The sequence below is a fragment of the Rhizobium sp. BR 249 genome (genome assembly GCF_047445895.1).
Lineage (GTDB): Bacteria > Pseudomonadota > Alphaproteobacteria > Rhizobiales > Rhizobiaceae > Rhizobium.
In genome coordinates this window covers 111,624-169,294 of sequence record NZ_JARWKX010000003.1, presented here as the reverse complement: position 1 = coordinate 169,294, position 57,671 = coordinate 111,624, and the positions used below count along the sequence as shown (strand labels likewise).

Genomic DNA, 57,671 nt, shown 5'->3' with positions numbered 1-57,671 from the left:
ACCGTCTCGCGGTCGAAGGCGGGTGGGCGGCCGCGGCGGCGGGCAGGAGGATTTTTCACGTCATCGCTATTTTTCACAATGATCACTCTAGAAATTCAAGACGGCTTGCTATATTCAGGAACGGTCATTGTGATTATAGAAGGTTTAATCTGATGAGTCTTCCCCTCGAAAAGGCAGAGGCCGCCAGGCATTCATCCCTTGCCGCGGCGGTCGACGCGGCAATCACAAGCGCGCTCGACGACAAGCGGCTGGTCGGAGCTGTGGTGCTCGTCGCCCGCGACGGAGAAATCGTCCATCGCCGCGCCGCCGGCCTTGCCGATCGCGAAAATGACGTGGCGATGCGCGAGGACACTATCTTCAGGCTCGCCTCCATCACCAAGCCGATCGTCACCATCGCCGCGATGCGGCTCATCGAACAGGCAAGAATCGGGCTCGACGACGCGGTGACGCGATGGCTGCCGGACTTCCGGCCGAGGCTGCCCGACGGCGGCGAAGCAACCATTCGCATCCGCCATCTGCTGACCCATACTTCCGGCCTGGGTTACCGCTTCTCCGAAGAGGATGGCGGCCCCTATATCAGCGCCGGCGTTTCCGACGGCCTCGACCAGCCGGGACTGCCGCTGGCCGAGAACCTGCGGCGGATTGCAAGCGCACCGCTGCGCTTCGCGCCGGGCAGCGACTGGCAATATTCCGTCGCCCTGGATGTTCTCGGTGGCGTCATCGAGGCGGAAACCGGCCTGCCGCTGGGCGAGGCCGTTGCCGGGCTGGTGACGAGGCCGCTCGGACTTGTCGACACCGCGTTTTCGGTTCGCGACCGCAATCGGCTTGCGGCGGCCTATATGAACGCTTCACAGGAACCGGAGCTGATGGGCGAGGAAGCGGAGGTGACGGCGCTTATGGGCTCCATCCGCTTCGCGCCGAACCGCATCTTCGATCCGGCCTCCTACCATTCAGGCGGCGCCGGCATGGCGGGAACGGCGGGTGACATCCTGGCCATCCTCGAAACCATCCGCAAGGGCGGCGCGCCGCTGCTCTCGAGCGAGACCGTACGGATGATGATGACGGACCAGGCTGGCGGCCACCGCCAGCAATACGAACCCGGCTCCGGCTTTGGCTTCGGGTGGTCCGTCATCACAGACCCGGTCGAGGCAGGCGTCCCCTTCCCCGCCGGCACGCTGAAATGGGGCGGTGTCTACGGCCATAGCTGGTTCATCGACCCGGTCAACGGACTGACGGTCGTTGCGCTGACGAACACGACGCTCGAAGGCATGTGGGGCAAGTTCACAGTCGATCTTCGCGAGGCGATCTACGCGGCATTGTGAGCGACCGAAATAGCAAAAGCCCGGCGACAACCATCGCCGGGCTTTTGCATTCGGGCTGAGAGAACCATCAGTCCTTTTTCACCGGCGGGATCGGCCGGATCGCAAGTTCGCGCAGCTGCGTCGGCGTTGCCGGGCTCGGCGCGCCCATCAGCAGGTCCTGCGCCTGCTGGTTCATCGGGAAGAGCGAGATTTCGCGCAGGTTCTTGGCGCCGACGAGCAGCATGATGATGCGGTCGATACCGAAGGCGGCGCCGCCATGCGGGGGCGCGCCGTACTGGAAGGCGCGGTAGAGGCCGCCGAAACGGTCCTCGACGTCCTGCTGGCTGAGCCCCACCTTCTCGAAGGCGGCAACCATGGTTTCCGGCGACTGGTTACGGATCGAACCGGAAGCGATTTCGAAGCCGTTGCAGACGGCGTCATACTGGAAAGCCTTGATCGTCAAGGGATCCTGGTTCTGCAGTGCTTCGAGGCCGCCCTGCGGCATCGAGAACGGGTTGTGGGCGAAGTCGACCTTCTTCTCCTCTTCGCTCCATTCGAAGAAGGGGAAGTCGACGATCCAGCACAGCTCGAAGCGGTCGCGGTCGACGAGGTTGAGTTCTTCACCCGCCTTGGTGCGAGCCTCGCCCGCAAACTTGTAGAACTTTTCCGGTTCGCCGGCCACGAAGAAGCAGGCGTCGCCGTCATCGAGGCCGAGCTGGGTGCGGATCGCGTCGGTGCGCTCCTCGCCGATGTTCTTGGCAAGCGGTCCGGCGCCTTCGAGCTTTTCGCCTTCCTTGCGCCAGAAGATGTAGCCGAGGCCGGGCTGACCCTGGCTCTGCGCCCAGGCGTTCATCCGGTCGCAGAAAGCGCGCGAGCCGCCGGTCTTTGCCGGGATCGCCCAGACCTGAACCTTCGGGTTGGAGGCGATCATGCCGGCGAAGACCTTGAAGCCGGAGCCGGCGAAATGTTCGGTCACCGCTTCCATGACGATCGGGTTGCGCAGATCAGGCTTGTCGGAGCCGTATTTGCGGATCGCCTCGTCATAGGGGATGCGCGGCCATTCCTTGGTGACCGGCTTGCCTTCGGCGAACTCCTCGAACACCTTGGTGATCAGCGGGCCCATCGTGTTCCAGACATCTTCCTGGGTCACGAAGCTCATTTCGAGGTCGAGCTGGTAGAATTCGCCCGGCAGGCGGTCGGCGCGCGGGTCCTCGTCGCGGAAGCACGGCGCGATCTGGAAATAGCGGTCGAAGCCAGCGACCATCAAGAGCTGCTTATACTGCTGCGGCGCCTGCGGCAGGGCATAGAAGGTGCCGGGATGGATACGGGAAGGCACGAGGAAGTCGCGCGCGCCTTCCGGCGAGGAGGCCGTCAGGATCGGTGTCGTATATTCGGTGAAACCCGCGCCGCCCATTTCACGGCGCATGGCCGAAATCACCTGGGTGCGCTTGACGATGTTCTTGTGCAGGGTCTCGCGGCGAAGATCGAGGAAGCGATATTTGAGGCGGACGTCTTCCGGATATTCCGGCTCGCCGAAGACCGGCAGCGGCAGTTCCTTGGCGGCGGAGAGGACTTCGATCTCCTGGGCGTAGAGCTCGATCTCGCCGGTCGCCATGGTCTTGTTGACGGTGTCTTCGGTGCGGGCCTTGACGAGGCCGTCGATGCGGATGACCCATTCGCCGCGCACGGTTTCGGCCATCTTGAAGGCCGGGCTGTCGGGATCGGCGACGACCTGGGTGATGCCGTAATGGTCGCGAAGGTCGATGAAGAGAACGCCGCCATGGTCGCGAACGCGGTGGACCCAGCCGGCGATGCGGACGGTCGAGCCGACATCCGTCTTGCGGAGGGCGGCGCATGTGTGGCTGCGGTAGCGATGCATGATCTCAAATCCTGGATGTGCTGAGACGGCTGCAAGGGCTCCAAGACCCTCAAGCGCCGACAAGAAAATCGGGCGGAAAAGCGCATGGACGCTCCGATTTGTCAAGGCTTGGCACGCGCAGCCGGGTGTTTGGCACGCCTTTATGGCGAGGCGGCGACGTCAGCACTGCGGCAGTTTGGCCCGCGCCTGCCATATTGATGAAAATGCCGGTCAACTTTAAAAGGACGCATTCTCATCACGGAGCGCCCCATGCCTCTCCTTACCCGCCGCAACCTGCTGAAGGCATCCGCCGTCGCGGGCGCCTATGGTGCCGGCATCGGCATTGCCGGCAAATTCGGTTTTGCCGAGGCAGCCGCGGAGCCGCAACTGCTGACGGCGCTGAAGACCGAGGCCCTGCTGACAGAGGCAGGAGCGACCAGAGACGTGATGAGCTGGGGTCAGGACGGCATGCCGCCTACTCTCCGGATGATCAAGGGGCGGCCCTTTGCGGCGCACCTGGTCAACAAGCTCGACGAGCCGACGACGATCCACTGGCACGGGCTGCGTATCGACAATCGCATGGACGGCGTGCCTTTCGTGACTCAGCCTTACGTCTATACCGGAGACAGCTTCGACTACGCCTTCACGCCGCCCGATGCCGGCACCTTCTGGTATCATCCCCATTGCAATACGCTGACGCAGATGGGGCACGGAATGACGGGCATGATCGTCGTCGAGGACCCGGCCGATCCCGAATTCGACGCGGAGGTGCTGCTGAACCTGCGCGACTGGCGGCTCGGGGGCGATGGGCAATTCATCGCGCCCTTCCGGCCGCGCGATGCGGCGAAGGCCGGCACCTACGGCACGGTGCGCACCGCCAACTGGCATCAAGAGCCGCAATATGATGCGCCGGCCGGCGGGCTCGTGCGGCTGCGTATCGCCGTCACCGACGTGACGCGCATCTTTTCGCTGAAGATGGAAGGCGCCGATGCGACCGTCATCGCCATCGACGGCAATCCGGTGCCGAAGCGCTTCCCTCTCGACCTCTTGCAGATCGGACCCGGTCAGCGGCTCGATCTTGCCGTGCGCATGCCTGATGGAGAAGGCGCCATCGCGACGCTCGAAGACATCCGCGGCACCACGCCGAAGACGATTGCCAGCCTGCGCGCCGTCGGACAGTCGCTGAAGCGCGACATCGGCGATCTCGGACCGCTGGCCGAAAACCCTGTCCCCAAAGCTGATCTTTCCGCTGCGGAAGAGATCCCGCTGGTGCTGAGCGCCACGGCCGAGAATGCCGCCGTCGAGAGCATCTGCGGCACGCTCGGCTACAGTTTCTGGGCCATCAACAAGGTGCCGTGGCCAGGCGACACGCCCGATCCGACCGCGCCGCTCGCGGAATTGAAACTTGGCAAAAGCTATGTCTTCAATCTGGAGAACACCACGCCGCATGCGCATCCGATTCACCTGCACGGCATGAGTTTCACGGTGATTTCCTCGTCGACGCGGGAGGTGATGCCGCTGGTCTCCGATACCTATCTCGTCCAGCCCGACGAGAAAGTGCAGCTCGCCTTCGTCGCCGACAATCCTGGCGACTGGGTGCTGCATTGCCATATCATCGAACACCAAAAGACGGGCATGACGAGCTATGTGAGAGTGAGCTGAGGCTCAGCTTTGCCACAGTTTGGTCGTGATTCTTAGCCAGCAATGCTGGAAGGCGTATGCTGTTGTATTGACATATCGAACCGAAAGGAGAAGGAAGGTTCAACCGACCTTTTCCTTGCGAATGAAATGATATGATCGAAACCACCGCCGATTTGGCGGCCGCCTGCAAAGAGCTGGCCAAGTCCGACTTCATTACCATCGACACCGAATTCCTGCGCGAGACGACATTCTGGCCGGAGCTCTGCCTGATCCAGATGGCGAGCCCGACGATCGAAGTTCTCGTCGATCCGCTGGCGAAGGGCCTCGATCTCGCTCCCTTTTTCGAGCTGATGGCCGATACGAAGGTGTTGAAGGTCTTTCACGCCGCACGGCAGGACATCGAAATCATCTTCAATCGCGGCAATCTCATCCCGCATCCGATCTTCGATACCCAGGTCGCCGCCATGGTCTGCGGCTTCGGCGACAGCGTCTCCTACGACCAGCTGGTCAGCCGCATCAAGAACGTCCATATCGACAAGTCGTCGCGCTTCACCGACTGGAGCCGCCGGCCGCTCTCCGATAAGCAGCTGGAATATGCGCTGGCCGACGTCACGCATCTGCGCGACGTCTATCTGTCGCTGAAGGCTGAGCTCGATCGCGAAGGCCGCACGTCTTGGCTCCGCGAGGAAATGGACATTCTCGAAGCGCGCGAAACCTATGACATGCATCCCGACGACGCCTGGCAGCGGCTGAAGATGCGGCTGCGCAAGCCGCAGGAGCTCGCGGTCCTGAAATTTGTCGCCGCCTGGCGTGAGCGCGAAGCGCGAGCCCGCAACGTGCCGCGTTCGCGCGTCCTCAAGGACGACGCGATCTACGAAATCGCCCAGCAGCAGCCGAAGGATTCCGAAGCGCTCGGCCGGTTGCGCACCATCCCGAAAGGCTGGGAGCGCTCGGCCTCCGGCGGCGCCGTCGTCGAGGCCGTCAATGCGGCGCTGGCTCTTCCGAAGGCAGATATGCCGCATGTGCCACGCCAGACTCAGGCGCCAGAGGGGGCTGCGGCTGCCGTCGAGCTGCTCAAGGTGCTCCTGAAGCTCATCTCGGAAAAACACGGCGTCGCGCCCAAGGTGATCGCCAACAGCGAGGATCTCGACAAGATCGCCGCCGACGGCGAGAAGGCCGACGTCGCTGCCCTGCACGGCTGGCGGCGCGATCTTTTCGGCGAACCGGCGCTGCAGCTGATCCAGGGCCAGATCGGATTGCGCTTCGTCGGCCGGAAGGTCGAAACCGTCAGCCTCTGAGCGCGCCGCGATCTTTTACCTTCGCCTACCGCGCTTTAGGCCTTTGTTTCGACATATCTTGCCGCAAAACAGCTGCACAGTTTTGCTCGACATGTTTCAGGGCAGAATCAAATTCGCTTGACGCTTTTTTCCCGGCTGAAACAATAGCGGGAGCAAACAGCACGACGAAGAGGCGGCATGCGGGAAATATCTCCGACGCAGAACTGGATCTTGATCTCGATCGTGCTGGCTGCCAGCGGCGTCGTCTACGATCTGATGTTCTATTCCAATCAGACGCCTGTTGTCGGAGCTATCTTCGCGCTCTTCATCGGCATGCCGATCCTCGCCTTCGAGCGCAAGGTGCTGTTTCGTACCCTCTACAGGCGCATCCAGAAGCTGCCGACCTTCGTTTTCATCATCACGGAACTGGTGATCTACGAGATCCTGATGAGCATCGGCTTTGCCTGCGCCGGCCTGCTGCTGTGGTCGCTCGGCATGCTCACGCCGTCCTCGCCCCTCGACCTCGTCATCATGCCGTTCGAGGTCTTCCTCTATGCGCTTGCCGTCTGCTCGGCGCTGATCTTCATCCTGCGGGTGCGGGAGTTGCTCGGCCGCGAGGTATTCCTCAGCATGCTCATCAGCCGCTACCGCAATCCGGTCAAGGAAGAACGCGTCTTCCTGTTCATCGATCTCGTCGATTCGACGGCCTTTGCCGAAAAGCATGGCGACCTCCGGGCGCAGCAACTGCTGAGCTCGCTGTTTGCGACCTTCGCCGAGCCCGTGCGGCGCCACAAGGGCATGATCAACGACTATGTCGGCGATGCGGCGATCATCACCTGGCCGCTTACCCGCGGCATCAAGGATGCGCGCTGCGTTCGCTGTATCTTCGACATCCTTGCCGATATCGAAGCCAATGCCGCCGGCTGGCGGAAAAGCTACGGGCAGGTGCCGAAGCTCCGCGCCGCCCTTCATGGCGGCGAGATCATTACGGCGGAAGTCGGCGTCGACCACCACAAGATCAGCTATTTCGGGGACACGGTGAATACGACCTCCCGGCTGGAGACGCTCTGCCGCAGCTTGAACCGGCAGGTGCTGATCTCCGCCGAGCTGGCCCGGCGCATGGAATTTCCAGACGACGTCGCCTGTGAGGATCTCGGCATTCATGCCGTCAAGGGACGCGGCCAGGCGCTCGGCGTGATGGCACTTTCCTCACGCGCGGTCACCGTGCTGAACACGCCCGCGGTCATTCTGCACGGCTGAGCAAGGCAAGTCACCAAAGCTTCACCCAACCGTCAATTCCCTGACACGGAAGCCCTGCTAAGCGGAGGCATTCGCATCCGTTTCATGGGGATATTATGAAGAACGTCCTTTTTGCTTCCGTATCGCTTTTCATCCTGATTGCTGGCTCCGCTTCGGCCGATCAGCAGGAATTTCCGGCCAAGCTCGCGGGCCAGGCGATCCTGCCTGCCAACACCATGGTTGCGGCACCGGCCGACGCGCCCGAATTCCTCAAGCATTCCGGCAAGTTCACGACGCCGGACCGCAAGCGCACCGAAGCGCTCGGCACGGTTCCGGGCAAGGACGGCGCGCGCGTCACCGACCTGAAGCTTCCCTTCGACGGTCAGCCGATCCAGGGCTTCTCCGGCATCAAGACGATGGCCGACGGCACCTTCTGGACGCTCTCGGACAACGGCTTCGGTTCGAAAGGCAACTCATCGGACTCCATGCTTTTCCTGCACCAGATGAAGTTCGACTGGGCGGCCAACAAGGCTGAAGTCGTCAAGAACCTCTTCCTTTCCGATCCCAACAAGATCGCCCCCTTCCCGATCGTGCTCGAAGGCACGGATACGCGCTACCTCACCGGCGCCGACTTCGACATCGAATCGATCCAGCCGGTTGCCGACGGTTTCTGGCTGGGCGATGAATTCGGACCCTACATCCTGAAGGTCGACACCGAAGGCCACCTGACGAACGTCATCACGACGACGCTCGACGGCAAGCCGGTGCTTTCGCCCGACAACCCGCTGATCCAGCTGCCGGGCAACCCGGCAGCGAAGATGCCGGTCTTCAACCTGAAGCGCTCCGGCGGCTTCGAGGGCCTCGCCATGTCGAAGGACGGCTCCAAGCTCTATGGCCTGCTCGAAGGCGCCATCTACAAGGATGACGGCACGATGGAGGCAGTCGACGGCCACACAGCCATCCGCGTCATCGAGTTCGACGTCGCCTCCAAGAAGTGGACCGGCCGCAGCTGGCTTTATCCCTTCGAGGACAAGGGGGTGTCCATCGGCGATTTCAACATGCTCGACGACACCACTGCCCTCGTCATCGAGCGCGACAGCGGCGCCGGCACCAGCGACAAGGCCTGCGCCGACCCGAAGCAGCCGAAGCCTGACTGCTTCGAAGCTCCGGCCGTGCTGAAGCGCGTCTACAAGATCGAGTTCAACGACGCCAATGTCGGTAAGGCCGTCCGCAAGATCGGCTATATCGATCTCCTTGATATCAAGGACCCCGTTAACAAGAAGAAGGCCGGCAGCAAGGACGGCGTCTACGACATGCCGTTCGTGACGATCGAAAACGTGGATCGCGTCGACGCCACGCACATCATCATCGGCAACGACAACAACCTCCCCTTCTCGGCCGGCCGCGCCGTCGACAAGGCCGACAATAACGAGTTCAGCCTGCTTGAGGTTGGCGAGTTTTTGAACGCGAAGTAATTCGGGGTTTGGGTACAGAATCAGGGGGGCGGCGCGAAGGTGCCGCCCTTTTTGTTGGGGGCGTGCGGTGCGGCACAACGGCCGCAATTCAGCCTACTCGAACCGGAACGCCAGCCTCTTGTTCGTCAATCTCGACAACTGCTGCAAACGGCCGTCCAGGCGTTCGCCGGCGAAGTCCCGGTATTCGGGGGGGACAACGAATTCGAGATCGAAGTCGGGGTTCGACGATTTGCGGAAGGTCAGGTTCTTGACGATGCCGGGCATCGAGGCTGAGAAGAGGTAGACGACGCGCAGCATGCCGCCGAGCAGCTTGGCGCGCTCAATGAACGGGGCTGTCGCTATCTGCGCCAACGGCCCGGTGGCGCCGTCATCGTGCAGGCCCTCGAAGCGATAATAGTTGGTGAGGGCGATGAAAGCGCGGCCAGGGTGGCTGATGCCGACGAAGGAAGAGTGGGCGATGACGTTCAGCGCCTGAAGACCGCGGTAATCGGGATGGGCGCGCCAGCTGATATCGGCAAGCAGACAGGCGGCCTGACGGTAGCGGCTTTCCTCTTCGGTTTCCTGGATGCCGAAGAGGGGCATCATGCGGCCGGTCCATTCCGCCAGCTCGCGGGCATGTTCCGGTGATCGGGCACGCAGAATCGCCAATTCGCCGGCAGCCGCCAGCAGCGGATCGGCGCGGCGTTCGGATTCGGAAAGCAGTGAATAGAGATAGCCTTCGCGCACGCCCTGCGCCGAGAAGGAAATCATCGAAGGCTTCATGACGCTCAGGACTTCCTTCATGGCGATGGCGCCAAAGGGCAGCAGCGAGCGGCGATGCTTGGAGACCGCCTGAAGGGCCGGCTCCTTGGAATCGCGCGCGGTCGCCACCTGATCGAGGAACAGCATCATCGCTTCGAGCGACACTTCATAACCCTGCATCATGTGCAGCGGATAATTGGTGAGCTCCATGTGCAGCTTGGCGATATTTCGCCAGGTGCCACCAACGGCATAGAAGGTGCGCCCCTCGCCTTTCGCCAGGAGCTTTGCCGTTTTCACCTGCTTGCGGGCAAAAGTCCGGGCTTTGGAAAGCGAGCCGCCGGCATATTCCGACAGGCGCAGGCCGCCGAGCGGCAGGGTGATGCCCTTGCCGACTTCCTTGCCCTTGATGTCGATCAACTCAAGCGAACCGCCGCCGAGGTCGCCAGCAATACCATCGGGATTGAAGAAGCCGCTAATGATGCCGAGCGAAGCGAAACGAGCCTCTTCCTCACCTGAGAGCACGCGGACGTGGCGCTGCAGGATCGTCTCCGCCTGATGGATGAAATCGGGACCGTTGCTCGCCTCACGTGCGGCGGCCGTCGCGAGCACGTATATGGTGGCGGCGCGGGCCTGATCGGAGAGAGCCTTGAAGCGGTGAAGGGCCTGAAGCGCCCGGGCAACGCTTTCTTCGTCCATCTTGCCGGTCAGAGCAATGCCCTTGCCGAGGCCGCAAAGAACCTTTTCGTTGAAGAGGATCGTGGGCGAACGGGACAAGCCTTCGTAGACGACCAGACGAATGGAATTCGATCCAATGTCGACGACGGAGACCGGGGCGATCCCCGGAAGGCGCCCCTGGGCTTCAGATTCAACCATTTAGGTCCAGTTTTACTTGTTGTTGCGGCCGTCGAGCAGGCCGGCGATCAGCTTCGGCGCGCTGGACTTCAAGGCTTCACCACGGCCCGACAGGCTCGGATTGGTCATGAAATACTGCTGCGCATTGAACGGTTCTTCGCCTCTGCGCACTTCCATGCGCCGCGACGTACCGTCGGGCAATATCTCGTAGCTTTGCTGATTGTCAATCACGTTGCCGAGCATAATCTGTGACAAGACCTGCTCGTGAACGGTGGGATTCGTCAGCGGAACCATGGTTTCGACGCGGCGGTCGAGGTTCCTCGGCATCATGTCGGCCGAACCGATGTAAACCAGCGCCTTGTCGGACGGCAGGCCGTGGCCGTTGCCGAAGCAGAAGATGCGGCTATGCTCGAGGAAGCGGCCGACGATCGACTTGACGCGGATCTTCTCGGAAAGGCCGGGCACCTGCGGACGCAGGCAGCAGATGCCGCGAACGACGAGATCGATCTCGACGCCGGCATGGCTGGCGCGATAGAGCGCATCGATGATGTCGGGGTCGACGAGCGCGTTCATCTTCATCCAGATCGCCGCCGGCGCGCCGTTCCTGGCATGCTGAATCTCTTCCTCGATGTGACGCAGAATGCGCGAGCGCAACGTATAGGGCGAGATCGCGAGCTGCATGCCCTCTTCAGGTTCGCCGTAGCCGGTGATGAAATTGAAGATATTCGCCATGTCGTGGGCGATGACGGGATTGCAGGTGAAATAGGAGAGATCCGTATAGATCTTGGCGGTGATCGGGTGGTAGTTGCCCGTTCCCAGGTGGCAATAGGTCCTGAGCTTGCCCTCCTCGCGGCGAACGACCATCGACATCTTGGCGTGGGTCTTGAGTTCGATGAAGCCGAAGACGACCTGCACGCCGGCGCGCTCGAGGTCGCGTGCCCAGCGGATATTCGCCTCTTCGTCGAAGCGCGCCTTGAGCTCGACCAGCGCCGTCACCGATTTGCCGGCTTCGGCGGCATCGACCAGCGCGCGGACGATCGGGCTGTCGTTGGAGGTGCGGTAAAGCGTCTGCTTTATCGCCAGGACATCAGGATCGCGCGCAGCCTGGAGAAGAAACTGGACCACCACGTCGAAGGATTCGTAGGGGTGGTGGACGACCATGTCCTTCTCGCGGATGGCGGCGAAGCAATCGCCGGCATGTTCGCGGACGCGCTCGGGAAATCGCGCATTGTAGGGCTGGAACCTGAGATCGTCGCGCGGCGCCTTGGTGATCTCGGAGAGAGTGTTCAGCGCCAGGAGACCAGGCAAAACGGCGACGCGATTGTCGGGAATGCTGAGCGCCTGGACGACGAACTGGCGCAGCGAAGCCGGCATTTCCGAGTCCGTCTCGATGCGGATCACCTTGCCGCGGCGGCGGCGTTTCAGCGCCGTTTCGAAGAAGCGGACGAGATCCTCGGCCTCTTCCTCGACTTCGATATCGCTGTCTCGGATGACGCGGAACGTACCGGAGCCCTGCACCTCGTAGCCTGGGTAGAGCCGGTGGATGAAGATGTTGGCGACATCTTCCAGCGTGATGTAGCGAATGATGCCCGCCTCATCCGGCAGACGCACGAAGCGGTCGAGCGCCGGCGGCAGGCGCAGCAGCGCCGTCATCGGCTCGCGGCCGCTCTTGCTGACGAGCTGCAGGCCGATCGAAAAACCGAGATTTGGAATGAAGGGGAACGGGTGGGCCGGATCGATCGACAGCGGCGTCAGCACCGGGAAGATCGCCTGTTCGAATTCTGTCGCCAGCCATTGGCGATCGGCATCGCTCAGGGCGCCCGGCCGCACGATCAGGATGTCTTCCTTGGCGAGATATTGCTGCAGCACGGCGAGCGAGGCCTGCTGTTCCATCTGCAGATGGTCGATTTCCTGCAGGATCGAGTCGAGCTGTTCGGCCGGCGTCTTGCCGTCGGGGCTGCGGATGGCGATGTTCTGGCGCACCTGGCCTTCGAGGCCGGCGACGCGCACCATGAAGAACTCGTCAAGGTTGGCAGCGGAGATCGACAGGAAGCGAACGCGCTCGAGCAGCGGATGCTCGGTATTCAGCGTCTCTTCCAGGACGCGGCGGTTGAATTGCAGCCAGGAGAATTCGCGGTTGATGAAGCGCTCGGGGCTCGTCAGCAGTTCTTCCAGCGGGGGAACGTTGTCATTGGTTTGCGGGAAGGCTTCCTGATTTTCTGCGACTGCGCTGTCCATGGTCCGCTCCCCCGTTTTCAATCGCGACGGCAATTATATCAGTTTCACGACGGAACTGTGACAGTCAATCGGCCGGTTCCGAATTTCCCAATTCATTCAATACTTCGGCGGCAAGAGACCGGGTGATTTTCGTGCCCCGCGACAGCGCCAGCCGGTCGAGCCTTTCGACGATCGTCTGGGCTGCGTTCAGCGACCGCTCCATGCGGTTGACGATATAGAGCACGAGTTTGTCATCTATATAAAGCTGCCGGTCGGCGAAGAGCTTGACGATCACCTGCGACAGCAGAGCCTCATCCGGTTCGCCGATCTCGACGACAGTGGCGGCCTTGAGGCGAGAGCGCAAATCCGGCAGCAGAACCGACCAAGACATCGGCCAGAGACGGCTTGTCATCAGCAGGCTGGTGCCGTTTTCGCGCACGCTGTTGATGACGTGGAAGAGCGTGTTGTCGTCGAAGCCGAGACGGTCGGCATCCTCGAACAGAACGGGGCCGTTCGCCGCCGCAACGGCGGCATCGGAGCCGGCCTTGGGATGAATGATCTCCGCCCCGCTATGTTCCTTCCAGATGCCGGCGAGATGCGATTTGCCCGAGCCCACCGGGCCGGCGAGGATAACGACCGGCGAGGGCCAGTTCGGCCAAGCATCGACGATCGAAACCGCCGCCGCGAGACGCTCCGAGATCAGGAGATCGTCGCGGCCGGTTGCAACATCATGCGAAAAGGCCAGGGGAAGCTGCTCTCCGGCCTTACGCTTCGGATCAGCGTTCTTCACGTCATTCATGGGGAACTGATTTCGTCTTCCGAGCGCGGCCGCCTGACGACCCGCCAAAATAAAGATCGCTCTGAAGGTAGCGTGAAAGCGCGAAGCGGACAAGGACGCCGACGGCCGCGGCCGCCGGCACGGCGACCAGAAGACCGACGAAACCGAAGAGCGCGCCGAAGGCGAAAAGCGCAAACATCAGCCAGACAGGATGCAGGCCGACGCTGGAGCCGACGAGCTTCGGCTGCAGGATGTTGCCTTCCAGGAATTGGCCGCTGAAGAAGACGGCGAGCACCAGGCCGATCCAGGGATAATCCGGCCAGAATTGCACGAGCGCCACGCCCGCGGCGAGAATGAGACCAACAAGCGAACCGACATAGGGAATGAAACTGATCATGCCGGCGAAGAGGCCGATGAGCAGGCCGAAATTCAGACCGACCAGAGAAAGCCCGGCGGCATAATAAACGCCGAGGATGAGGCAGAGCGAGCCCTGGCCGCGGATGAAGCCGGCGATCGCCTGGTCGATCTCTTTGGCGATCTGGCGGACATCGCCGACATAGTCGCGCGGGATCCACTGGTCGACCTTCGAGACCATGCGGTCCCAATCGAGCAGGATATAGAAGGCGACGACGGGGGTGACGACGAGCAGCGATATGACATCGACGATCGCCTTGCCGGAATTCCAGAGCTGCGCGAACAATCCCGTAAGAAAGCCCATGCCTTCGGAGAGGATGCCGGAGAGATTGTCCTTGATCGTGCCAGCCTGGCTCTTGACCCAGTCCGGCAGCAGCGAATTCTGCGTCTGGGTGATGAACTGCTGCAATTGGCTGATATACCCCGGCAGCCGCTCGGCGAAATCGTTGAACTGGCTGATGAGCACGGGAATGAGGATCATCAGCGCCAAGGCGAAAATGACGACGAAGGCAATCAGGATGACGATCGTCGCCATCATCCGGCTCAGGCCGAGCCGCTGCAGCCTGTCTGCCACTGGATCGAGGAAATAGGCGATCGCCATGCCGGCGACGAAGGGCAGCAGGATCGAACTGAAAACATACAGAAAGGCGATGAAGAAGACGAGCACGGCCAGCCAGAAGAAGATCTGGCGCTTGAGACTGTTGCCGCTGACATGCTGTGGCATCGCTTCCCCGCTGATCGCTCGCCGCCGATAAACGCCGCGTCTCATCCGGCGCGGCCATTCAGCACATAGGATGCAGGCGCGAAGATGGTCAACCCTGTTGCGCCAAATCCCGGAAAGGCTCAAGGAGGACGCGGGAAATTGGGGGCTTTTCCCATGCAGCGCTTGCATAAACGCCCCTGTCATGCAATTGCGACCGGCAGATGACGCGGCATGTTAGCCGCCTGAAAACAGCCATCGGAGACCAGCATGAGCCAGTCTGGGAAAAACGGCCTGACCTACAGCGATGCGGGCGTCGACATCGATGCCGGCAACCTCCTCGTCGAGAAGATCAAGCCGGCGGTGCGCTCGACCCGCCGCCCCGGCGCCGACGGCGAGATCGGCGGCTTCGGCGGGCTCTTCGACCTCAAGGCCGCGGGCTTTACCGATCCGGTTCTCGTCGCCGCCAATGACGGCGTCGGCACCAAGCTGAAAATCGCGATCGATGCGGATTATCACGACACCGTCGGCATCGACCTCGTCGCCATGTGCGTCAACGATCTGGTGGTCCAGGGCGCCGAGCCGCTGTTCTTCCTCGACTATTTCGCGACCGGCAAGCTCGATCCCGACCAGGGTGCCGCCATCGTCGGCGGCATTGCGGCGGGCTGCCGCGAGGCGGGCTGTGCGCTGATCGGCGGCGAAACCGCCGAAATGCCGGGCATGTATTCCTCCGGCGACTACGATCTCGCCGGTTTTGCCGTAGGTGCTGCCGAACGCGGCCAACTGCTGCCGTCGGGCGATATCGCCGAGGGCGACGTGATCCTCGGCCTCGCCTCCTCCGGCGTCCATTCCAACGGCTTCTCGCTGGTGCGCAAGATCGTCGAACTCTCCGGCCTCGGCTGGGATGCTCCGGCGCCGTTCGCCGAAGGCAAGAAGCTCGGCGAAGCGCTGCTCGAGCCGACCCGCATCTATGTAAAGCCGCTCCTGAAAGCGATCCGCGAGACGGGCGCATTGAAGGCCCTCGCCCACATCACCGGCGGCGGCTTCCCCGAGAATATTCCGCGCGTGCTGCCGAAGCATCTGGCGGCCGAGATCGACCTTGACGCCGTCAAGGTGCCGCCGGTCTTCTCGTGGCTCGCCAAATCTGGCGGCGTCGAGGCCAAGGAAATGCTGCGCACCTTCAACTGCGGCATCGGCATGATCGTCGTCGTCGCCGAAGAGGATGTCGCGGCGGTTTCCGCAGCGCTGGAAGCCGAAGGCGAAAAGGTCGTCACCCTCGGCCGCATGATCGCCCGCGACGAAGGCGCTGCCGGCACGGTCTACAAGGGCACGCTTGCCCTATGAGCACGCCGCGCAAACGCGTCGTCGTCTTCATTTCGGGCAGCGGCTCCAACATGATGGCGCTGGTCGCGGCCGCGAAAGCCGCCGACTACCCAGCCGAGATCGTCGGCGTGATTTCCGACAAGGCGGATGCCGGCGGACTTGCCAAGGCTGATGCCGAAGGCATCGCCACCTTCGCCTTTCCTCGCAAGGACTATGCGAGTAAAGAGGCGCATGAGGCGGCGATCTTTTCCGCGCTCGATACGCTTTCACCCGATATCCTCTGCCTCGCAGGCTATATGCGGCTGCTGACGGCGACCTTCATCCAGCGTTACGAGGGCCGGATGCTCAACATCCACCCTTCCCTGCTGCCGTTGTTCCCGGGCCTGCACACACATCAGCGCGCCATCGACGCCGGCATGCGGATCGCCGGCTGCACGGTGCATTTCGTCACCGAAGGCATGGACGAAGGGCCGGTCATCGGCCAGGCGGCCGTCCCGATTCTCACAGGCGACACCGCCGAAAGCCTGGCCGCGCGGGTGCTCACCGTCGAGCACCAAATCTATCCGCAAGCGCTGCGGCTCTTTGCCGAAGGCCGCGTGACGATGGACGGCGGCAAGGCGGTGGGCGCGGAGACTTCCGCTGTCGTCCCTAAGGCGCAGTTGATTTCGCTGATCGGCGACCGCGCATAAAGCGCATCTTAATGGCTCTGGTTCAAGGGCTGCCCCTCATCCGCCTGCCGGCACCTTCTCTCCGTTTTTACGGGGAGAGGGTTAGGGTGAGGAGCGAAACACACAAGTTTTAGGTGAATTGCGTCAAGCCGCCATCGCCCGCAGCGGAGGCAGCGTGCCGTCGCTATAGACGAAGCGGCCGGCGCGGAAGGTGGCGCGGATGCGGTTGATATCGCCCGGTTCGACCGCGACCAGATCGGCGCGCTGGCCGAGAGCGATCTCGCCACGGTCGAGGAGGCCGGCGGAGCGGGCGGCATTGCCGGTCGCCATGGCGACGGCTGCGGGGAAGCCGCCTTCCACCATGTCGGCGAGCTTGAAGATGCCGGGGACGAAGGCGGCAGGATGATAGTCGGCGGCGATGACGCTGAGCAGCCCTGCCTTGGCGGCAGCAAGCGCGCTGAGATTGCCGGACATCGACTGGCCGCGCAGGGCGTTCGGAGCGCCCATCAGCGTCCAGAGGCCGCGGCGGCGGGCTTCTTCAGCCGCAGGCGCGGTGACAGGAAATTCGCTGATCGTGACGCCGAGGTCGTGCATCTCGGCGACTTTTTCGACGCTGTCATCATCATGCGAGGCAAGCGACAGCTTGTGCTTCAGCGACAGCGCGACGATCTCCTTCAGCTTGGCTTCGATCTCGGGATTGTTGCGCATGGCGATGCGCTTGGCGACGATCTCGGCGGCCATTTCCTCGGAGATGGCGCGGCGCTCGGAGATGCTGAGGATATAGCTCTGCAGGTTGTTGTATTGGCCCTGGCCCGGCGTGTGGTCGGTGAGCGAGACCATATCGATCTCATCGGCGTTCAGCAGACGTTCGAGCACGGGCGCCGCACCGACATTGGTGATTTCATAGCGGGCGTGGACGCGATGGTCGATCAGCAGATCGTTACGCAACCGGTTGATGCCCTCGATCACGGCCGACGTCGTCTCCAGCGAGCGGACGTGGCCGTAGACGCTTTCGGTGGCGAAGGAGACGGCGGCAAAGGCCGTGGTGACACCGGCGGCGGCAAGCTTCTTGTCGAGTTCGTGGATGCCGAAATCGATCGGCATGGTCGCGTTCGGCCGCGGCGCGATCTCGCGCTCGATCATGTCGCCATGCAGGTCGACAAATCCCGGCATCAGCAGCCGCCCGCCGCCATCGATGGCGGCAGCCGCGACCGGCTCCGGCCTGATCTCGGCGATCATGCCATCCTCGACACGCACGGAACCTTCACTCACCACCTCGTTTGGGAGAACGAGGGTGAAATTGCTGAGCCACATGGGCTTTCTCCTGACCGTATCCGATGATCGACAAGCCGCAGCGCTTAGAACTGCTTCGTGACACTCGTATGAAATTTGGGCGCTATTGAAGCCTGCCCCTGTTCAACAAAGCCCATTGCAACAGCATGATCGTTTTGGCGTCGAAGATCTCGCCGGTTTCGATCATCCGAGCGGCCTCGTCGAGAGGGATTTCAAGAACCTCGATGTCCTCATGCTCCTCATCCAGTCCGCCACCTTCCGCGACGCGATCGGCAGTGTCGATCAGGGCGGCGAAGAAATGAACGACTTCGGTGACCGAGCCCGGCGAAGAATAGGCTTTGAAGAGGAAGCGGGCATCACGCAGGTGATAGCCGGTTTCCTCCATCGCCTCGCGGCGGATCGCCGCCTCGGGATGGTCGTCGTCGAGAAGACCGGCCGGCACCTCGATTGTCCAGGCGGGATCGCCATGCAGATGGACAGGAAGGCGGAACTGACGGACGAGGACGACGAGGTCGCGCTTGGGATCGTAGAGCAGGATGCAGGCAGCCTGCGTGCGGTGGTAGACTTCCCGCTTCAACCTTTGGGTCGCGCCCCTGCGGTCGATATAGTCAAGCAGGTAGCTGGTCAGCCGCGTCCACCCATTCGACAGGGTTTCCTCGCTGACGATTTTCACCCGTGATTTCGGCTGCATCATGCTATGTCCTTGCGAAGCCAGACCTTATTGTCGTGTACGGCCGCCCCGCCATAAGGCGCGACCGGATCTGCGCCCGTCAGCACGTTGATGCCCTCACCGTCGACATGCGCCTTGTTCGGCCAGAGCCCCTCGGCGATGAGCACGCCCGGCTTCACCTCGGTGGTGACGCGGGCATGGATGCGCAGATCGCCGCGGCCGTTGCCGATGCGGACGAGATCGCCATGGCCGATGCCGCTGGCTTCGGCATCTGACGGATTGATCATCACTTCCGGACGGCCTTCCTTCTGACGCGAGGTCTTGGTCTCGGAAAAGCTCGAATTCAGGAAGTTGCGCGCCGGCGACGTGGCGAGACGGAAGGGGTGCTCGGGATCGGCGACTTCGATGACATCGACCTGATCGGGAAATACAGGCAGCTCGGCATGCGGCCCGAGCACGCCGATCGCGGCCGGCGGCTTGTTCGGCGCCGGCTGGTTGATCCAGTCCGGGCGGAAGTGGAACTTGCCGTCGGGATGGGCAAAGCCGTTCAGGAAATGGGCGTCCTCGAAAGCCGGCTGGCGATCGAACCATTTGTGTTCGAGGAAATGGTCGTAATCCGGCAGGTCACTCGATTTCAGAACGCGGTCGATCATCTCGCGGGCTGTGAAGCCGAAGCCGGGGCGGTCGGCAACACCGAGACGTTTTGCCAGTTCCTCGATGACGAAGAGATTGGTGCGCACGCTTGGCGGCGGCTCGACCAGCTTCGGTCCCAGCAGGATGTGGTTCTGCCCGCCGGCGCGGTAAATATCGTCGTGCTCGACGAACATCGTCGCCGGCAGCACGATGTCGGCGATATCGGCCGTTTCGGTCATGAACTGCTCGTGGACAGCGACGAAGAGATCGTCGCGGGCGAAGCCGCGTCTGACGAGGCGCTGCTCAGGGGCGATGTTGGCGGGATTGGTGTTCTGGATCAGCATCGCCGTCACCGGACCGCGATGGCGCAGCGCCACCGCATCGCCGGTCAGCACCCGGCCGATCTGCGACTGGTCGAGCACGCGGATATCGGCATCCTTCATCGACCGGCCGGTCAATTCCGCATTGTTCATGCGGAAGATATCGGTGTTCGAATGGAAGGCCCCGCCGCCCTCATATTGCCAGGAGCCGAGGACGGTGGCGATCGAAGCCGCCGCATGCATGGCGACCGCGCCGTTGCGCTGGCGGGTGAAGCCATAACCCAAACGGAAGAAGGTCTTTTTCGTCGTGCCGACGAGGCGCGCGAAGGCTTCGATCTCCTCGACCGAAAGGCCGGTGATATCAGCCGCCCATTGCGGCGTCTTCGTCTTCAGATGCGCTTCGAGACCGGCGGGATCATCGGCGTATTTCGCCATATAGTCCCGATCGGCGTAACCGTCGCGGAAGGCGATGTGCATGACAGCGCAGGTAAGTGCGGCGTCGGTGCCCGGCTTGACGATCAGGGCCATGTCGGCCTGCTTCATCGTCGGATTGTCGTAGATGTCGATGACGACGATCTTCGCGCCGCGTTCCTTGCGGGACTTGATGGCGTGGGTCATCACGTTGACCTGGGTCGAGACCGCATTGGTACCCCAGATGACGACGCAATCGGTGCGGCCCATCTCGCGGGGATCCGGCCCGCGCAGCGCACCGGTCGCCACTGTGAATCCGGTCCAGGCGAGGTTGGTGCAGATCGAGGAGAAGAAGCCGGAATAACGCTTGGCATGACGCAGGCGGTCGATCGAGTCGCGCTGCACCCAGCCCATGGTGCCGGCATAGAAATAGGGCCAGATCGCCTCGCTGCCGTCCTTTGCCTCAGCCTTCAGGAAAGCTTCGGCGATCTCGTCAAGCGCATTCTCCCAGGAAATCTGCTGCCACTGCCCTGCCCCCTTGGCGCCGGCGCGGCGCAAGGGATGCATCAGCCGGTCAGGATGATAGAGCCGTTCGGCATAGCGGGCGACCTTGGCGCAGATGACGCCCGACGTATAGGAATGATCGTTTGCGCCGCGCACGCGGCCGATGCGGCCGTCCTCCGATATCTCGACCTCGAGCGCGCAGGTGGAAGGACAGTCATGCGGACAGGCCGTGTGGCCGATCTTGCTGTCCAGCTTCGGGGATTTGGCGTGGATGGGGGTCGCAATGTTCATGGCCTTTGTATATTGCAAGGCTTCTATGGCCAAAAGCCACAAAAACTCCCGATAACGCGAATTCATACGGACATCAGCGAAAATGAACTACCGCCACATCTATCATGCGGGCAATTTTGCCGATGTGCTGAAACATGCCGTGCTGGCGCGGCTGATCCGCTACATGCAGAAGAAGGACGCGGCATTCCGCGTGCTCGACACGCATGCCGGCATCGGGCTCTACGACCTCTCCTCCGAGGAAGCGCAGAAGACCGGAGAATGGCTGGAGGGTATCGGCAAGCTGATGCAGGCGGAACTCGGGCCGCAGGTTTCCGAACTGCTGGAGCCCTACCTCTCGGCCATCCGCGAACTCAATCCCGAGGGCGGCATCCGCTTCTATCCCGGATCGCCGAAGCTTGCGCGCATGCTGTTCCGACCGCAGGACCGGTTGTCGGCGATGGAACTGCATCCTGAGGATTATGCCCGCCTGCACCGGCTTTTCGAGGGCGATCACCACGCCCGCATCACCGAGCTCGACGGCTGGCTGGCACTCGGCGCGCATCTGCCGCCGAAGGAAAAGCGCGGCATCGTGCTCGTCGATCCGGCTTTCGAGGAAGAGGACGAATATCAGCGCCTGGCTGCCGGGCTGGAAAAAGCCTATCGCCGCTTTCCCGGCGGCACCTATTGCCTGTGGTATCCGCTGAAAAAGGGCGCGCCGATCAAGGAATTCCACGAGACGCTGCAGGCGCTCGACATCCCGAAAATGCTCTGCGCCGAACTCACCGTGCGCAGCGACCGCGGCACGACGGGACTGACAGGCTCCGGCCTCGTCATCGTCAACCCGCCCTTCACGCTGAAGGATGAGCTGCACCAGATGCTGCCGGCGCTGAAGGACCACCTGGCGCAGGACCGCTTCGCCTCGCACCGCGCCTTCTGGCTGCGCGGCGAGAGCAAGACGGTCAAGGATGATTGACCGGGGACTATAGCGCCGCGCGTCTTTCAGGCGCGCAAAGGACGCTGTAGCACTTTGAATTTGCGCATAATCCTTTCCGAAAATCGTTTTGATTTTCGGGGTTATGCGCTAGCTTCGGGGATAGTCCGCGCCAGAGCGCATCGCCCAAAACCGCTGCACACTTTTGGGCGCATGCATTAGCCACAATCTTGTCAGGTGTCCCATGAAGCTTCTTTGCTCACCCGCCTCACCCTATTCCAGCAAGGTGCGGATGGCCGCGCACTTTCTGGGTATCGAGATCGACGCCATCCGGGTCGACACTAATACCGGACCGGCGATCCTGGTGGACAACAATCCGCTCGGCAAGATCCCGACGCTTCTAACCGATGACGGAGCTTCGATCTTCGACAGCGTCGCGATCATGCATTATTTCGACCGGCTGACGAAGGGCGGGCTCTATCCCTCCAAGAAGGGCAAGCGCACGGATGCGGAAGTCCTCGAAGCGCTCTGCGACGGCATCTGCGACTGCCTGCTGACGATCGTCTACGAGCGCCGCTTCCGCGAGGAGGAGAAGGTTCACCAGCCCTGGATCGACCGGCAATGGAAGAAGGTGACGGCGGGGCTCGCCCATCTCGGCGCCAAGCCGCCGAAACTCGGCAAGGGGCTCAATGGCGGACATTTCGCGCTGGCCGCCACGCTCGACTATCTCGACCTGCGCTTCAAGGACCAGTGGGAAGCCGATCACGCGCCGCTGATCGACTGGCTGGCGCAATTCGAAAAGAAATTTCCCGCCCATCGCGAACTCAAGGCCAGCGCCTGATCCAGAAATCACAAAGCGCCTGCAAGCAACGGGCAAGCAGCAAAAAGCCGGGCGATGAGCCCGGCTTCTGTATGTTCGGAAGGGTCGATCGGCTTAGAACTTGACGCCGATACCGAGCTTGACGCTGTTCTCGTCGTAACCGCGCGAGAAGCTGCCGGAGTCGAGATCGTAATCCTTGCTCTGGTAGTCGGTGTAGCGATATTCCAGGCGCGTCGTGATGTTGTTGGTCACGAAGGCTTCGACACCGGCGCCGACCGTATAGCCGACGTTCGTCTTGCTTTCGTCGGACGTGCCGTCGGAAACCTTGACGTTGCCGAGAGCCAGACCAGCCGTGCCGTACAGCAGGAAGGGGTTCATGTCGTAGCCGACGCGGCCACGGACGGAGCCGTTCCAGCCATACTTGTTCTTGACGCCGCCTTCGGAAACGTCGTCGCCGCTGTAGCCGAGATCGGATTCAACGCCGTAAACGATCTGGCCCTGCTGCCAGTTGTAGCCGGTGAAGACCTGGCCGCCGAAACCGTAGGTGTGGCGATCGGAACCGAAGTCACCCATGTTGTAAGTGCCGGCGCCGCCGAGATAGAAGCCCTCCCAGTTGCCGGCAGGCTTGACCGGTGCGTCCTGGGCAACCGGTGCTTCCGGAACCTGATCGACCGCATCGGCGGCCTGAGCTACCGAAACGCCCGCAATCGCAAAAGCGGAGGCCATGAGGCCAGCAATGAGTACACGCATACTTTTCTCCTTTCAGTCCCGCGCCGCTTATCATCTGTCTCTCAGCGAAGCATTGGCGGGGAAATTGCCAGATGTCCCTTCCGGATCGAGACTGAAATTGGAACTGAATTGCGGATTTGAAAGAGCCAAATTGTGATATCATTGTGGCTGCCGCATGGCCGAAATTCGATGTTGCTTGCGCGCAACATACAATTCATTAACCTTACTGGTAAGTTAAACTATAAATACTTATTTTAAGAAATCGCATTCTTAAATAATACATAGAATATCCCGGCCTCGGATGCAACCGCAGCCACCTATTTATATAATCTCCGCCGGCCCCTATATAGGTTGCACACAGACTCGCGGGACCAGAAGGCAAGATTTTGAACCACAAAAGACTTCGCTCAGCTCTCATAACAGGGGCTGCCAAGAGAATAGGCCGGGCAATCGCCGAAGACCTTGCTGCAAATGGCTTTTCCGTTGCGATCCACGCGAACGGCTCCCTTGGCGAAGCCGAGGAGCTGGCGGCGGAATTGCGGCGAAAGGGACAAAGGGCGGTCGCGCTGCAGGCCGATCTTACCGATGTCAGTGAAGCGGGCGAACTGGTCGCAAGGGCGTCGGAAGCGCTCGGACCGCTCGATCTGCTCGTCAATAATGCGTCGGTCTTCCAGCATGATTCCGCGCGCGGTTTCAACGCAGCCACATGGGCGCTGCACTTCGACCTGCATGTGCGCGCGCCCTCGATCCTTGCGGCGGCCTTCGCGCAACAGATGCCGGCCGAGGCCGCGGGGCTGATCGTCAACATCATCGACCAGCGGGTCTGGGCGCTGAGGCCCAGCTTCTATTCTTATACGCTCTCCAAGTCCGCGCTGTGGACGGCGACGCAAACGCTTGCCCAGGCATTGGCGCCGCGCATTCGTGTCAACGCCATCGGCCCCGGTCCCTCGATGCCGAGCGAGCGGCAGTCGTTGGAGGACTTCCAAGCGCAGGTCTCAGCCCTTATCCTGCAGCGAGGGCCGGCACTGGAAGAATTCGGGCAAACGATTCGCTTCCTTTACGACACGCCCTCGATCACCGGCCAGATGATTGCCCTCGACGGCGGCCAGCACCTTGCCTGGCAGACGCCCGACGTGGCGGAGATTAAGGAATGAACGGACGAAAGCTGCCGGATGGCGGCGTTCTCTACGACGATACGGACGAGAGCGAAGACGATATCGAGGTGGAAGGCGACGTTTCCGCCTCGCCCCTTGCGGCAGCGGTCGACTGGAACGCCGGCAGCCTCAACGAGACCGGTCTCATCGGCGCCGAACTGATCGGCGAATTCGTCAAGCGCCTGCCGAACAGCCCCGGCGTCTACCGCATGTTCAATGCCGAAGGCGACGTGCTCTATGTCGGCAAGGCGCGCAGCCTGAAGAAGCGCGTCGGCAATTACGCCGTCGGCCGGGTCCATTCCAACCGCATCGCCCAGATGGTGCGGCAGACGGCGAACATGGAATTCGTGACGACGCGCACGGAAACCGAAGCGCTGCTGCTGGAAGCGAATCTGATCAAGCGCTTGCGGCCGCGCTTTAACGTGCTGCTGCGCGACGACAAATCGTTTCCCTATATCCTCATCACCGGCGATCACCGGGCGCCTGCCATTTTCAAGCATCGCGGCGCGCGGGCTCGGAAGGGCGATTATTTCGGGCCTTTCGCTTCGGCCGGCGCGGTCGGGCGGACGATCAATTCGCTGCAGCGCGCCTTCCTGATCCGCACCTGCACCGACAGCGTCTTCGAAACGCGCACGCGGCCCTGCCTGCTCTACCAGATCAAGCGCTGTTCCGGGCCCTGCACGCATGAGGTCAGCGACGAGGGCTACGCCGAGCTGGTGCAGGAGGCGAAAGACTTCCTGTCCGGCAAGAGCCAGAAGGTGAAGTCGCACATGGCGGAAGCCATGAACCAGGCGGCCGAGGATCTCGATTTCGAACGGGCGGCGATCTATCGCGACCGCCTGGCGGCACTCTCGCATGTGCAGAGCCACCAGGGCATCAATCCGGCCGGCGTCGAGGAGGCTGACGTTTTCGCCATCCATCACGAAGGCGGCGTTTCCTGCATCCAGGTGTTCTTCTTCCGCACAGGTCAGAATTGGGGCAACCGCGCCTATTTTCCAAAGGCCGACCCGCAACTATCAAGCGCCGAGGTGCTGAATGCCTTCCTCGCGCAGTTCTATGACGACAAGCCGGTGCCGAAGCAGATCATGCTGTCGGAAACGGTCGAGGAGCTGGAGCTTCTCGCCGCGGCGCTCAGCGAAAAGGCCGGCCACAAGGTCTCCATTCTCGTGCCGCAGCGCGGCGAGAAGCGCGATCTCGTCGAGCACGTGGTCGGCAATGCGCGCGAGGCGCATGGACGAAAGCTTGCCGAGACGGCATCGCAATCGCGCCTGCTCGAAGGCTTCAAGGAAACTTTCGGGCTTGGCTATGCGCCGCAGCGCATCGAGATCTACGACAACTCGCACATCATGGGCACCAATGCCGTCGGCGGCATGGTGGTGGCGGGGCCGGAAGGCTTCGTGAAAAACCAGTACCGTAAGTTCAACATCAAATCGACCGACATCACCCCCGGCGACGACTTCGGGATGATGAAGGAGGTGATGACCCGGCGGTTCTCGCGGCTGATCAAGGAGGAAGGCATTCCCGACCGGACGGCGCAGGCAGCAGCCGACGCCGCCGACATGCCCTTCCCCGCCTGGCCCGACGTGATCCTGATCGACGGCGGTCAGGGGCAGATGACCGCCGTGCGCGCGATCCTGGCCGAGCTCGGCATCACCGAGAGCGTGACGGCGATCGGCATCGCCAAGGGTGTCGACCGCGATGCCGGGCGCGAGCGCTTCTTCCCGCCGGGGCGCGAGAGCTTCACGCTGCCGCCGCGCGACCCGGTGCTCTACTTCATCCAGCGCATGCGCGACGAGGCGCATCGTTTTGCGATCGGCTCGCACCGGGCGCGGCGCAAGAAGGAAATGGTCAAGAATCCGCTCGACGAGATCGGCGGCATCGGCCCGTCGCGCAAACGCGCGCTGCTTCAGCATTTCGGCACGGCGAAGGCGGTTTCACGCGCCGCCTTGTCCGACCTGATGACGGTGGAAGGCATATCGGAAGCCGTCGCCAGGCAGGTCTATAACCATTTCCACGACGACGCCGCGAAATAACGGGCCGGCGTCGCAAATTCCACGCAAAGGCAGTGAAAAGACAGAAAGAATGTTGACGGTCCGCGGTCAAAGCCGTCATCTACCCGCATCGGGCCGAAAAATCGGAATCGATATCAGGAAAGCACGATGCGAGGATTTAAAGTGTTGCAGCGTCCTTCATGCGTCTGAAAAGACGCGCGGCGCTGGAGCGGCGCATCAATTCAGAGAACGATCCCATGGCATCGCGTGCGTACAGCATTCCCAATCTTCTGACCTACGGCCGCATCCTCGCCGTGCCGCTGATCGTTCTCTGCTTCTTCGTCGAGGGCAGGCTGTCGATCAGCAATACGGCGCGCTGGGTGGCGCTGTGGATCTTCGTCATCGCCTCGATCACCGATTTCCTCGATGGCTATCTCGCGCGCATCTGGAACCAGACGTCGAATATCGGCCGCATGCTCGATCCGATCGCCGACAAGCTGCTGGTCGCCTCGATCCTTTTGCTTGTCGCAGCCGACCAGACTATCGCCGGCTGGTCGATCTGGGCGGCGATCATCATTCTCTGCCGCGAGATCCTGGTTTCAGGCCTGCGCGAATATCTGGCGGCGCTGAAGGTCAGCGTGCCGGTGACGCGGATCGCCAAATGGAAGACGACGCTGCAACTGGTCGCCATCGCCTTCCTGCTCGCCGGCCCGGCCGGCGATGAGATTTTCCCTTATACGACACAGACCGGCATCGCGCTTCTGTGGATCGCGGCGCTGCTGACCATCTATACCGGCTACGACTATTTCCGCGCCGGGCTGAAACATATCGTGGACGACGAAGAATGACGCGGCTGGTCTATTTCGCATGGGTGCGCGAGCGCATCGGCAAGGGCGAGGAGGAGATCGACCTCCCCTCCTCCGTCGTCACCGTCGCCGATCTCCTGAATCATTTGAAGACGCTGGGCGAAGAATATGAGACGGCGCTTCAATATCCCGAGGTGATCCGCGTTGCGCTCGACATGGAACATGTCGAGCATGACGAACCGATATCGGGCGCGCGGGAGATCGGGATCTTTCCGCCGATGACGGGGGGGTAAACTCGGCCCGCTTGGGCTTCGGAAAGCTGCCAATGGGTACGACTGCGTCTTCCTTTCTCTCCCTCATTCCTGTGCCTGTCACAGGAATCCAGCCACCGCGCGTCCGCGCGGTGAATGACTTCCTTCGAGGGCGAATACTGTCTCCCGCGCCCAAGGACTTGGGCGCACTGGATTCCTGTGACAAGCACAGGAATGAGGGTGGGTGGGGATATGGCAGCGCATCAAAGCAGCGGAGGATTTCGCTGTGACCGTCACCCCCACCATCCGCGTCCAACGCGAAGACTTCGACCTGCAAGCCGAAGTCGATCTCCTCTCCAAGGGCAAAGCCGGCATCGGCGCCGTCGTGACCTTCTCCGGCCTCTGCCGCGATGAAGGCGGGACGCTCGCGGCCCTCGAACTCGAGCATTATCCCGGCATGGCCGAAGCCGAGATGACCCGCATCGGCGATCTCGCCATCGCCCGTTTCGGGCTGCTCGGGCTCACCGCCATCCACCGCTACGGCAAGATCGCCCCCGGCGAGAACATCGTGCTCGTCGTCGCAGCCGCGCCGCACCGGCAGGCGGCGTTCGACGGGGCCAATTTCGTCATGGATTTCCTGAAGACCGCCGCCCCCTTCTGGAAGAAGGAGCACGGCAAGGATGGCGCTAGCGGCGATTGGGTCGCGGCGAAAGACGCCGACGATGCGGCACGCGACAAGTGGAAGTAGTCAGAGCACTACCCGCTCCCTGCGGCTCATGACTAGGAGCAGGACGAGCAGCGAAAAGATGACGAGATCCCGCCAGACGAAGGGGCCGTAGGCGCCCCAGAGGGTTTCGACGACCGCGAGCCCGGCGGCCCCGCCCGCCGAGCGCAGCGGATCGGAATAGCCGCCGACGGCTGCGATCAGCAGCACTTTCAGCCCGAACATCAGACCGGCGCCGAAATCCATCGAACCGTAGTAGAAGGTCGCCAGGATGCCGCAGATCGTGGCGACGAGGCTGGCTGCCGCATAAGCGACGAGAAAGACGCGGTCGGCGCTGGTGCCGCAAAGCTCGGCGGCCAGCGGATCGTCGGTGACGGCCCGCCAGATGCGGCCCCAGGCCGTGCGCCTCAGGATCAGCGCGCCGATCGCGACGAGTGCTGACATTAGCGCCGTATCGACCAGCTGGATATAGGTGAGTGTCACCTTGAACGGGCCGTCGCTCCAGAAGACGACGACATCGTTCAGGAACGGCGGTAGCCAGATCGCCCGGGTATCGGCGGCGAGCCGGGCGGTCTCCATCAGCACGATCATCATGCCGAGCGCGGCGACGATGACCGTGTTCGGCGACTTCTTGACCAGCGGTATCATGATCGAGCGGCCGATCCATAAGCCGGCCCCCACCGAATAGGCGATGGAGGCGCAGGCCCCGACGGCCAAAGCCGCCGGCAGTACCAGCCAGAACCTGACGAAAGCGAGTTCCGTGAAGAGCAGCAGGATCTGGCCCGAAAAGGCGAAGATCGCCCCATAGGTGATATCGGCGCGCTTCGTCACGCCGAAGGCAACGGCGTAACCGAAGGCGAGCGCGGCATAGAGGGCGGCAAGCGGAACCGCATTCGCCAGCTGCTGCAGAAGATAGGCCATTCCGGACACTCCGCGTCAACAAAATTATAACTGGTAAAACATTTTTAGCCAGTTATAATTTCATCATGAGCTTTTCCTGGACCCCTCACCGCTTTGCCGGCGGCGCACTGGCGCTCGATGTCGCCAACAGCGTCGTCCTGCGCCACGATGCCAGGCGGCGGATCGACCGTTTTGCGGTCAGGGACCAGATGCGCAGCTTTCCCAGCGCTGCCGCCGAATTCTGCGCCGAACGCGCCCTCTTCGGCGACATCACGCCGGTGGCTGAGGAGAACGAGGCGGATTTCATCGCGCTGCGGGAGGCGATCGACCTCTATTTCCGCAAGCGTATACTTGAAGGCAGCGGCGACCACTTGCTGGCCGGCCTGCTGGAAGCGCTGGCGAAGACGCTGCGCGGCGCACATCCCGGCAGCCTGGCCGCCGCGACCGCCCATTCCGTGCTCCGGCTGATCGCCATGCCCGATCCGGAGCGCATGAAGATCTGCGGCAATTGCGGCTGGCTGTTCATCGATCGCAGCAAGAACAGGAGCCGCGCCTGGTGCGACATGGCGGTCTGCGGCAACCGCGCCAAGGCGAACCGGCATTATCGCCGCAAGAAGGAGGAGACACCATGAGAAACCATTGGATCATCATGGCGGCCACCGCCGCCCTTCTGCTGTCCGCCTGCCAGCGCCAGGCCGAAAACCTCGTCGAAGTCACCGGCCATCTCTTCGTCTTCAACTATCGCGTCGCGAGCGCCACCTATCTGCTGACCTTGAAGAAGACCGGCCCCATTCCCGACGGTTCTCTCATCATCGCCGAATTCGAAAATCCGCAAGGCGGCGCCCCGCTGGTGCTGAACCAGAAAATCTATCCGATCGACGACAAGATCGCGCTGCAGAGCGAAAACCTGCACTGCGTACGCAAGGACCGGCCCTATACGGTGAATGTCCGGCTGGTCGACAAGGACGGCAAGGTGCTGCAGCAATTGAAGACTGAGTTCCGCTCGGACCTCGACCAGACGGTGCTGCCGAGCAAGCCGCTCGTCGTCGGTGCGCTTTATGAAAAGAACCCGGAGGTCTTCAAGCCGGACGGCAGCGTCGATTTTTCGAACACCGACAAATGCCCGGAATAGAACGAGCATAGAAAAAGCCGGAGCATGGCCCCGGCTTTCGAGAGTCAATTCAAGGCATTGCGAGGCAATGCCGAAGCATGGCCTCAGCCGACGACTTCGGTGTCCGAGAACCAGTACTTGATTTCCTGGGCAGCCGTTTCCGGAGCATCCGAGCCGTGGACGGAGTTTTCACCGATCGAAAGGGCGTGAACCTTGCGGATCGTGCCTTCGTCAGCGTTTGCCGGGTTGGTCGCGCCCATGATTTCGCGGTTCTTGAGGATCGCGCCTTCGCCTTCCAGGACCTGGACGACGGTCGGGCCGGAGGTCATGCCTTCGACGAGTTCGCCGAAGAAGGGGCGATCCTTGTGAACAGCGTAGAAGCCTTCAGCTTCGCGGCGGCTCATCCAGACGCGCTTGGAGGCGACGACGCGCAGGCCGGCATCTTCGAGCATCTTGGTGATGGCGCCCGTCAGGTTGCGCTTGGTTGCGTCAGGCTTGATCATCGAGAAGGTGCGTTCAATCGCCATAGTCAAATCCTCTGGTTTCTCGGGGAAAGTGGGCGGTCTTTATCCGCCCCCACGCCCGAAAACAAGAGGCCGGCGGCAATTTCACGCCGCTGTCACAGTCCGGCCCCGGCTTTGGTGGAGATCGAGGCAGCACTCGAACCAGACTCGCAAGATCAATGGCACCACCACATTGGAGACTACAGCGTCAATTCCATTGAGTGCGGAAAGATGAGCAATGCTATGCCGAGTGGCTCAAACTGGGCGCAGACCATTGCCAGGTTGCGGCAGCTCTCATGTCCGCGCGCTGTGGCGCCGAAATCCCAAAACGCACCTGAAGCAAGCCCATTTGTTGGAAAATGGTCCCATTCAGGCGACTATCCGCCGATAACGCGGGTGAGCACCAAGTACATAAGCGAAATCTCCAAAACAGTTGATATAACTACAATAGTTGGAAGGTAGATAAAATATTTGACCTTCCCTTTAATTTTCTCCGACTCATCGTGAAACTCCGAACGATATATTTCGGGACCAAAATCAAAATTGAAGTCCCATCCATTTTTATAATAAAATTCTGTCGACCTTATAAACCAATATATTGAGTAAATGGCCATGTATCCATTGCCAGACGCAAGAAAAAGAACAAGTATTTTTTGGTCTATGCTCATCTGCGCCCATATCCGGAATACCCGGTAAAATTCGGAACAGTTTCGGCGTGATTCTTCAAGAGACTGTAGCCCGAATTGGGATTGTGAGATTGAGCGGCCGGACGAGATTGCGCCGGCGGCATCATCAAATCTGACACCCACGTCTGCAAACGGCATGGCGGAACGTGCAGGATTGAGGAGGCAGCCAAACGAGGGTAAGCGGCAATTTCACGCCGCTGTCACAGTCCGGCCCCGGCTTTCATGGAGATCCAGGCAGCGCTCGAACCAGGCCATGACGGGATCGTCGGCGGCCAGCATGGCAAGGCCGGCGCAGACGCGCAGCCATTGCAGGGCGCCGAAGACGATATAGTCGGCAAAGAGCGGCGTCTGCCCGCCGATGAAGGGCTGGAACTTCAGCATATGCCGGAGCGGCTCCAGCTTGGCGGCGAAGGCAGCGCTCTCCGCCTCGCTGTCGGCGGCAACCACTTCCAGCGGATTGCCGAGCCTCACCTCGCGGCTTTCGCGGAAATAGGCCTTGTCTCCCTCATCGAGGATCGCATGAATGTCGAGAAGGGCGATCCGCATGATCGCCGGATGGATGATCATCTGCGAATAGCCTTCCACCATGCGCGACAGCGCCTTACCGCCCTCGCCGCCAAACAGCGACGGCCGCTCGGGATAGGCCTCCTCCAGATAGAGGGCGATCGCGAAACTATCCGGGATCAGCCGGCCGTTGTCATCGAGCACCGGTAAGGTCGGGGAGACACCGCCGCCAATCGCGCGAATGCGGGTATAGGTCGTCGGAATCTCCTCGAAATCGAGCCCCTTATGCGCCAGTGCCATCACCGCCTTCCAGCAATGGGGTGAGAAGAAGCGCCGTTCATCGGCGCCGCAGAGGGAATAGAGGGCTCTGGTCATGACAGTCCTTTCGAGATCGAAGCTCCGGCCATTCCACGACAGAAAGCGGCTGCGATCAAATCAGGAAATTTCATGGGCACATCACTGCGATTTGCCGGAAAACGGGCTAGACTGCCGCGACGACAAGGGGGACCGGATGCTCAAACATTACAGGATGTTCGCCGCCTATAATCGCTGGGCCAACGCCCAAGTCTATGCGGCTGCGGCCGAACTCACCGCTGCGGAATTCCGCAGCGACCGCGGCGCCTTCTTCGGCTCGCTGCATCGCACGCTCAATCATCTGCTCGTCGCCGACCGGATATGGACGAAGCGCTTCACCGGCACCGGCGATGCGCCGACGACGCTCGATGCCGTGCTCTTCGAAGAGCTGGATGCGCTTGCCGCTGCACGCGACACAGAGGACGAGCGGATCATGGCCTGGACGGGCACGCTTGACGAGACAGCCCTTGCCGCCGACTTCACCTACACGCCGGTGACGCAACCAATCGGAGTCACCCAGCCATTGTGGACTGCGCTTGCGCATTTCTTCAACCACCAGACCCATCATCGCGGCCAATGCCACATGACCCTGACGGCGCTCGGCAAGCCGAGCCTCCGGCTTGATCTCATCTATTTCCTGCGCAGCGAGGGCCGCGAATGGATGTGAGCCAGCAGCGTCCATCAAGACTGAATTAACCGCCTTTGCCGGTTCTCCTCGCCAATCCGGCGCTTCCCTTCGCAAATTCAGCCTCTTTTAAAAGCTTGCGGGCATAGCGGAAGGTGAGAAATGAGGCCGGGCCGCGAGGGATCGTCATGCAGAATGCAAGCGCAAACGCACTGGTGGCGCGCGAGGCCGTGCGCCCGGCGCCGATGGCTGATATCCAGAGGATCGCCCAGCACATGGCGCGCCTCAACGTTGCCGCACTGCCGCGCAACTATGAACTCTTCCACGAGGCGATCATCGGGCTCAATCCAGGCCTGGCGCAGGATATCGCGGCGCTTGGGCCCCAGCCGCAACAGGCGATGCTCGACGAACTCGGGCTGAAATACCGCCTCGTCGGCCATTGCGGGCTGGCAGGTGAGACGTCACGGAACGAAGCGAGCCGGATGCTGCGCGAGGTTGCCGAGCGGCTTGCCGAAGGTCTCAAGCACAAGAATGCCTTTGCGCGTGCCTGCGGCCAGATCCTGAAGTCCGTCTCGGGCCAGGAGGACCAGAGCCTTGCCGCCTTCATCAGCGAGATCGATTACCTCTCCGCCTCACTGACGGCGGTGCTGTCGGCCGAGATGGAGATCGGCGCCAGGCTGCAGGAAGACATCAAGGCGCTGGAAGTGCTGGAGCGCGGCATTTCGGCGATGCAGTCGGCCGCTGTTGCCGACAGGATCACCGGGCTCGCGAACCGCGTCGCGTTCAACCGGGTGATATCGGAACTCTACGAACGCGAAGAGGGGGCGGCCGGCTGCGCGCTGCTCATGGTCGATATCGACAATTTCGCCGACCTCAACGACCGGTACGGCACGCAGGCCGGCAACAAGCTCCTGAAGAAGCTCGCCGGCCTCTTCCGCAAATCCATCAAGAAGAACGATTTCGTCGCCCGCACCGAGGCCGATGAATTCGGCTTCCTGTTTTCCAACGTCGGCATGCAGGATGCCATGGCGATCGCCGAGCGGCTGCGCAGCTCCGTCGAGGACAATCTCGTCTTCTCGACTTCGGACAAGGCCGATCCCGGCAGGCTCACCGTCTCGATCGGCGTGGCGCTGAGCGCCGATGCGGCAACGCCGGGACAGTTGCAGGCCAATGCGCGCGTGGCACTTCTCGCAGCGCAGTCGAACCGCCGCCTGCCGGTGCAGGCTTTCGGCCGCTGAGGCCGTGAGACATGCGCTCCCGTCTTGGTGAAGCACTCTTGCCTTGACGGGCGCTTTCGGCCAAAACGCCGGCCATGATCACGATCACAGACATTTCCGCCCGCATCGCCGGACGCCTGCTTCTCGACAATGCCAGCGTCTCTTTGCCTTCGGGCACGAAGGCAGGCCTCGTCGGGCGCAATGGCGCCGGCAAGTCCACGCTGTTTCGCGTCGTCACCGGCGATCTCAGCGCGGAGACCGGATCGGTGTCGATCCCGAAGGGCGCGCGCATCGGCCAGGTGGCGCAGGAAGCGCCCGGAACCGAGGATTCGCTGATCGAGATCGTGCTTGCGGCCGACAAGGAACGCGCGGCACTGCTTGCCGAAGCGGAAACGGCGAGCGATCCGCACCGCATCGCCGAAATCCAGATGCGCCTCGTCGATATCGACGCGCATTCGGCCGAAGCGCGCGCGGCAAGCATTCTCGCCGGCCTGGGCTTCGATCAGGCTGCGCAAGCCCGTCCCGCCTCCTCCTTCTCCGGCGGCTGGCGCATGCGCGTGGCGCTTGCGGCCGTGCTGTTTGCCGAGCCGGATCTGCTTCTGCTCGACGAGCCGACCAACTATCTCGATCTCGAAGGTACGATGTGGCTGGAGGACTATATCCGCCGCTATCCGCACACCGTCATCATCATCAGCCACGACCGCGACCTCTTGAACAACGCGGTCAATTCCATCGTGCATCTCGACCAGAGGAAGCTCACCTTCTACCGCGGCAATTACGACCAGTTCGAGCGGCAGAAGGCGGAAGCCGACGAATTGCAGACGAAAGCCAAGGCGAAAAACGAAGCGGCGCGCAAGCATCTGCAGAGCTTCATCGACCGCTTCAAGGCCAAGGCCTCGAAGGCGCGCCAGGCGCAATCGCGCGTCAAGGCGCTCGAGCGCATGGGGACGGTTGCTGCCGTCATCGAGGACCATGTGCAGCCGATCACCTTCCCCGAGCCGGAGAAGCAGCCGGCCTCGCCGATCGTGGCAATCCAGGGCGGCGCCGTCGGCTATGCGCCCGGCAAGCCGATCCTGAAGAACCTCAGCCTGCGCATCGACAATGACGACCGCATCGCCCTGCTCGGCTCGAACGGTAACGGCAAATCGACCTTCGCCAAATTCATCTCCGGCCGGCTCGCGCCGGAAAGCGGCGAGCTCAAGCTCGCGCCGGGCCTGAAGATCGGCTTCTTCGCCCAGCACCAGCTCGACGACCTCATTCCTGAGCAGTCGGCGGTGGAGCATGTGCGCCGGCTGATGCCCGCCGAGCCGGAGGCCAAGGTGCGCGCCCGCGTCGCGCAGATGGGACTGGCGACGGAGAAGATGGCAACCGCCGCCAAGGACCTTTCCGGCGGCGAAAAGGCCCGCCTGCTGATGGGGCTTGCCGCCTTCCATGCGCCGAACCTGCTCATCCTCGACGAGCCGACCAACCATCTCGATATCGACAGCCGCCGCGCGTTGATCGAAGCGCTGAACGACTACGACGGCGCGGTCATCCTGATCTCGCACGACCGCCATCTGATCGAGGCGACGGTCGACCGCCTCTGGCTGGTCAATGGCGGCACCGTCACCAGTTTCGAAGGCGACATGGACGAATACCGGGACCTGATCGTCAGCTCCGGCAGAAAAAAAGAAGAGAAGCCGCAGGCTGCCGACGAGACGACATCGAAGGCCGACCAGCGCAAGCTCAATGCGGAAAAGCGCGCCTCGCTGACGCCGCTCAGGAAAAAGATCAACGAAATCGAATCCTTGACGGCCAAGCTGGAGAAACAGATTCAGGCGCTTGATGCAGAACTTGCAGACCCCGCCCTCTATGAGAAAACGCCCGCCAAGGCCGCCGAGAAGGCAAAGCAGCGCGGCGAAGCCGCGGCAAAACTCGCCGCCGCCGAAGAAGATTGGCTGATGCTGTCGGCCGAATATGAAGAGGCGATGGCAGGATAGCCACAGCCATCAATGAAACGCGGCGAAGCGCCGCGTTTCGGCACAATTCCGGCCGATCTCAACCGATCGTTAACCATAATTCGAAAGGTTGCCTCAACATTCATTACTGATTTGTTGAGCCCTTTCATGCACCGCTTTCTCGTTCTGTCCTGCATCGCCCTGACAGCTGCCCTCACCGCTTGCAGCACGACCAGACAAACTCCCGATACATCGATCAAGACCTCCTCGGTCATTGCGCCCGAAGGGCAGAAGCCGACCGACAAGAGCGACGATGATGCCGCAGCGCCGCTCCTTGCCGGCCCGCATCATCTGGCGGGGCGGACGCTGGAGGTCTCCTCACTTGCAGATCTCAAGCTCGACAAGAAGGAAGTGATCCTGAGCTTCGACGATGGTCCAGTGCCCGGGCGGACGGATAAGGTACTGGCAACCCTCGACCAGTTCGGCGTCAAAGGCGCCTTCATGATGGTCGGCCAGATGGCCGAAATGCATCCGGCGCTCGCCCGCAAAGTGGCGATGGACGGCAACACGATCGGCAGCCACACCTACCGGCACGCCAATCTGAATGCGCTGAGTTTCGACGCCGCGATGGCCGAAGTGATGAAAGGCGAGATGGCGGTGACGAAGGCGACCGGAACGGATGTCTCCTTCTTCCGCTTCCCCTATCTTGCCGAGAGCCACAAGCTGCGCGCCGCAATCGCCATGCACGAGATGGTGGTCATGGATGTCGATATCGACAGCAAGGATTATTTCACCGGGACGCCGGTCTCGGTGACGCAGCGGACCATGGACCTGCTGCACAAACGCGGCCGCGGCATCATTCTGATGCACGACATCCACAGGCGCACCGCAACGATGCTGCCGGCCCTGCTTTCGAAACTCGAAGCCGAAGGCTACAAGGTCGTGACGCTGAAATTCAAGAAGACACGCGCCCCCAGCAATCTCGTCGCCTCAGCCGATTTGGTGACGACGACCCGTTGAGGCGGGTTGCCAGGCAGGCGCTCGGGAGGAGTCGACCAAAGCGGCGTCTCGGGCGGAGGATTTTTCAACGCGCGCGCCGAATTGAAAAAATTAAATCTATAAAATCCATTTCAATAGTGGTCTTCTCTGAGAAAGAACGTTCCGTCTCTCTCTTTGGGTCCTCATGCCTTCCACAGCTGCTCAGTTTCCGCTTCGCGAGACAATCATCAATGCGATTAGCGATCTTTTCTACCGGCGCGGAACATATCTGGTCGGCATCGACGAGATCGTTCGGGAACTGAAGATTGCCCGCGCGACCCTCTACCGCCATTTCGGCGGCAAAGAAGATCTCATCGTTACCTATCTCAGGCACCGCCATGCGTTGGTCAGCGGCCAACTGGAGACGCTGATCGCCGGCAAAAGCGATGCGCCGGCCGTTCTCTCCATCTTCGACAGCCTGGCCGACAAGACACGCAGCGAAACTTTCCGCGGCTGCGCTTTCCTCATCGCGGTAACGGAAAATCCCAGCTCGGTCGCCGTGCGCAACGTGGCGTACGAGCATAAGGCATTTCTTCGCGAACTCTTCGGCCGGCTCGTCCCGCCCGGCCCTACCCATGATGACCTCAGCGAGCAATTGCTCGTTCTCTATGAAGGCGCGCTTGCCGGATCGGTGCTGCGGCCGGAAGCAAGGCCCGCAGAAGTTGCCCGAAAGACGGCTGAGGCTCTTCTCCAGGCCAGTGGCGGCGTCTCCTTCCCGCGCAGCAAACATTAACGATCTAAACAGTCAGTTCAAAAGAGCCAGCATTTGCTCGGGGACATGAACTGATCCTCTACCTTCCTTTCAAAACGGAGCTGAAAAACTATGTCACGTAAAATTTTCCCGAAGGCGCTCCTGGCCGTCTCGATTTCCGTGCTGGCGGCAACGCAGGCATTCGCGGACGCGACGCTCGATCGCGTCAAAGCCCGCGGCACCCTCACCGTCGGGGTCATCCTGTCGGGCGCGCCCTTTGGCTATATCGATCCGACCTCGCAGACGCAGAAGGGATACAATCTCGATATTGCCAAGGCGCTCGCCGACGATCTCGGCGTCAAACTCGAAACGGTGACCGTCACGCCCCCGAACCGGGTGCAGTTTCTCCAGCAGGGCAAGGTCGATATTCTGATTGCCAACATGCAATACACGGAAGACCGCGCCAAAGTGCTCGACTGGGTGCCGACGCCCTATGACCGCAGCGGCGGCGCTGCCGTCGGACGCAAGGACAGCGGCCTGAAGGACTGGGCGGATCTCAAGGGAAAGCCGGTCTGCGTTTCACAGGGGTCGAACTTCACCCAGCCGCTCATCGAACAGTACGGCGCCGAGGTCAAAGGCCTGCCGAGCCAGCCGGAGTCGCTGCTGGCGCTGCAGGGCGGCAATTGCGTCGCGGCCGTCCATGTCGGCGCAACCGTCGGCCTGCTGCTGGAGGATCGGCCCGAGGAGTGGAAGGACTACACCATTCTCTTCCCGACCGAGCTGCTCCCTTCCGATTCCGTCATCTGGGTGCGAAAGGGCGAGAAGGACACGGCCGAGGCACTCGATAAGACGATCCGGCAGCTCCATACGTCAGGAAAGCTTCTGGAATTTGCGAAGGCGAACCGTCTCCGCAATACCGAATATCTCGAACAGGAGCGCAACACCCTGTCGGCCAGCAAATAAGACAGGTTGCACTGGCGAATCGATATGCGGGATACAAGCCTGACCAGCCTGTTCGTCGACATGACGAACAGGCTCGGCCTCAACTACGAGTTCCTGGCAACGGGTTACGAGGCGCAGATATGGCGTGATGGTTTCATCACCACGCTTTATCTGATCGCCTTGCTGATCCCCGTCAGCCTGATTGCCGGGCTGCTGTTTGCCGCCTGCCTGACATCGGGCAGGCCCTGGCTATCGGCGCCGGTGCGCGCCTTCGTGGAAATCACGCGAAACACGCCGACGCTGGTGCAGCTGATGTTCAGCTTCCTTGTGCTCAACACCTTCGTGTCGAACCTGGTCGGCGGCGCACAGAACAATCCGCTGACGCCGTTCTTCTGGGTGGTGGCGGTGGTGGGGCTGCACATCGCTGCCTTGCACGCCGAGGCGATCCGCGCCGGCATCGAGGCCGTACCGTTAGCCACCGTGGAGGCGGCGCGCGGCACCGGCTTCAGCAAGCTGCAGATCCTTCGTTACGTCGAATTTCCCCTGGCGTTCCGGGCGTCGCTTCCGGCGATCGTCAACAATCTCATCAACCTGGTGAAGTTGACGACGGTGGGCAACGCGATTGCGGTCAGCGAGATCACCTATGCCTCGATCATGGTCTGGACACAGCGCGACAACGTCGTGTCGCTGATGATCGTCATCCTGCTGTTCTTCAGCCTCATCAATCTCGCCGTTGCCCGCATCGGCCTATGGGTGGAGCGCAAGCTCGCCGTGCCGGGGTATGGCCTATGACGACCTTCGCGCTTTCCGAGCCGCGCAAGGGCGGCCACCTGCTGCGCAATATCGGTTTCGTGGCACTGCCGCTCGTCATCCTCCTCTGGTCACTGACCGATCTCACGCTCGGTCGCGAACTGGTGACGTGGTTTCCCTATCTCGCCTCCGGCTTCGTGATGAACGTCGTCATCAGCCTGTGCGCGATGACACTCGGAACCTCGGTCGGAGCCGTGTTCGGCATCTTGGAACTGGCGCCCTACAGGCTGGTGCGCTACCCTGTGGTCGCCTATGTGCAGGTCTTTCGCAACGCGCCGCATCTCGTGCTGATCTTCGCGACGACTTACATCTTTCCCTTCGAGGTCGTGGTCGCCGGCAACTACCTGCCTTTCCCCGATTGGCTGAAGGCAGTGATCGGGCTTGCCATACCGGCCAGCGCCTATGTGGCGGAAATCACCCGCGGCGCCATCCTTTCCATCCCGACCACGCAATGGGAAGCGGCAAAGGGACTGGGCTTTTCGCGCGGCCAGGCGCTGCGCTGGATCATCCTGCCGCAATGCCTGCGGCGCTCGCTGCCGCCATGGATGAACATCTTGGCCTCCATCACCATGGGCACTTCGCTCGCCTCGCTGGTCGGCGTGCACGAACTGCTGCATGCGGCGACCGATGCCAGCACATCAGTGCGCCGCCTCGATTTCACTATTATCGCCTATATCGTGGTGATGGCCGCCTTCTTCACGCTTTGCTACCCGATCTCGCGACTGACCCGGCGCCTCGAGCGACGTCTCAACGCGGCCTGAGGATTTGAGACGATGAACACGAAAACCGACGAAACGATCGTGCGACTGGAAGACGTACACCTGTCCTTCGGCCAGACCGAGGTGCTGAAGGGTATCGACCTGACCGTCAACAGGGGCAATGCGGTCTCCATCATCGGCCCCTCCGGCTCGGGAAAATCGACCATCCTGCGCTGCATCAACGCATTGGTGACGCCCCAGCGCGGGCGCATCACGGTCAACGGCACCCGTGTCGACCAGTTGGCCGGGGAAGCCGAACGCATCGCACTGCGCAAACGCGTCGGCATCGTCTTCCAGCAATACAATCTCTTTCCTCACCTGACGGTGCTGGACAATATCGTGCTGGCCCCGACCCGCATCCTCGGCGTCGAACCGCGGGAGGCGGAGAAACTCGCACGCGAACTGCTCGACAAGGTGCGGCTCTCCGAAAAAGCCGGCGCCTATCCCGGCCAGCTTTCCGGCGGCCAGCAGCAGCGCGTGGCGATTGCCCGTGCGCTGGCGATGAAGCCGGAACTGGTGCTGTTCGACGAAGTGACCTCGGCGCTCGACCCCGAGACCGTCGGCGAGGTGCTGTGGGTGATCCGCGACCTTATCCGCGACGGCATGACAAGCATTCTCGTGACCCACGAAATGCGCTTCGCCGAGGAAATCAGCGACATCGTCATCTTCACCGAAAACGGACGCATCGTCGACCAGGGCTCCCCTAACGAGATTTTCCATACGTTCGACAATCCCCGTATCCGCCAATTCGTCGGCGGGCTGGCCGGTGGGCGCGGGTCGATGCACGGCGAAGGCATCTAGGATTCGTCATGACGAGCACATCAGCGCCGCTGACTTCTGCATTCGCCCAGGCGATCGTCTCCTCCGATCCATCGAAAGATGCCGCGGCGATGGATGCGGCCCGCACGGCGATCATCGATTTTCTCGCCTGCGCGATCCCGGGCGCCCGGGATCGCACGACCGGAATCCTGGCCGATGCCGTCGGGGCCGGCCTGCCAGGCGACGCGATCCTGATCGGAAGCGCGCGCCGAACCGATCCGCTTGTTGCCGCCGTCGTCAACGGTCATGCCGGCCATGTACTCGACTATGACGACGTGCACGCAAGCGTGCGCGGCCATCCGACCACCGTCATCATCCCGGCGCTGCTGGCTTTTGCCGCCGAGCGCGTGTTTTCCGCGGATGCGCTGGTCGCCTCCTATATCGTCGGGTTGGAAGCCATGGCGCGGCTCGGACTGTCGCTCGGCTCGAAGCATTACGAGAACGGTTTTCATGCTACGGCAACGCTCGGCACAGCGGGCGCGGCGGCCGCAATCGCGCATCTGACGCGCGCCTCCATCGACGAGACGGCCGTCGCGCTCGGCCTTGCGGCAACGCAATCGTCCGGCCTGCGGCTGCAATTCGGCAGCGACGCCAAGCCTTTCCATGCCGGCATGGCGGCGCGATCAGGCCTCCTGTCGGCGCGACTGGCGGCTGCCGGTTTCGGCGGCGTACCCGATTTCCTCGACAATCCGGTCGGCTTCCATTCGGCCTATGCCTTCGGTGCCGAACGCCTGTCCGCCTTGACCGAGAACTGGGGTTCGCCCTGGCAGATCGTGGCGCCCGGGCTGACATTGAAGGCCTATCCCTGCTGCACCGCCAGCCACCCGGTCGCCTCTCTCGGCATCGACCTCAACCGCGAAGGCCTCAGCGCCGACGCAATCGAGCAGGTCGTGTTCACCTACCCGCCCGGCGCCGATGCCGCTTTGGTGGTGAGCCAACCGACAAACGGGATCGAGGCGCGCTTCAGTCCCGAATACGTGTTCGCCGCCGCCCTCATCGATGGGGCTCTGCGGCTCGACCATTTCGACGAGCAGCCTGCTGCGCCGCGACTGATGGAACTGGCCCGGCGCGCCGGTCGCCGTCATGACGAGAGCGCGCCGCGCATGTCGAGCGATCCCCGGACCCGCTTCGTGATCGTCGATATCCTGCTTCGCGACGGCAGCACGATACGCCGCCGCTTCGACGGCCTGCCGGGGATCACCGATCCGACCGAAAAATTTCGCGACGCGACGGCGCACCATCCCGCCTACGCGGATATCCCGTCGCTCGTCCGAACAATGAGCAGCGCCGCCGACCTTCGCCGATTGCTGGCGCTGCTCAACCAGGATGTCGCCCCAAACTTCTGACGAAGGATTTGCCATGACCCGTAAAAGAGAAATCCATCTGGGCCTGTTCCTGCAAGGAGCCGGCCACCACGTATCCGGCTGGCGTCACCCTCACGCCGAGGCGGGAAGCGAGAATTTCGACCTGCTGCGGCGCGTGTCGCAGATCGCCGAAGCGGCGAAATTCGACATGGTGTTTCTGGCCGACGGATTGACCAGCGGCGCCGATGCGCATCCCTCGACGATCGCGCGCTTCGAACCCTTGACGCTGCTGTCCGCGCTGGCCGTGGTGACCGACAAGATCGGGCTCGCGGCAACCGCCTCCACGACCTACGGCGAGCCCTATCACACCGCCCGCGCCTTCGCCTCGATCGATCACTTGAGCCACGGCCGCGCCGCCTGGAATATCGTCACGACCTCCTACGCCCGCACGGCGAACAATTTCTCCAAGGCTCATCCGGAGCATGACGAGCGTTATGCCGTGGCCGAGGAATTCGTCGATGTCGTGCGCGGCCTCTGGGACAGCTGGGACGACGATGCCTTCGTCAAGGACAAGCAGAGCGGCGTCTATGCCGATCCCGCTAAGCTTCATATCCTTGATCACAAGGGCAAATATTTCTCGGTCAAAGGGCCGTTGAACATTCCGCGCGCGCCGCAGGGACATCCGATCCTGATCCAGGCCGGATCGTCCGGTCCGGGCCAGGACCTCGCCGCCCGCACCGCCGACGTCGTATTCACCGCGCAGCAGAGCCTCGATGAGGCGCAGGCCTTCTACAGAAGCGTCAAGGAGCGCGTCGTCCATTTCGGACGCCGGCCGGACGACGTCGCCGTCATGCCGGGCTTCCTGCCGGTGATCGGGCGCACGGCCAAGGAAGCCGCGGACAAGCTTGCGGAACTGGACAAATGGACCGATATCAAAAGCGCCATGCCGCTTCTGGAAGAACGCATCGGCCACAGCCTTGCCGATTACGATGTCGATGGCCCTTTGCCGGACCTTCCGATCTCCGATCAGCTTCGCAGCCGCGCCGAGCTTTTGACTGCGCTTGCCAGACGCGAGAACCTGACCATCCGCCAGCTGGCGCTGCGCGTTGCCGCCGGCCGCGGCCATCATATCGTGCTTGGAACGCCAGTCGAGATCGCCGACCGGATGCAGCTCTGGTTTGAAAGCCGCGCCGCCGATGGCTTCAACATCATGCCGCCGTTTTTTCCCGAAGGGCTGGAAGATTTCACGCAGATGGTCGTGCCGATCCTGCAGGAGCACGGCCTTTTCCGCACCGAATATGAGGGCGCGACCCTCCGCGATCATCTCGGGCTCGCGCGGCCGGCGCGAATTTCGCGCTAACTGCGCGGAATATCGGCGACTGTGCTGCACATCGCGCTTTCCGAAATCGATTCCGATTTCCGGGCCGATGGGGTAGATCTGTGCGACGTCAACGGAATCAGGCAGGTCGGACATGAATCTTCACCTCGAAACGGACGACGACCTCCGCACCCGCCAGTTCATCGACGAGCACAATGCGCATTCCGACACGGTGCTCAGAACGGCCGAGTTCGCCGCGGACCGCGATGCGATCAAGGCGCTGATCGAGCGACAGGATAGGCTCGTCGTCCCCTTTCGACGAGGCGATTGGCTGTTCGACTTCCGTCAGACCAAGGACAATCCGCTCGGCGTCTGGCTTCGCCTGCTCGCCGACCAGAACCCTTTGCCCGATGCCGATTGGCAGCCGGTCTTCGACCTCGACGCCTTCTGCGCCAGCGAGGGCAAGCGCTGGAACTGGCGCGGCGCCGTGACCTGCGCATGGGAGCCGACGCGGGTGCTACTCGTTCTGTCGGACGGCGGCTCCGATCTCATCCGGCTGCTCGAATTCGACTCGGAAACAAAACAGGTCGTCGAGGGCGGCTTCGACACGCCCGCCGTGCGATCGCATGCCACCTGGCTGAGCCGTGACGAAATCTGCTATTTCGGCTCCATCGATCGATTTTCGGCAACCCGCTCCGGATGGCCGCGCGTCGGCCGGCGGTTGAAGCGCGGGCAGCGGCCGGAAGATGCCGCCATCATGTTCGAAGCTGCGGACGAGGACGTCTACGGTTCCAATATCGTCATCGATCCCACCCTGTCGGGCGCTCCGGCGGATGCCGGATTGATCGAGATTTTCGTCGCCGGCCATGAGATCGGCGTCTCAAGCGCGTTCCTCATCGCAGACGACGGAACGCGGCGGCGCATCGATCTGCCTGAAGAAGCCGACTTTCACTTCAATCGCGATCATTGCCTCTGGCGCGCAAAAACCGATGAGCGCGTTCCCACGGGCAGCCTCGTGCTGCAACGTTTCGACCCGAAATCCCAGACGATACTCGGGCCGGAGCGTGTCCTGTTCCAGCCTGGCGAGGGCCAGTCCGTCTCACAGATCATGCTGATGCGTGAATGGTGCGTCTTCATGATTTCCGATCGGCTGCGTCCGCGTCTGATAGTGCTGGACCTGACAAGAGCTGATGCCGAACAATGCGAGATCGCGCTGCCCGCGGACATGCAAACAGCTTATTTCAGGCCGCTGCACGCGGATCTGCACCTCGGCGACGATACGCTCTACATCGTCGGTCAGGGCTTTCTCCAGCCTCCGGCCTGTTACCGGCTGGAACTCTCGGATCGCAGCAGAAAGCCCGAACCGATTTTCGTCGCGGCTGCGCCGAGTTATTTCGACGCAACGGATATGTCATCCGAACTGCTGGAAGCCGTCTCGGAAGACGGAACGAAAGTGCCCTACCGGCTGGTCTTGCCAAGGCAGTGGACCAAGGGGGCGCTGCCGGTGCTGCTTTACGGCTATGGCGGCTTCGATGTCTCGCTGTCGCCGACCTATTCCGGCGTGACGGGACGCTGGCTGGAGCAAGGCGGCGCCTATGTGCAGGCCTATATCCGCGGCGGCGGCGAATTCGGACCCGACTGGTATCGCAGCGCCAAGCGGCAGGGACGGGACAAGGCCTTTGCCGATTTCGTCGCCATCGCCCGCGATCTCGTCGCCCGCGGCTACACCGTGCCGTCGCGGATCGCCTGCCAGGGCGGCAGCAATGGCGGCCTGCTGACAGGCGTCATGCTGACGCGCTACCCACAGGATTTCGGCGCCGTCTGGTGCCAGGTGCCGGTGCTCGACATGACACGCTTCCACCTGTTCAGCGCGGGAAAAGCCTGGATGGACGAATATGGCGACCCGGATACGCCGGTAGACCGGGATTTCATGCTCGGCTATTCGCCGCTTCACAATGTCAGCCCCGCGAGCGACGTGACTTACCCGCCGGTCTATATCGAAAGTTCCGCCAATGACGACCGCGTGCACCCTTCGCATGCGCGCCGCTTTGCCGCGCGGCTGGAAGAGGCAGGCCATCGGCCGCTCTTCCATGAATTCGGCTCGGGCGGGCATGGCGGCGACGGCAATTCCGAAGAGCGCGCCGCCCGCGCGGCAATGGGTTACAGCTTTCTTCGCCAAACTATCATGAGATAGACGGGCGATCATGCGATAGAATGGACGAGGAGAGCTTGTCGGCGCTTCTCTTTCTGCTAAAACAAGCTCAATAAATCATACTTTTCACAGGCTCGAGCGAAACACCATGTCTCCTATCAACCTCGCCATCGTCGGCGTCGGCAAGATCGTCCGCGACCAGCACCTTCCCTCCATCGCCAAGAACCCGGATTTCGAGCTCGTCGCCACGGCGAGCCGTCACGGCACGGTCGAAGGCATCCGGAGCTATACGACGATCGACGCGATGCTCGACGCCGAACCCTCGATCGATGCCGTTTCGCTCTGCATGCCGCCACAATACCGCTATGAGGCGGCCTATAAGGCGCTGGTCGCCGGCAAGCACGTCTTCCTGGAAAAGCCGCCGGGCGCGACGCTCAGCGAAGTCGCCGATCTCGAAGCGCTTGCCGCCAAGCAGGCTGCATCGCTTTTTGCCAGCTGGCATTCGCGCTATGCGCCGGCCGTCGAGGCTGCCAAGGCCTTTCTTGCCTCGACCACGATCAAAAGCGTGCATGTGATCTGGAAGGAGGATGTCCGCCACTGGCATCCGAACCAGGACTGGATCTGGCAAGCCGGCGGTCTCGGCGTTTTCGATCCCGGCATCAATGCGCTGTCGATCGTCACCCATATCCTGCCGCCGCTCTTCATCACCGGTGCAGTGCTGGAATTCCCCGAAAATCGGGATGCGCCCATCGCTGCCGACATTCGCTTCCAGGATGCCGCCGGCCTGCCCGTTCATGCCGAATTCGACTGGCGCCAGACCGGCAAGCAGAGCTGGGACATCGTCGCGGAAACGGCGGCCGGCCAGATGGTTCTCTCCGAAGGCGGCGCCAAGCTTTCCGTCAACGGCACGCTGACATTCGCCGAACCGGAACAGGAATATCCCTCGCTCTATTGCCGCTTCGCCGAGATCATCAAGGCGGGCAAGTCGGATGTCGATCTCTCGCCGCTGCGCCACGTCGCCGACGCCTTCATGCTCGGCAAGCGGAAATTCGTCGACGCCTTCCACGATTGATTGGCCAGATGCCATCGCTCCGGCTACATGCTAAAGTGGCGGCCTAACACTCGAAGGCCGCTTCCATGCAGCAGGAGCAGGATGAATCGTTCGGATTGGGCGTCCGGCATCTGACGGTCAGGCTTTCCGACCCCAATGCCAAATGGCGCGAGGCCTATCTGCTGGAAGAGGCGCGAATCCGCAACGCGCTCGCCCCCCTCGCGCTCGATATCCAGCATTTCGGCAGCACCGCCATTCCGGGCATCAAGGCAAAGCCGATCATCGACATCATGATCGGCGTCCCCCGCTTCGAGGATGGACTTGCCTGCGTCAAGCCGATGGAAGAGATCGGCTATGACTACGCCGGCACCGACATGGTGCCCGACGACCATCTTTTCGGCCGAGGCATCACGGGCGAAACGCGCACGCATCTCGCCCATGTCGTCGAATATCGGGGCTTCAACTGGCGGCGGAACATTTTCTTCCGTGACAGGCTGCAGAACGATCCTGCGCTCGCGCTGGCCTATGAAGAGCTGAAGATCGGGCTGGCGCAGAAATTTGCCGAAAGCCGCGCCGCCTATACCGGCGCAAAGAAGGATTTCATCGACAAGGTTCTGGCGGAAGGCGGTTTGGCCTGACGCTCGCGCGTCAGCCCTTCTTTTCCCAGCGCCCTTCCGGTGTCTGCTGCCAATAGGTGAGGTTGTGTCCCTCGCCTTTCAGCTTCTTCCACTGCGCACGCGCCCCTTCGACCTGCTCCTGATCATAACCGTCGAACATGAAAACGATCCGCTCATAGTCCGCGGCGGGCGGCGGTTCGGCGCCGTCGATGATGAAGCGGACGGTGGCGGCATTCGGGTTTTCCGCCGAAACGGTCAGCAAAACGGGCTGATCCTCAGCGAAATCAGCCTCATCCGTGCCGTGCGGCAGGAAGCTATCCTCCCGATAGGTCCATAAATGCGCATCCAGCGTGTCACGCCGCGCGATTTCCTTCATCTGGACGGCGACGCGCCAGCCGCGCTCGACGCTCTTGTCGATGAGCGGCGGAAGCGCGTCTTCCAGCTTCGATTCCGTCAGATGGTAAAAGAGAACGTCCGTCATCAGGATTCGTAATGCGCGCGAACGAGCTCGTCGAGCAGGCGGACGCCGAAGCCGGACCCCCAGGACTGATTGATCTCGTCCTGCGGCGAGCCCATCGCCGTGCCGGCGATATCGAGATGCGCCCAGGGCGTATCCTGCACGAAACGCTTGAGGAAATGCGCCGCCGTGATCGAGCCCGCCTGCCGGCCGCCGGTGTTCTTCATGTCGGCGAATTTGCTGTCGATCAGCTTGTCGTAGTCCTTGCCGAGCGGCATGCGCCAGAGCTTTTCGTTTGTGGAAAGGCCGGCCGCCGTCAACTGGGAGGAGAGCTGATCGTCGTTGGAGAACAGGCCCGCGTGCACATTGCCGAGCGCCACGACGATCGCGCCGGTCAGCGTGGCGAGATTGATCATGAACTGCGGCTTGAAACGATCATTGCAGTACCAGAGCGCGTCGCACAGCACGAGGCGGCCTTCGGCATCCGTGTTGATCACCTCGATCGTCTGGCCGGACATCGAGGTGACGATGTCGCCGGGACGCTGGGCGTTGCCATCAGGCATGTTCTCCACCAGGCCGATGATGCCGACGGCGTTGACGGCGGCCTTGCGGGAGGCGAGCACATGCATGAGGCCGGTGACGGCGGCCGCACCACCCATATCCCCCTTCATCTCCTCCATGCCGGCGGCCGGCTTGATCGAAATGCCGCCGGTGTCGAAGACGACGCCCTTGCCGATGAAGGCGATCGGACGATCCTTGGCCTTGCCGCCCTTCCACTGCATGATCGCGAGACGCGGCGGACGCACCGACCCTTGCGCGACGCCGAGAAGCGCGCCCATGCCGAGACGGCGCATTTCCCGCTCGGTCAGGATTTCCACTTCGACGCCGAGCTTTTCCAGATCCTTCGCCTTGGCCGCGAACTCGACGGGGCCGAGCACGTTCGGCGGTTCGTTGACGAGGTCGCGGGCAAGATTGACGCCGCCGGCAACCGCTTCGGAATCGGAAAACGCCTTCTTGGCGCCGGCAGGATCGGCGGTGACGATCGTCACCTTGACTGACTTCGCCGGCTTCTCGTCCTCGTCGTTCTTCTTCGTCTTATAGGTATCGAAGCTATAGGCGCGCAGCAGCAAACCGAGCGCGAAATCGGCGGCTGCCCGCGCGCTCGCCTTAAGGCCGGGAACATCGATGAAGACGGCGGTCCTGTCGGTATTCTTGATTTTCGATGCCGCAGCGCCCCCCGCCTTCAGCCAGTCATGAGGGGTGAGTTCGGCGGCCTTGCCAAGCCCGATGACAACGATGCGATCGACGGGCGCGCCTTCGGGAGCGACGATATCGAGCGCGGCCATCGATCTTGCGGAGAAACGGCCAATCTTCGCAGCCTTGGCGACCACGCCTGCCGGATCGGCTGCTTCAACGCCCGCAGCGCTCTCGGCCTCCGCCGTCTTCAGCAGAATCGCCAGGCCGCCGTTGAGCTTGGCCGACTTTGAGAATGAAATTTCGAACTTTGCTGACATGTCTTCTCCGCTGGGATTCTTTGAGATCCATTCCTCGCGGATAATTTCGCGTTTGGCGGGTCTGTCAATGGCTTGCGACAATTGTTATGGTCGCCCGCGGCCACCAAGGCCTCCATGTTTTCGTCAGTTTCGTAGATATTCGCGTTGACAATTTTTTCGAAAAATCGATGGCGGGGCCTGGCAATCCGCCTGCCGAAAACGACTTTCGGTGCATTCCTGCTGTTGTTCTGGACGTGGTGGGCGCTGCTTCTCCTATTCCGCGCCTTTCCCGGAATAGACATTTATTTTTCCCGGCTTTTTTTCGTGGCCGCGGATTGCGACGCGACTGCCGCCGCCGACAGCCTCTGCGGCGGTTTTCCCTATCGCGACGAGGCGATCCTCGACCTGATGCGCACCATCTTCTTCCGTCTGCCCTATGTGGTGGCGATCGTGATGCTGTGGAAACTTATCGAATGTTATCAACAGCATGGCGCGACCTTTAACGCCGAGCGGGCTCGCAAACTCAAAGTCGCGCTCGGGACGCTGCTGATCGGGCCGGTGCTGCTCGTCAATGTCATCCTGAAGGAACATTGGGGCCGGCCGCGGCCCCTGCAGACCGACATTTTCGGCGGTACGCTGCATTTCGCCGAGGCGGGCTCGCTTGCCGGCAAATGCGTCTCGAACTGCTCCTTCGTCTCCGGCGAGGCGGCAAGCGCGGGCTGGCTCCTCTGCCTTCTCCTCTTCGTTCCGAAATCCCTGCGTTATGCGCTGTTTCCCCCGGTGGCCACGATCTCGATCCTGACGCCGGCGCTACGGCTATCGTTCGGTGCCCACTACCTTTCCGATGTCGTCCTCGGATGGCTTTCCTCGCTTGTCATCTTCGCCGCACTGCTGGCATTAACTGAGTCGCAACAGGGCCAAAAAAATTCTGAAATTTGAATGAATTTTTGACACCAGCTTGTCGCAAAAGCGCGACAAAGAGCGTAGAGGGATTCTCCTGCAAAGCCGTTTGGGCGAGCAGGTGCTTTCAAGGGCCGGCATGAAACTACTCGAGACATACATATTGCGGCGCGTCGGCCAGATGTTTCTCGTGGCCCTGCTGCCCGTGCTGGCGATCATTTGGACGACACAGGTTCTGCAGCGCATCAACCTCGTCACCGACAGCGGCCAGTCTATCGGTTCGTTCGCCAAGCTTGCGACGATGATCCTGCCGTCGATCATTCCCGTCGTGCTGCCCTTCGCCCTCGTCATTGCCGTCACGCAGACATTGACGACGATGAACAACGATTCCGAGCTCACCGTCATCGATGCGGCGGGGGCACGGCGAAGCGTTCTCATTCGTCCGATCCTGCTGCTTGCCGCCGTCATCAGCGTCTTTTCCTTCTTCGTCGACAACATCGTCGAGCCCAGGGCAAAGACGGTGGTTCGCCAGATGATCGCCGAGACCTATGCCGACCTTCTCTCCTCGGTGATCGAGGAAAAGACCTTCCGCAAGCTCGATGAAGGCCTCTATGTGCAGATCTCGCAGCGCATGGCCGGCCGCATGCTGAAAGGTCTGTTCGTCGCCGACGAGCGCGATCCGGCGTACGAACTGATCTATTATGCCAAGGAAGGCGCCGTCGACGACAAGGGCACCACGCTGATCATGCATGACGGCGAGGTTCACCGCAAAACGCCTGACGGCAACGTCTCGGTCATCAATTTCGATTCCTATTCCTTCGACCTCTCGGACATGACGGAAAATCGCGGTCAGGCGACGCTGCGTGCCAGCGACCGGGACCTGTGGTTCCTGCTCAACCCTGATCCGACCGACAAGGACTATACGATCCGGCCGCTGAGCTACCGCGCCGAGCTGCACCGGCGGCTGACGGACTGGATTCTGCCGGTCGTCTTCGCACTGTTTTCCCTGGCGATCGCCGGCGACGCGCGCTCGCATCGCGAAGCCCGGCTGCATCCGATGGTCAGCGCGCTCACCTATGCTTTCGCGCTGCGCTGGGCGGCCTTCTACGCGGCCAATCAGATCGACACCGATCCTGAATATATCGCCGTCCTTTACGGGATTCCGATCGTCAGCAGTATCGTCTCGATCGTCTTCCTCAGCCTGCACAAGCGACTGGTCATGCCTTCGTTCATCCGGGACCGGGTGTCGTCTTTCTGGAGACGGATGCAGGAGAGGCTGCTTGCAGCCGCAGGCCGGACCGGCGGGGGCACTGCCCAATGATGTTCGGCACATTGTCGCGTTATTTTTTTCGCCGCTATCTTGCGACGACGGGCTGGTTCCTGATCGGCGTGTCGGCCATTGCCTTCCTCCTCGATTTCAGCGAGACGGCGGGGCGCATGTCCGGCCTGCCCGGCTATACGATCGGCGGCGGCATCCTGATGACTGCCGTTCGCCTGCCGCTCATCCTGCAGCAAACAGTGCCGTTCATCACGCTCTTCGTCGGCATGACGGTGCTGATCGGGCTCAACCGCAAATATGAGCTCGTCGTTACGCGCGCAGCCGGCATCTCCGTCTGGCAGTTCATGTTTCCCTTCATCCTCGGCTCTCTGGTGCTCGGGGTGCTGACGATGGCGGCGCTCAATCCGCTTGCCGCCTGGGGGCAGCGCCAGGCGCTTCTCGTCGAATCCGACTGGCGCGGCGAGAATGCGGTTCTGCGCAAGGCGCCGCAGATTCCGTGGCTGCGCCAGATCAGCGGCCGGGACGATGTCATCATCGGCGCCCAGACGGTTCAGGAGAACGGAACCAAACTGGTCGATGCCGTGCTGATCCATTTCGATTCAAAGGGTCAGGTCATTCTGAGACAGGACGCCGCCACGGCGAAATTGGAAGATGGTTACTGGCAGCTTAACACCGTCGTAGAGCGCAAGCCTGGCGAAATCCCCGTGCGTAAAGCTTCGGTTCAACTTCGCACCAATCTGAAACAGGACTTCGTCCAGGAGCGGCTGACGGCGCCGGAAACAATTGGTTTCTTTGACCTTTCCAACCGCATTGCGGCGGCCAAGTCCTTCGGCATCTCAACCAAGGCGCTGGAGACCCAATTCAACTCCCTGTTGTCCCAGCCATTGCTGCTGGTGGCGATGACTCTCATTGCTGCAACAGTGTCCCTAAAATTTAGCCGGTTCAACCAATCCCGCTCCGTGATTCTGGGTGGCATCCTCGCGGGCTTCGTGCTTTATGTCGTCACCGTGCTTGTAAAAGCATTCGGAAGCAGTGGAGTCGTGCCTCCTTTCGTGGCGACGTGGATACCGGTGATCGTCGCGTCGGCATTGGGCGCGACTATTCTGCTTCATCAGGAGGATGGCTAGTGGCGGCAGGCGACCGCAAGTATTTTAGTAAACAGTTGGTTGCCCTGCTTGCCGGTGCGACTCTATGTTCCTATTTCGGCAGCGTCCCGGCCTCCTACGGCCAGGCCACTACCCCTGAACAAAATATCGGAAACAAGATTCCCGAAGGCGCAAAGCTTATGCTTTCCGCCAATGAGCTCGTCTATAACCGCGATGCCGATCTGGTGTCGGCGGTCGGTGGCGTGCAGATCAATTATGGCGGCTACAAAATGGTCGCGCAGAAGGTCGAGTACAATCAGAAGACCGGCCGGATGATGGCGCTCGGCAATGTCGAGCTGGTCAGCCCCGACGGCAACCGAATCTACGCCGACAATCTCGACGTGACCGACAATTTCGCCGACGGGTTCCTGAACTCGCTGCGGATCGAAACCTCCGACAACACGCGTATCGTCGCCGAAAGCGGCGAGCGGGTCGGCGGCACGAAGATGATCCTCAATAAAGGCGTCTATACGGCCTGCCTTCCCTGCGCCGAAGATCCGAAGCGCGCGCCCTTCTGGCAGGTGAAGGCGAAACGCGTCATCCAGAATGGCGAGACGCACACGATCCGTCTGGAGCGGGCGCGATTCGAGCTGCTCGGCTATCCGATCGCCTTCGTGCCGTTCATCGAAGTTCCCGATAACACGGTGAAGCGCAAGTCGGGTTTCCTCTTTCCGACGATGAGCCTGTCGCAGAATCTCGGATTCGGTCTTTCCATTCCCTATTATTACGTGATCTCGCCGAGCATGGACGCGACGGTCACTGCCACGGGCTACACCGCTCAGGGTTTCCTCGTCGAAGGCGAATTCCGCCAGCGTTTTGAAAACGGCACACATATCCTGCGCGTCGCGGGCATAGACCAGGCAAATCCCGGCAACTTCACCTCCGGCACCAGCGATGCCGAAGCCGAGCAGCGCGGCATGGTGGCGTCGAAGGCCGAATTCCGGATCAATCCGCGCTGGACGTTCGGCTGGGACGTCATGATGCAGAGCGACAACAATTTCTCGAAAACCTACAAGCTGCGCGGCTTGAGCGGGACACCGCGCACCAACCAGATCTATCTGACCGGGCTTGGGAAGCGCAATTATTTCGACATGCGGGCGTTCTATTTCGACGTTCAGGATGCGGATCGGAAGAACACGGCCGAAAAGAAGCAGGCGATCGTCTATCCCGCGATGGACTATCACTACGTAGCGCCGCAGCCTCTTGCAGGCGGCGAGCTTTCTGCCGATGTCAACTTCACGAACATTTCGCGCACCCATGACGATTTCTATACCGTCGACGGCTTCGACCGCTTCCGCGGCCTGAAGGGACAGACCTCGCGCCTGACCGGGGAACTGCAGTGGAAGCGTACCTACGTCACGCCGACGGGTCTGGTGATCACGCCGCTGCTGGCTGCCCGCGGCGACGCCTTCGCACTGAACATGGACGACCCCACGGGCTACGCCGGCAACTACTATGACGGCAATTCGGCCACCCGTTCGATGTTCACCGCCGGGCTGGAGATGCGTTATCCGATCCTGATGACGACCGACAACAGCACCCATATCCTCGAGCCGATCGCGCAGATCTATGCACGCCCCGACGAGCAGCTTGCCGGACGGCTGCCGAACGAAGATGCGCAGAGCTTCGTCTTCGACGCCACATCGCTGTTCGACCGCGACAAGTTCTCAGGCTACGACCGTGTCGAAGGCGGCACCCGCGCCAATGTCGGCATTCAGTATACCGGCACCTTCGACAGCGGTTACAAGCTGCACGGCATCTTCGGCCAGTCGTATCAGATCGCCGGCCAGAACTCGTTCGCGACCAGCGACCTCGTCAATGTCGGCGCGGATTCAGGCCTCGAGACCTCCCGCTCCGATTATGTCGGCCTCGGTGGCGTCGAAACACCGTTCGGCGTTTCCGTGACCGCCTCCTATCGCCTGGACGAGAAGGATTTCGATTTCCGCCGCGGCGACCTGACGACGGCTTACCAGAACGACACTTTCTCCTCGCGGGTGACCTACACCCATCTCAGCGCGCAACCGGCCTATGGCTTTGCCGACGATAACGACGAGATCCAGACCAACAGCAGCATCAAGTTCAAGGACTACTGGTCGATCTTCGGCGGCGTCGCCTGGGATCTGAACAATGACGTGCTCAGCCGCCGCACGCTCGGCCTCACCTACGAGGACGAATGCACGATCTTTACGATCGCCTATACCGATACCAGAGACTCCGACGACGAGTCGGGAAGCGACTGGACGATCGGCGCGCGGCTGACCTTCCGCACTCTCGGCGACATCAAGATCGGCACCGATAGTATTGAGTGATGAACGGCGACAACATGGCCTCAAGTCATTCTTTCGCCGTAAGCCTGTGCAGGACATTGCCGCCAGTCGGTATCTGAGGCATAGCGGTCTCGCGCCATGATGGAAGCGATTTCCGCGTGTCTCGCACTGTGGTAAGAACGCCGCGAACACGCCTCGCGGCGCCATCGGGAGGTCAACAGATGATTGACGCGAAAAAAGCCATAACAGCCTTCATCACGGGGGCAACGATTACGCTTCTGGCTGGCTTTGCCGGCCCGGCGCTTGCCGCAAGCGAAGTCAAAGCCGTGGTGAACGGCACTGCCATCACCAGCGGCGATGTCGCCAAGCGCCAGGCCTTCTTGCGGCTGCAGCATACAAAGGCAGACGCCAAGACTGCCGAGGAGCAGTTGATCGACGAGACGCTCAAGCGGCAGGAGGTCGCCCGCGTCCGTATGTCGGTTTCACAGCAGGACGTCGATGCCTCGTTCGCGCGCTTCTCGAGCGGCAACAAGCTTTCCGTCGAACAGATGTCGCAGATCCTCGATCGCGCCGGCGTCGGTGTCGACCATTTCAAGGGTTTCATTGCCGTGCAGATGAGCTGGCCGCGCGTCGTCAACGCGCGCTACGGCTCTACGTCGCGGCTGTCAAATTACGACCTCGTCTCCCGCATGATGCAGAACAACAAGCAGAAGCCGGTGACGACGGAATACATGCTGCAACAGATCATCTTCGTCGTTCCGCAGGCCAAGCGCGGCGCCATCACCGGAAAACGCAAGAGCGAGGCGGAAGCATCGCGCTCGAAATTCCCAGGCTGTGATCAGGCAAAGGTTTTTGCCGCGACGATGCGCGACGTTTCCGTGCGCGACCTCGGCCGCATGCTCGCCCCCGAAATCCCGCCGGATTGGAAGCCGCTCGTTGAGCAGGCCAAAGGCAACACGACAGGGACCCGCGTCACCGACAAGGGGGTCGAATATCTGGCGATCTGCAGCCAGCGCCAGGTTTCCGACGACCAAGCCGCCGAAATGGTCTTCCGGCAGGAGGATCTCGACAAGTCCAAGTCCAATAAGGACGCCCCCCCGGAAAACGACAACAGCAAGAAATACCTGGATGAACTGCGCAAGAAGGCGCAGATCGCCTACCGCTGACCCGACGATGGCGACACCGTTTTCGCGACCGCTTGCACTGAGCCAGGGCGACCCCGCCGGCATCGGCCCGGACATCACCCTGATGGCCTGGCTGCGGCGGCGTGAACTCGGCCTGCCGCCTTTTTTCCTGATCGGCGATCCCGATGTGCTGGCATTGAGAGCCCGCCAGCTCAATCTCGCTGTTTCGATCCGTGAAACCAACAAAGCCAGCGAAGCAGCCGACTTCTTTGCTGACGCGCTGCCCGTGATGCCGATACCTGCCGGAATCGAAGTGGTGCCTGGCGAGCCACATGAGGCGACGGCGAAAGGCACGATCACGGCGATCGAAAGAGCCGTGTCGCTGGTGATCGGCGGCGAGGCGCTCGCGGTCGTTACCAATCCGATCTCCAAGGCCGTGCTCTACGATGCCGGTTTCCGCTTTCCCGGCCATACCGAATTTCTCGCCGATCTCGCCGCCAGGGCGACAGGCAAGCCGGTCACGCCTGTGATGATGCTGTCAGGCCCGAAGCTCAGGGCCATTCCTGTCACGATCCACATTCCGGTGCGGGATGTGCCGCAGGCGCTGACGGAGGAAACGATCATGGAAACCTGCCGGATCGCCCATGAGGACCTGAGGCAGCGCTTCGGCATAGAGGCGCCGCGGCTGGCTGTCGCCGGCCTCAACCCGCATGCCGGCGAAGGCGGGGCGATCGGCAAGGAAGACGAGACCATCATCCGTCCGGCGATCGAGCGTCTGCGCGACGAGGGTATCGATGCGATCGGTCCCCTGCCCGCCGACACGATGTTCCATGACGAGGCGCGGGCGCGCTATGATGTCGCCGTCTGCATGTACCACGATCAAGCGCTGATCCCGGCCAAGACCCTCGGCTTCGACGACAGCGTCAACGTCACGCTCGGGCTCCCCTTCGTGCGCACCTCCCCGGATCACGGCACCGCTTTCGGCATCGCCGGCAAGGGACTGGCGCGCGAGCAGAGCCTCGTTGCGGCGCTGAAACTTGCCGCTCAGCTCGGCCGCAGCATGGAAAGCCGCCGCTGATGGCAGCACTCGACGGCCTGCCGCCGCTTCGCGACGTTATCCAGCGTCACGGCCTCGATGCGCGTAAGGCGCTCGGCCAGAACTTCCTGCTCGACCTTAACCTGACGCAGAAGATCGCCCGCACGGCAGGCGCACTCGAAGAGGCCACCGTCTTCGAGGTCGGTCCCGGCCCCGGCGGGTTGACGCGTGCGATCCTGGCGCTCGGCGCCAAGAAGGTTATCGCCGTCGAACGGGACACACGCTGCCTGCCGGCGCTCGCCGAAATCGCCGATCACTATCCTGGCCGGCTGGAGGTGATCGAAGGCGACGCGCTGAAGACCGATTTCGAGGCATTGGCCCCGCAAGGCCCGGTCAAGATCATCTCCAACCTGCCCTACAATGTCGGCACACAGCTGTTGGTCAACTGGCTGCTGCCGAAAGCCTGGCCGCCGTTCTGGCAGTCTCTGACGCTGATGTTCCAGAAGGAAGTCGGCGAACGCATCGTCGCCTGCGAAGACGACGACCATTATGGCCGTCTCGGCGTTCTCTGCGGCTGGCGGACGCAGGCACGCATGGCCTTCGACGTGCCGCCACAGGCATTTACGCCGCCGCCGAAGGTGA

General features: G+C 61.9%; 52 protein-coding genes (2 of these 52 cut by a window edge). 37 read left to right on the top strand and 15 right to left on the bottom strand.

From position 1 onward, the window contains the following. A protein-coding gene (locus QD408_RS04750; RefSeq protein WP_414138513.1) for a TetR/AcrR family transcriptional regulator crosses the window boundary here: on the bottom strand, positions 1–86 show its 5' portion. 556 nt of this gene lie to the left of the window's left edge; 86 of the gene's 642 nt are visible here — the first part of the coding sequence; its start codon is at positions 84–86; the stop codon falls past the left edge of the window. Positions 87–152: 66 nt separating this feature from the next. Here QD408_RS04750 and QD408_RS04745 point away from each other — a divergent pair, with 66 nt between their 5' ends. Continuing rightward, complete coding sequence (locus QD408_RS04745) at positions 153–1,322, top strand: serine hydrolase domain-containing protein (RefSeq protein WP_414138512.1); 1,170 nt, start codon at positions 153–155, stop codon at positions 1,320–1,322. A 67-nt stretch (positions 1,323–1,389) separates the two neighbouring features. On the opposite strand, the gene aspS is transcribed toward QD408_RS04745, so the two are convergent. Continuing rightward, the gene (gene aspS / locus QD408_RS04740) at positions 1,390–3,180 is read right to left on the bottom strand and encodes an aspartate--tRNA ligase (protein WP_088682074.1); all 1,791 of its coding nucleotides are present in this window, start codon (positions 3,178–3,180) and stop codon (positions 1,390–1,392) included. A 249-nt stretch (positions 3,181–3,429) separates the two neighbouring features. Here aspS and QD408_RS04735 point away from each other — a divergent pair, with 249 nt between their 5' ends. The 4 genes from QD408_RS04735 (at position 3,430) to QD408_RS04720 (ending at position 8,791) form a co-directional block, all read left to right on the top strand. Beyond that, a complete protein-coding gene (locus tag QD408_RS04735; RefSeq protein ID WP_414138511.1) occupies positions 3,430–4,821 on the top strand; it encodes a multicopper oxidase family protein in 1,392 nt (463 codons plus the stop codon). 131 nt (positions 4,822–4,952) lie between these two features. After that, a complete protein-coding gene (rnd, locus tag QD408_RS04730; RefSeq protein ID WP_088682072.1) occupies positions 4,953–6,098 on the top strand; it encodes a ribonuclease D in 1,146 nt (381 codons plus the stop codon). Between the two features lie 177 nt (positions 6,099–6,275). Further along, complete coding sequence (locus QD408_RS04725; RefSeq protein ID WP_414138510.1) at positions 6,276–7,337, top strand: adenylate/guanylate cyclase domain-containing protein; 1,062 nt, start codon at positions 6,276–6,278, stop codon at positions 7,335–7,337. 95 nt (positions 7,338–7,432) lie between these two features. Next, positions 7,433–8,791 carry an esterase-like activity of phytase family protein gene (locus QD408_RS04720; RefSeq protein ID WP_414138509.1) on the top strand — a complete coding sequence of 453 codons (1,359 nt, stop codon included), beginning with the start codon at positions 7,433–7,435 and terminating at the stop codon, positions 8,789–8,791. Positions 8,792–8,884: 93 nt separating this feature from the next. On the opposite strand, the gene ppx is transcribed toward QD408_RS04720, so the two are convergent. The 4 genes from ppx to QD408_RS04700 all read right to left on the bottom strand — a co-directional run bounded on the left by ppx (position 8,885) and on the right by QD408_RS04700 (position 14,517). Then, a complete protein-coding gene (ppx, locus tag QD408_RS04715) occupies positions 8,885–10,405 on the bottom strand; it encodes an exopolyphosphatase (RefSeq protein WP_414138508.1) in 1,521 nt (506 codons plus the stop codon). 12 nt (positions 10,406–10,417) lie between these two features. After that, the gene (locus tag QD408_RS04710; protein WP_088682068.1) at positions 10,418–12,622 is read right to left on the bottom strand and encodes an RNA degradosome polyphosphate kinase; all 2,205 of its coding nucleotides are present in this window, start codon (positions 12,620–12,622) and stop codon (positions 10,418–10,420) included. A gap of 64 nt (positions 12,623–12,686) precedes the next feature. Next, the gene (hdaA, locus tag QD408_RS04705) at positions 12,687–13,400 is read right to left on the bottom strand and encodes a DnaA regulatory inactivator HdaA (protein WP_088682067.1); all 714 of its coding nucleotides are present in this window, start codon (positions 13,398–13,400) and stop codon (positions 12,687–12,689) included. After that, the gene (locus QD408_RS04700; RefSeq protein ID WP_414138507.1) at positions 13,393–14,517 is read right to left on the bottom strand and encodes an AI-2E family transporter; all 1,125 of its coding nucleotides are present in this window, start codon (positions 14,515–14,517) and stop codon (positions 13,393–13,395) included. Before QD408_RS04700 ends, hdaA begins: the two co-directional genes overlap by 8 nt. Before the next feature lie 246 nt (positions 14,518–14,763). On the opposite strand from QD408_RS04700, the gene purM reads away from it, so the two are divergent. Next, a complete protein-coding gene (gene purM / locus QD408_RS04695; protein ID WP_414138506.1) occupies positions 14,764–15,837 on the top strand; it encodes a phosphoribosylformylglycinamidine cyclo-ligase in 1,074 nt (357 codons plus the stop codon). After that, positions 15,834–16,505 (top strand): phosphoribosylglycinamide formyltransferase, encoded by a 672-nt coding sequence (purN, locus tag QD408_RS04690; RefSeq protein ID WP_414138505.1) that lies wholly within the window; start codon positions 15,834–15,836, stop codon positions 16,503–16,505. Before purM ends, purN begins: the two co-directional genes overlap by 4 nt. Positions 16,506–16,628: 123 nt before the next feature. On the opposite strand, the gene QD408_RS04685 is transcribed toward purN, so the two are convergent. From QD408_RS04685 to QD408_RS04675, 3 genes are all read right to left on the bottom strand, one after another. Further along, positions 16,629–17,798, bottom strand: coding sequence for an alpha-D-ribose 1-methylphosphonate 5-triphosphate diphosphatase (locus QD408_RS04685; protein ID WP_414138504.1), 1,170 nt, complete (start codon positions 17,796–17,798; stop codon positions 16,629–16,631). Between the two features lie 82 nt (positions 17,799–17,880). Then, positions 17,881–18,471: an NUDIX domain-containing protein gene (locus tag QD408_RS04680; RefSeq protein WP_088682062.1), complete on the bottom strand. Its 591-nt coding sequence runs from the start codon at positions 18,469–18,471 to the stop codon at positions 17,881–17,883. Next, positions 18,468–20,672, bottom strand: coding sequence for a molybdopterin-containing oxidoreductase family protein (locus QD408_RS04675; protein WP_414138503.1), 2,205 nt, complete (start codon positions 20,670–20,672; stop codon positions 18,468–18,470). The genes QD408_RS04680 and QD408_RS04675 overlap by 4 nt, the downstream gene beginning before the upstream one ends. Positions 20,673–20,688: 16 nt before the next feature. Here QD408_RS04675 and QD408_RS04670 point away from each other — a divergent pair, with 16 nt between their 5' ends. Together QD408_RS04670 and QD408_RS04665 are read left to right on the top strand one after the other, a co-directional pair. After that, entirely contained in the window at positions 20,689–21,558 is an 870-nt protein-coding gene (locus QD408_RS04670) for a 23S rRNA (adenine(2030)-N(6))-methyltransferase RlmJ (RefSeq protein WP_414138502.1), read from the top strand. 202 nt (positions 21,559–21,760) lie between these two features. Next, entirely contained in the window at positions 21,761–22,357 is a 597-nt protein-coding gene (locus QD408_RS04665) for a glutathione S-transferase (RefSeq protein ID WP_414138501.1), read from the top strand. Between the two features lie 93 nt (positions 22,358–22,450). On the opposite strand, the gene QD408_RS04660 is transcribed toward QD408_RS04665, so the two are convergent. Further along, entirely contained in the window at positions 22,451–23,086 is a 636-nt protein-coding gene (locus QD408_RS04660; protein ID WP_088682058.1) for an outer membrane protein, read from the bottom strand. A 365-nt stretch (positions 23,087–23,451) separates the two neighbouring features. Between QD408_RS04660 and QD408_RS04655 the strand changes: the two genes are divergently transcribed. The 5 genes from QD408_RS04655 (at position 23,452) to QD408_RS04635 (ending at position 28,015) form a co-directional block, all read left to right on the top strand. Beyond that, on the top strand, positions 23,452–24,219 hold the full coding sequence (locus tag QD408_RS04655; RefSeq protein WP_414138500.1) for an SDR family oxidoreductase: 768 nt from the start codon (positions 23,452–23,454) through the stop codon (positions 24,217–24,219). Then, entirely contained in the window at positions 24,216–26,252 is a 2,037-nt protein-coding gene (gene uvrC, locus QD408_RS04650; protein ID WP_414138499.1) for an excinuclease ABC subunit UvrC, read from the top strand. The genes QD408_RS04655 and uvrC overlap by 4 nt, the downstream gene beginning before the upstream one ends. A gap of 215 nt (positions 26,253–26,467) precedes the next feature. After that, complete coding sequence (gene pgsA / locus QD408_RS04645) at positions 26,468–27,058, top strand: CDP-diacylglycerol--glycerol-3-phosphate 3-phosphatidyltransferase (protein ID WP_088682097.1); 591 nt, start codon at positions 26,468–26,470, stop codon at positions 27,056–27,058. Next, positions 27,055–27,309: a molybdopterin converting factor subunit 1 gene (moaD, locus tag QD408_RS04640; protein WP_088682055.1), complete on the top strand. Its 255-nt coding sequence runs from the start codon at positions 27,055–27,057 to the stop codon at positions 27,307–27,309. The genes pgsA and moaD overlap by 4 nt, the downstream gene beginning before the upstream one ends. Positions 27,310–27,553: 244 nt before the next feature. Next, a complete protein-coding gene (locus QD408_RS04635; RefSeq protein WP_088682053.1) occupies positions 27,554–28,015 on the top strand; it encodes a molybdenum cofactor biosynthesis protein MoaE in 462 nt (153 codons plus the stop codon). On the opposite strand, the gene QD408_RS04630 is transcribed toward QD408_RS04635, so the two are convergent. Then, positions 28,016–28,912: a branched-chain amino acid ABC transporter permease gene (locus tag QD408_RS04630; RefSeq protein ID WP_414138498.1), complete on the bottom strand. Its 897-nt coding sequence runs from the start codon at positions 28,910–28,912 to the stop codon at positions 28,016–28,018. 65 nt (positions 28,913–28,977) lie between these two features. Between QD408_RS04630 and QD408_RS04625 the strand changes: the two genes are divergently transcribed. Both QD408_RS04625 and QD408_RS04620 read left to right on the top strand, forming a co-directional pair. Continuing rightward, entirely contained in the window at positions 28,978–29,523 is a 546-nt protein-coding gene (locus QD408_RS04625) for a CGNR zinc finger domain-containing protein (RefSeq protein ID WP_414138497.1), read from the top strand. Continuing rightward, positions 29,520–30,023 carry a hypothetical protein gene (locus QD408_RS04620; RefSeq protein ID WP_414138496.1) on the top strand — a complete coding sequence of 168 codons (504 nt, stop codon included), beginning with the start codon at positions 29,520–29,522 and terminating at the stop codon, positions 30,021–30,023. Before QD408_RS04625 ends, QD408_RS04620 begins: the two co-directional genes overlap by 4 nt. Positions 30,024–30,106: 83 nt before the next feature. Here the strand turns inward: QD408_RS04620 and ndk are convergent, their stop codons facing one another. Both ndk and QD408_RS04610 read right to left on the bottom strand, forming a co-directional pair. Then, complete coding sequence (ndk, locus tag QD408_RS04615) at positions 30,107–30,529, bottom strand: nucleoside-diphosphate kinase (protein ID WP_003574140.1); 423 nt, start codon at positions 30,527–30,529, stop codon at positions 30,107–30,109. An 851-nt stretch (positions 30,530–31,380) separates the two neighbouring features. After that, a complete protein-coding gene (locus tag QD408_RS04610; RefSeq protein ID WP_414138495.1) occupies positions 31,381–32,070 on the bottom strand; it encodes a glutathione S-transferase family protein in 690 nt (229 codons plus the stop codon). Between the two features lie 136 nt (positions 32,071–32,206). Between QD408_RS04610 and QD408_RS04605 the strand changes: the two genes are divergently transcribed. The 14 genes from QD408_RS04605 to QD408_RS04540 all read left to right on the top strand — a co-directional run bounded on the left by QD408_RS04605 (position 32,207) and on the right by QD408_RS04540 (position 47,349). Then, positions 32,207–32,716: a DinB family protein gene (locus tag QD408_RS04605; protein WP_414138494.1), complete on the top strand. Its 510-nt coding sequence runs from the start codon at positions 32,207–32,209 to the stop codon at positions 32,714–32,716. 146 nt (positions 32,717–32,862) lie between these two features. Then, positions 32,863–33,912, top strand: coding sequence for a diguanylate cyclase domain-containing protein (locus tag QD408_RS04600; protein ID WP_414138493.1), 1,050 nt, complete (start codon positions 32,863–32,865; stop codon positions 33,910–33,912). Positions 33,913–33,986: 74 nt separating this feature from the next. Beyond that, entirely contained in the window at positions 33,987–35,870 is a 1,884-nt protein-coding gene (locus tag QD408_RS04595; protein WP_088682046.1) for an ABC-F family ATP-binding cassette domain-containing protein, read from the top strand. Positions 35,871–35,996: 126 nt separating this feature from the next. Next, the gene (locus QD408_RS04590) at positions 35,997–36,848 is read left to right on the top strand and encodes a polysaccharide deacetylase family protein (RefSeq protein ID WP_088682045.1); all 852 of its coding nucleotides are present in this window, start codon (positions 35,997–35,999) and stop codon (positions 36,846–36,848) included. Positions 36,849–37,011: 163 nt separating this feature from the next. Beyond that, positions 37,012–37,599: a TetR/AcrR family transcriptional regulator gene (locus QD408_RS04585; RefSeq protein WP_414138492.1), complete on the top strand. Its 588-nt coding sequence runs from the start codon at positions 37,012–37,014 to the stop codon at positions 37,597–37,599. Positions 37,600–37,689: 90 nt separating this feature from the next. After that, entirely contained in the window at positions 37,690–38,520 is an 831-nt protein-coding gene (locus QD408_RS04580; protein WP_414138491.1) for a transporter substrate-binding domain-containing protein, read from the top strand. A 24-nt stretch (positions 38,521–38,544) separates the two neighbouring features. Continuing rightward, a complete protein-coding gene (locus tag QD408_RS04575; RefSeq protein WP_414138490.1) occupies positions 38,545–39,291 on the top strand; it encodes an amino acid ABC transporter permease in 747 nt (248 codons plus the stop codon). Then, entirely contained in the window at positions 39,288–40,070 is a 783-nt protein-coding gene (locus tag QD408_RS04570; protein WP_088682041.1) for an amino acid ABC transporter permease, read from the top strand. Before QD408_RS04575 ends, QD408_RS04570 begins: the two co-directional genes overlap by 4 nt. A 12-nt stretch (positions 40,071–40,082) precedes the next feature. After that, positions 40,083–40,868, top strand: coding sequence for an amino acid ABC transporter ATP-binding protein (locus QD408_RS04565; protein WP_414138489.1), 786 nt, complete (start codon positions 40,083–40,085; stop codon positions 40,866–40,868). Between the two features lie 8 nt (positions 40,869–40,876). Then, positions 40,877–42,232, top strand: a complete 1,356-nt coding sequence (locus QD408_RS04560; protein ID WP_414138488.1) for an MmgE/PrpD family protein — start codon at positions 40,877–40,879, stop codon at positions 42,230–42,232. A gap of 13 nt (positions 42,233–42,245) precedes the next feature. Then, positions 42,246–43,550, top strand: a complete 1,305-nt coding sequence (locus QD408_RS04555) for an LLM class flavin-dependent oxidoreductase (RefSeq protein WP_414138487.1) — start codon at positions 42,246–42,248, stop codon at positions 43,548–43,550. A 112-nt stretch (positions 43,551–43,662) separates the two neighbouring features. Next, on the top strand, positions 43,663–45,702 hold the full coding sequence (locus QD408_RS04550) for a prolyl oligopeptidase family serine peptidase (protein ID WP_414138486.1): 2,040 nt from the start codon (positions 43,663–43,665) through the stop codon (positions 45,700–45,702). Positions 45,703–45,808: 106 nt separating this feature from the next. Further along, positions 45,809–46,732 (top strand): Gfo/Idh/MocA family protein, encoded by a 924-nt coding sequence (locus tag QD408_RS04545; protein WP_414138485.1) that lies wholly within the window; start codon positions 45,809–45,811, stop codon positions 46,730–46,732. Between the two features lie 65 nt (positions 46,733–46,797). Continuing rightward, the gene (locus QD408_RS04540; RefSeq protein WP_414138484.1) at positions 46,798–47,349 is read left to right on the top strand and encodes a GrpB family protein; all 552 of its coding nucleotides are present in this window, start codon (positions 46,798–46,800) and stop codon (positions 47,347–47,349) included. 10 nt (positions 47,350–47,359) lie between these two features. On the opposite strand, the gene QD408_RS04535 is transcribed toward QD408_RS04540, so the two are convergent. Continuing rightward, the gene (locus QD408_RS04535; protein ID WP_414138483.1) at positions 47,360–47,809 is read right to left on the bottom strand and encodes a DNA polymerase III subunit chi; all 450 of its coding nucleotides are present in this window, start codon (positions 47,807–47,809) and stop codon (positions 47,360–47,362) included. Further along, complete coding sequence (locus QD408_RS04530) at positions 47,809–49,299, bottom strand: leucyl aminopeptidase (RefSeq protein ID WP_414138482.1); 1,491 nt, start codon at positions 49,297–49,299, stop codon at positions 47,809–47,811. The genes QD408_RS04535 and QD408_RS04530 overlap by 1 nt, the downstream gene beginning before the upstream one ends. 144 nt (positions 49,300–49,443) lie before the next feature. Here QD408_RS04530 and QD408_RS04525 point away from each other — a divergent pair, with 144 nt between their 5' ends. From QD408_RS04525 to rsmA, 7 genes are all read left to right on the top strand, one after another. Next, positions 49,444–50,217: a phosphatase PAP2 family protein gene (locus QD408_RS04525; protein ID WP_088682032.1), complete on the top strand. Its 774-nt coding sequence runs from the start codon at positions 49,444–49,446 to the stop codon at positions 50,215–50,217. A gap of 100 nt (positions 50,218–50,317) precedes the next feature. After that, positions 50,318–51,499: an LPS export ABC transporter permease LptF gene (gene lptF, locus QD408_RS04520; protein ID WP_088682096.1), complete on the top strand. Its 1,182-nt coding sequence runs from the start codon at positions 50,318–50,320 to the stop codon at positions 51,497–51,499. Next, positions 51,496–52,584, top strand: coding sequence for an LPS export ABC transporter permease LptG (gene lptG, locus QD408_RS04515; protein ID WP_088682031.1), 1,089 nt, complete (start codon positions 51,496–51,498; stop codon positions 52,582–52,584). The genes lptF and lptG overlap by 4 nt, the downstream gene beginning before the upstream one ends. Then, positions 52,584–54,911, top strand: a complete 2,328-nt coding sequence (locus tag QD408_RS04510) for an LPS-assembly protein LptD (RefSeq protein ID WP_088682030.1) — start codon at positions 52,584–52,586, stop codon at positions 54,909–54,911. Before lptG ends, QD408_RS04510 begins: the two co-directional genes overlap by 1 nt. Before the next feature lie 179 nt (positions 54,912–55,090). Continuing rightward, the gene (locus QD408_RS04505) at positions 55,091–56,035 is read left to right on the top strand and encodes a peptidylprolyl isomerase (protein ID WP_088682029.1); all 945 of its coding nucleotides are present in this window, start codon (positions 55,091–55,093) and stop codon (positions 56,033–56,035) included. A gap of 7 nt (positions 56,036–56,042) precedes the next feature. Further along, positions 56,043–57,071: a 4-hydroxythreonine-4-phosphate dehydrogenase PdxA gene (gene pdxA / locus QD408_RS04500; RefSeq protein ID WP_414138481.1), complete on the top strand. Its 1,029-nt coding sequence runs from the start codon at positions 56,043–56,045 to the stop codon at positions 57,069–57,071. Further along, on the top strand, positions 57,071–57,671 hold the 5' portion of the coding sequence (gene rsmA / locus QD408_RS04495; protein ID WP_414138480.1) for a 16S rRNA (adenine(1518)-N(6)/adenine(1519)-N(6))-dimethyltransferase RsmA. The gene runs 227 nt beyond the window's last position; only the first 601 of its 828 coding nucleotides appear in the window; the start codon lies at positions 57,071–57,073; its stop codon lies beyond the right edge, outside the window. Before pdxA ends, rsmA begins: the two co-directional genes overlap by 1 nt.

Coding starts and splice junctions, on each gene's coding strand:
- QD408_RS04555 (WP_414138487.1), top strand. CDS start 42,246: ATGACCCGTAAAAGAGAAATCCATCTGGGCCTGTTCCTGCAAGGAGCC.
- QD408_RS04745 (WP_414138512.1), top strand. CDS start 153: ATGAGTCTTCCCCTCGAAAAGGCAGAGGCCGCCAGGCATTCATCCCTT.
- QD408_RS04675 (WP_414138503.1), bottom strand. CDS start 20,672: ATGAATTCGCGTTATCGGGAGTTTTTGTGGCTTTTGGCCATAGAAGCC.
- QD408_RS04570 (WP_088682041.1), top strand. CDS start 39,288: ATGACGACCTTCGCGCTTTCCGAGCCGCGCAAGGGCGGCCACCTGCTG.
- uvrC (WP_414138499.1), top strand. CDS start 24,216: ATGAACGGACGAAAGCTGCCGGATGGCGGCGTTCTCTACGACGATACG.
- QD408_RS04685 (WP_414138504.1), bottom strand. CDS start 17,798: ATGTGGCTCAGCAATTTCACCCTCGTTCTCCCAAACGAGGTGGTGAGT.
- QD408_RS04630 (WP_414138498.1), bottom strand. CDS start 28,912: ATGGCCTATCTTCTGCAGCAGCTGGCGAATGCGGTTCCGCTTGCCGCC.
- aspS (WP_088682074.1), bottom strand. CDS start 3,180: ATGCATCGCTACCGCAGCCACACATGCGCCGCCCTCCGCAAGACGGAT.
- QD408_RS04720 (WP_414138509.1), top strand. CDS start 7,433: ATGAAGAACGTCCTTTTTGCTTCCGTATCGCTTTTCATCCTGATTGCT.
- QD408_RS04580 (WP_414138491.1), top strand. CDS start 37,690: ATGTCACGTAAAATTTTCCCGAAGGCGCTCCTGGCCGTCTCGATTTCC.
- QD408_RS04610 (WP_414138495.1), bottom strand. CDS start 32,070: ATGACCAGAGCCCTCTATTCCCTCTGCGGCGCCGATGAACGGCGCTTC.
- QD408_RS04585 (WP_414138492.1), top strand. CDS start 37,012: ATGCCTTCCACAGCTGCTCAGTTTCCGCTTCGCGAGACAATCATCAAT.
- QD408_RS04575 (WP_414138490.1), top strand. CDS start 38,545: ATGCGGGATACAAGCCTGACCAGCCTGTTCGTCGACATGACGAACAGG.
- ppx (WP_414138508.1), bottom strand. CDS start 10,405: ATGGTTGAATCTGAAGCCCAGGGGCGCCTTCCGGGGATCGCCCCGGTC.
- QD408_RS04600 (WP_414138493.1), top strand. CDS start 32,863: ATGCAGAATGCAAGCGCAAACGCACTGGTGGCGCGCGAGGCCGTGCGC.
- rnd (WP_088682072.1), top strand. CDS start 4,953: ATGATCGAAACCACCGCCGATTTGGCGGCCGCCTGCAAAGAGCTGGCC.
- QD408_RS04605 (WP_414138494.1), top strand. CDS start 32,207: ATGCTCAAACATTACAGGATGTTCGCCGCCTATAATCGCTGGGCCAAC.
- QD408_RS04625 (WP_414138497.1), top strand. CDS start 28,978: ATGAGCTTTTCCTGGACCCCTCACCGCTTTGCCGGCGGCGCACTGGCG.
- QD408_RS04710 (WP_088682068.1), bottom strand. CDS start 12,622: ATGGACAGCGCAGTCGCAGAAAATCAGGAAGCCTTCCCGCAAACCAAT.
- QD408_RS04545 (WP_414138485.1), top strand. CDS start 45,809: ATGTCTCCTATCAACCTCGCCATCGTCGGCGTCGGCAAGATCGTCCGC.
- hdaA (WP_088682067.1), bottom strand. CDS start 13,400: ATGAATGACGTGAAGAACGCTGATCCGAAGCGTAAGGCCGGAGAGCAG.
- QD408_RS04660 (WP_088682058.1), bottom strand. CDS start 23,086: ATGCGTGTACTCATTGCTGGCCTCATGGCCTCCGCTTTTGCGATTGCG.
- lptF (WP_088682096.1), top strand. CDS start 50,318: ATGAAACTACTCGAGACATACATATTGCGGCGCGTCGGCCAGATGTTT.
- QD408_RS04665 (WP_414138501.1), top strand. CDS start 21,761: ATGAAGCTTCTTTGCTCACCCGCCTCACCCTATTCCAGCAAGGTGCGG.
- QD408_RS04505 (WP_088682029.1), top strand. CDS start 55,091: ATGATTGACGCGAAAAAAGCCATAACAGCCTTCATCACGGGGGCAACG.
- QD408_RS04540 (WP_414138484.1), top strand. CDS start 46,798: ATGCAGCAGGAGCAGGATGAATCGTTCGGATTGGGCGTCCGGCATCTG.
- QD408_RS04735 (WP_414138511.1), top strand. CDS start 3,430: ATGCCTCTCCTTACCCGCCGCAACCTGCTGAAGGCATCCGCCGTCGCG.
- QD408_RS04550 (WP_414138486.1), top strand. CDS start 43,663: ATGAATCTTCACCTCGAAACGGACGACGACCTCCGCACCCGCCAGTTC.
- QD408_RS04620 (WP_414138496.1), top strand. CDS start 29,520: ATGAGAAACCATTGGATCATCATGGCGGCCACCGCCGCCCTTCTGCTG.
- ndk (WP_003574140.1), bottom strand. CDS start 30,529: ATGGCGATTGAACGCACCTTCTCGATGATCAAGCCTGACGCAACCAAG.
- moaD (WP_088682055.1), top strand. CDS start 27,055: ATGACGCGGCTGGTCTATTTCGCATGGGTGCGCGAGCGCATCGGCAAG.
- QD408_RS04535 (WP_414138483.1), bottom strand. CDS start 47,809: ATGACGGACGTTCTCTTTTACCATCTGACGGAATCGAAGCTGGAAGAC.
- QD408_RS04680 (WP_088682062.1), bottom strand. CDS start 18,471: ATGATGCAGCCGAAATCACGGGTGAAAATCGTCAGCGAGGAAACCCTG.
- pdxA (WP_414138481.1), top strand. CDS start 56,043: ATGGCGACACCGTTTTCGCGACCGCTTGCACTGAGCCAGGGCGACCCC.
- QD408_RS04595 (WP_088682046.1), top strand. CDS start 33,987: ATGATCACGATCACAGACATTTCCGCCCGCATCGCCGGACGCCTGCTT.
- QD408_RS04530 (WP_414138482.1), bottom strand. CDS start 49,299: ATGTCAGCAAAGTTCGAAATTTCATTCTCAAAGTCGGCCAAGCTCAAC.
- purM (WP_414138506.1), top strand. CDS start 14,764: ATGAGCCAGTCTGGGAAAAACGGCCTGACCTACAGCGATGCGGGCGTC.
- QD408_RS04725 (WP_414138510.1), top strand. CDS start 6,276: ATGCGGGAAATATCTCCGACGCAGAACTGGATCTTGATCTCGATCGTG.
- lptG (WP_088682031.1), top strand. CDS start 51,496: ATGATGTTCGGCACATTGTCGCGTTATTTTTTTCGCCGCTATCTTGCG.
- QD408_RS04670 (WP_414138502.1), top strand. CDS start 20,689: ATGAACTACCGCCACATCTATCATGCGGGCAATTTTGCCGATGTGCTG.
- purN (WP_414138505.1), top strand. CDS start 15,834: ATGAGCACGCCGCGCAAACGCGTCGTCGTCTTCATTTCGGGCAGCGGC.
- QD408_RS04565 (WP_414138489.1), top strand. CDS start 40,083: ATGAACACGAAAACCGACGAAACGATCGTGCGACTGGAAGACGTACAC.
- QD408_RS04560 (WP_414138488.1), top strand. CDS start 40,877: ATGACGAGCACATCAGCGCCGCTGACTTCTGCATTCGCCCAGGCGATC.
- QD408_RS04590 (WP_088682045.1), top strand. CDS start 35,997: ATGCACCGCTTTCTCGTTCTGTCCTGCATCGCCCTGACAGCTGCCCTC.
- QD408_RS04700 (WP_414138507.1), bottom strand. CDS start 14,517: ATGCCACAGCATGTCAGCGGCAACAGTCTCAAGCGCCAGATCTTCTTC.
- pgsA (WP_088682097.1), top strand. CDS start 26,468: ATGGCATCGCGTGCGTACAGCATTCCCAATCTTCTGACCTACGGCCGC.